Annotated in this window: 52 protein-coding genes, 1 other RNA gene and 1 riboswitch (1 of these 54 cut by a window edge); of the genes, 27 read left to right on the top strand and 26 right to left on the bottom strand. The window is 66.9% G+C overall.

Features of this window, described 5'->3' with window-relative positions:
• Together ilvG and ilvC are read right to left on the bottom strand one after the other, a co-directional pair.
• Window positions 1–795: the 5' portion of an acetolactate synthase 2 catalytic subunit gene (gene ilvG, locus AC06FB_RS12140; protein WP_111186805.1), read on the bottom strand. It extends 942 nt beyond the left edge of the window; 795 of the gene's 1,737 nt are visible here — the first part of the coding sequence; its start codon is at window positions 793–795; the stop codon falls past the left edge of the window.
• Window positions 796–832: 37 nt separating this feature from the next.
• Entirely contained in the window at window positions 833–1,807 is a 975-nt protein-coding gene (ilvC, locus tag AC06FB_RS12135; RefSeq protein ID WP_053520296.1) for a ketol-acid reductoisomerase, read from the bottom strand.
• 696 nt (window positions 1,808–2,503) lie between these two features.
• Between ilvC and ggt the strand changes: the two genes are divergently transcribed.
• Window positions 2,504–4,222: a gamma-glutamyltransferase gene (ggt, locus tag AC06FB_RS12130; protein ID WP_053520297.1), complete on the top strand. Its 1,719-nt coding sequence runs from the start codon at window positions 2,504–2,506 to the stop codon at window positions 4,220–4,222.
• A gap of 318 nt (window positions 4,223–4,540) precedes the next feature.
• Here the strand turns inward: ggt and AC06FB_RS12125 are convergent, their stop codons facing one another.
• Window positions 4,541–6,118: a BCCT family transporter gene (locus tag AC06FB_RS12125; protein ID WP_053519166.1), complete on the bottom strand. Its 1,578-nt coding sequence runs from the start codon at window positions 6,116–6,118 to the stop codon at window positions 4,541–4,543.
• Window positions 6,119–6,362: 244 nt separating this feature from the next.
• A riboswitch (TPP riboswitch) is annotated at window positions 6,363–6,463 on the top strand.
• 82 nt (window positions 6,464–6,545) lie between these two features.
• Here AC06FB_RS12125 and thiC point away from each other — a divergent pair.
• The 6 genes from thiC (at window position 6,546) to AC06FB_RS12095 (ending at window position 16,051) form a co-directional block, all read left to right on the top strand.
• A complete protein-coding gene (gene thiC / locus AC06FB_RS12120; RefSeq protein WP_478053733.1) occupies window positions 6,546–8,390 on the top strand; it encodes a phosphomethylpyrimidine synthase ThiC in 1,845 nt (614 codons plus the stop codon).
• A gap of 97 nt (window positions 8,391–8,487) precedes the next feature.
• On the top strand, window positions 8,488–9,159 hold the full coding sequence (locus tag AC06FB_RS12115) for an ion channel (protein WP_053519170.1): 672 nt from the start codon (window positions 8,488–8,490) through the stop codon (window positions 9,157–9,159).
• A gap of 260 nt (window positions 9,160–9,419) precedes the next feature.
• Complete coding sequence (locus AC06FB_RS12110; protein ID WP_263175669.1) at window positions 9,420–11,732, top strand: winged helix-turn-helix domain-containing protein; 2,313 nt, start codon at window positions 9,420–9,422, stop codon at window positions 11,730–11,732.
• Between the two features lie 114 nt (window positions 11,733–11,846).
• Window positions 11,847–12,746, top strand: a complete 900-nt coding sequence (locus AC06FB_RS12105; RefSeq protein WP_053519175.1) for a helix-turn-helix transcriptional regulator — start codon at window positions 11,847–11,849, stop codon at window positions 12,744–12,746.
• A 49-nt stretch (window positions 12,747–12,795) separates the two neighbouring features.
• Window positions 12,796–15,675 carry a TonB-dependent receptor plug domain-containing protein gene (locus AC06FB_RS12100; RefSeq protein ID WP_053519177.1) on the top strand — a complete coding sequence of 960 codons (2,880 nt, stop codon included), beginning with the start codon at window positions 12,796–12,798 and terminating at the stop codon, window positions 15,673–15,675.
• Between the two features lie 166 nt (window positions 15,676–15,841).
• Window positions 15,842–16,051: a hypothetical protein gene (locus AC06FB_RS12095; RefSeq protein ID WP_478053732.1), complete on the top strand. Its 210-nt coding sequence runs from the start codon at window positions 15,842–15,844 to the stop codon at window positions 16,049–16,051.
• A gap of 68 nt (window positions 16,052–16,119) precedes the next feature.
• Here the strand turns inward: AC06FB_RS12095 and AC06FB_RS12090 are convergent, their stop codons facing one another.
• Together AC06FB_RS12090 and ppa are read right to left on the bottom strand one after the other, a co-directional pair.
• Window positions 16,120–17,241 carry an HDOD domain-containing protein gene (locus tag AC06FB_RS12090; RefSeq protein WP_053519181.1) on the bottom strand — a complete coding sequence of 374 codons (1,122 nt, stop codon included), beginning with the start codon at window positions 17,239–17,241 and terminating at the stop codon, window positions 16,120–16,122.
• A gap of 151 nt (window positions 17,242–17,392) precedes the next feature.
• Window positions 17,393–17,932: an inorganic diphosphatase gene (gene ppa, locus AC06FB_RS12085; RefSeq protein WP_111186801.1), complete on the bottom strand. Its 540-nt coding sequence runs from the start codon at window positions 17,930–17,932 to the stop codon at window positions 17,393–17,395.
• A gap of 187 nt (window positions 17,933–18,119) precedes the next feature.
• Between ppa and AC06FB_RS12080 the strand changes: the two genes are divergently transcribed.
• The 5 genes from AC06FB_RS12080 (at window position 18,120) to AC06FB_RS12060 (ending at window position 23,811) form a co-directional block, all read left to right on the top strand.
• Window positions 18,120–18,620, top strand: coding sequence for a hypothetical protein (locus AC06FB_RS12080; protein WP_193396835.1), 501 nt, complete (start codon window positions 18,120–18,122; stop codon window positions 18,618–18,620).
• A complete protein-coding gene (locus tag AC06FB_RS12075; RefSeq protein WP_111186799.1) occupies window positions 18,620–19,096 on the top strand; it encodes a hypothetical protein in 477 nt (158 codons plus the stop codon). Before AC06FB_RS12080 ends, AC06FB_RS12075 begins: the two co-directional genes overlap by 1 nt.
• A 79-nt stretch (window positions 19,097–19,175) precedes the next feature.
• Window positions 19,176–19,682, top strand: a complete 507-nt coding sequence (locus tag AC06FB_RS12070) for an RNA polymerase sigma factor (RefSeq protein WP_053519189.1) — start codon at window positions 19,176–19,178, stop codon at window positions 19,680–19,682.
• A 105-nt stretch (window positions 19,683–19,787) separates the two neighbouring features.
• Window positions 19,788–20,726, top strand: a complete 939-nt coding sequence (locus tag AC06FB_RS12065) for a FecR family protein (protein WP_478053731.1) — start codon at window positions 19,788–19,790, stop codon at window positions 20,724–20,726.
• A gap of 169 nt (window positions 20,727–20,895) precedes the next feature.
• Window positions 20,896–23,811, top strand: a complete 2,916-nt coding sequence (locus AC06FB_RS12060; RefSeq protein WP_478053730.1) for a TonB-dependent receptor — start codon at window positions 20,896–20,898, stop codon at window positions 23,809–23,811.
• A 71-nt stretch (window positions 23,812–23,882) separates the two neighbouring features.
• On the opposite strand, the gene AC06FB_RS12055 is transcribed toward AC06FB_RS12060, so the two are convergent.
• Window positions 23,883–24,140 (bottom strand): DUF2789 domain-containing protein, encoded by a 258-nt coding sequence (locus AC06FB_RS12055; RefSeq protein ID WP_053519195.1) that lies wholly within the window; start codon window positions 24,138–24,140, stop codon window positions 23,883–23,885.
• A gap of 107 nt (window positions 24,141–24,247) precedes the next feature.
• Between AC06FB_RS12055 and AC06FB_RS12050 the strand changes: the two genes are divergently transcribed.
• Together AC06FB_RS12050 and AC06FB_RS12045 are read left to right on the top strand one after the other, a co-directional pair.
• The gene (locus tag AC06FB_RS12050) at window positions 24,248–24,835 is read left to right on the top strand and encodes a biliverdin-producing heme oxygenase (protein ID WP_065175093.1); all 588 of its coding nucleotides are present in this window, start codon (window positions 24,248–24,250) and stop codon (window positions 24,833–24,835) included.
• A 31-nt stretch (window positions 24,836–24,866) separates the two neighbouring features.
• Window positions 24,867–25,298, top strand: coding sequence for a YbaN family protein (locus AC06FB_RS12045; RefSeq protein ID WP_065181703.1), 432 nt, complete (start codon window positions 24,867–24,869; stop codon window positions 25,296–25,298).
• Window positions 25,299–25,347: 49 nt separating this feature from the next.
• On the opposite strand, the gene AC06FB_RS12040 is transcribed toward AC06FB_RS12045, so the two are convergent.
• Entirely contained in the window at window positions 25,348–27,375 is a 2,028-nt protein-coding gene (locus AC06FB_RS12040; protein ID WP_065175091.1) for a sodium-translocating pyrophosphatase, read from the bottom strand.
• A gap of 282 nt (window positions 27,376–27,657) precedes the next feature.
• On the opposite strand from AC06FB_RS12040, the gene AC06FB_RS12035 reads away from it, so the two are divergent.
• Window positions 27,658–28,161 (top strand): hypothetical protein, encoded by a 504-nt coding sequence (locus tag AC06FB_RS12035; protein ID WP_065175090.1) that lies wholly within the window; start codon window positions 27,658–27,660, stop codon window positions 28,159–28,161.
• Window positions 28,162–28,280: 119 nt separating this feature from the next.
• On the opposite strand, the gene AC06FB_RS12030 is transcribed toward AC06FB_RS12035, so the two are convergent.
• Together AC06FB_RS12030 and AC06FB_RS12025 are read right to left on the bottom strand one after the other, a co-directional pair.
• Complete coding sequence (locus tag AC06FB_RS12030) at window positions 28,281–28,670, bottom strand: DUF488 domain-containing protein (RefSeq protein WP_053519206.1); 390 nt, start codon at window positions 28,668–28,670, stop codon at window positions 28,281–28,283.
• An 8-nt stretch (window positions 28,671–28,678) separates the two neighbouring features.
• Window positions 28,679–29,935 carry a 6-phosphofructokinase gene (locus AC06FB_RS12025; protein ID WP_053519209.1) on the bottom strand — a complete coding sequence of 419 codons (1,257 nt, stop codon included), beginning with the start codon at window positions 29,933–29,935 and terminating at the stop codon, window positions 28,679–28,681.
• Window positions 29,936–30,070: 135 nt separating this feature from the next.
• Here AC06FB_RS12025 and AC06FB_RS12020 point away from each other — a divergent pair, with 135 nt between their 5' ends.
• The 3 genes from AC06FB_RS12020 to AC06FB_RS12010 all read left to right on the top strand — a co-directional run bounded on the left by AC06FB_RS12020 (window position 30,071) and on the right by AC06FB_RS12010 (window position 32,896).
• Complete coding sequence (locus AC06FB_RS12020; RefSeq protein WP_053519211.1) at window positions 30,071–30,634, top strand: adenylate kinase; 564 nt, start codon at window positions 30,071–30,073, stop codon at window positions 30,632–30,634.
• 322 nt (window positions 30,635–30,956) lie between these two features.
• Window positions 30,957–32,321, top strand: coding sequence for a UDP-N-acetylmuramate:L-alanyl-gamma-D-glutamyl-meso-diaminopimelate ligase (mpl, locus tag AC06FB_RS12015; RefSeq protein ID WP_065181702.1), 1,365 nt, complete (start codon window positions 30,957–30,959; stop codon window positions 32,319–32,321).
• Window positions 32,318–32,896 carry an LON peptidase substrate-binding domain-containing protein gene (locus AC06FB_RS12010; protein WP_478053729.1) on the top strand — a complete coding sequence of 193 codons (579 nt, stop codon included), beginning with the start codon at window positions 32,318–32,320 and terminating at the stop codon, window positions 32,894–32,896. The genes mpl and AC06FB_RS12010 overlap by 4 nt, the downstream gene beginning before the upstream one ends.
• Before the next feature lie 44 nt (window positions 32,897–32,940).
• On the opposite strand, the gene AC06FB_RS12005 is transcribed toward AC06FB_RS12010, so the two are convergent.
• Entirely contained in the window at window positions 32,941–34,938 is a 1,998-nt protein-coding gene (locus AC06FB_RS12005; protein ID WP_065175086.1) for a bifunctional DedA family/phosphatase PAP2 family protein, read from the bottom strand.
• 85 nt (window positions 34,939–35,023) lie between these two features.
• On the opposite strand from AC06FB_RS12005, the gene AC06FB_RS12000 reads away from it, so the two are divergent.
• Together AC06FB_RS12000 and AC06FB_RS11995 are read left to right on the top strand one after the other, a co-directional pair.
• Complete coding sequence (locus AC06FB_RS12000) at window positions 35,024–35,686, top strand: serine/threonine-protein kinase (protein ID WP_478053728.1); 663 nt, start codon at window positions 35,024–35,026, stop codon at window positions 35,684–35,686.
• A gap of 14 nt (window positions 35,687–35,700) precedes the next feature.
• The gene (locus tag AC06FB_RS11995) at window positions 35,701–36,189 is read left to right on the top strand and encodes a DUF2867 domain-containing protein (protein ID WP_414487636.1); all 489 of its coding nucleotides are present in this window, start codon (window positions 35,701–35,703) and stop codon (window positions 36,187–36,189) included.
• A gap of 34 nt (window positions 36,190–36,223) precedes the next feature.
• On the opposite strand, the gene AC06FB_RS11990 is transcribed toward AC06FB_RS11995, so the two are convergent.
• Window positions 36,224–36,907, bottom strand: coding sequence for a hypothetical protein (locus AC06FB_RS11990; RefSeq protein WP_111186792.1), 684 nt, complete (start codon window positions 36,905–36,907; stop codon window positions 36,224–36,226).
• A 108-nt stretch (window positions 36,908–37,015) separates the two neighbouring features.
• Between AC06FB_RS11990 and AC06FB_RS11985 the strand changes: the two genes are divergently transcribed.
• Window positions 37,016–37,834 carry an SDR family oxidoreductase gene (locus AC06FB_RS11985; protein ID WP_478053727.1) on the top strand — a complete coding sequence of 273 codons (819 nt, stop codon included), beginning with the start codon at window positions 37,016–37,018 and terminating at the stop codon, window positions 37,832–37,834.
• 76 nt (window positions 37,835–37,910) lie between these two features.
• Window positions 37,911–38,891 (top strand): YiiG family protein, encoded by a 981-nt coding sequence (locus AC06FB_RS11980; protein WP_193396841.1) that lies wholly within the window; start codon window positions 37,911–37,913, stop codon window positions 38,889–38,891.
• A gap of 105 nt (window positions 38,892–38,996) precedes the next feature.
• On the opposite strand, the gene AC06FB_RS11975 is transcribed toward AC06FB_RS11980, so the two are convergent.
• Window positions 38,997–39,869, bottom strand: a complete 873-nt coding sequence (locus tag AC06FB_RS11975) for an ion transporter (protein ID WP_053519846.1) — start codon at window positions 39,867–39,869, stop codon at window positions 38,997–38,999.
• Between the two features lie 63 nt (window positions 39,870–39,932).
• Between AC06FB_RS11975 and AC06FB_RS11970 the strand changes: the two genes are divergently transcribed.
• Complete coding sequence (locus tag AC06FB_RS11970) at window positions 39,933–41,159, top strand: acetylornithine transaminase (protein WP_193396842.1); 1,227 nt, start codon at window positions 39,933–39,935, stop codon at window positions 41,157–41,159.
• Window positions 41,160–41,269: 110 nt separating this feature from the next.
• On the opposite strand, the gene AC06FB_RS11965 is transcribed toward AC06FB_RS11970, so the two are convergent.
• Window positions 41,270–41,872: an HAD-IA family hydrolase gene (locus AC06FB_RS11965; protein WP_193396843.1), complete on the bottom strand. Its 603-nt coding sequence runs from the start codon at window positions 41,870–41,872 to the stop codon at window positions 41,270–41,272.
• 123 nt (window positions 41,873–41,995) lie between these two features.
• Here AC06FB_RS11965 and azu point away from each other — a divergent pair, with 123 nt between their 5' ends.
• A complete protein-coding gene (gene azu, locus AC06FB_RS11960) occupies window positions 41,996–42,445 on the top strand; it encodes an azurin (RefSeq protein WP_050509801.1) in 450 nt (149 codons plus the stop codon).
• 159 nt (window positions 42,446–42,604) lie between these two features.
• Here the strand turns inward: azu and hemL are convergent, their stop codons facing one another.
• Both hemL and thiE read right to left on the bottom strand, forming a co-directional pair.
• Window positions 42,605–43,894, bottom strand: a complete 1,290-nt coding sequence (hemL, locus tag AC06FB_RS11955) for a glutamate-1-semialdehyde 2,1-aminomutase (protein WP_340044922.1) — start codon at window positions 43,892–43,894, stop codon at window positions 42,605–42,607.
• Between the two features lie 15 nt (window positions 43,895–43,909).
• Complete coding sequence (thiE, locus tag AC06FB_RS11950) at window positions 43,910–44,536, bottom strand: thiamine phosphate synthase (RefSeq protein WP_253118316.1); 627 nt, start codon at window positions 44,534–44,536, stop codon at window positions 43,910–43,912.
• 34 nt (window positions 44,537–44,570) lie between these two features.
• Between thiE and AC06FB_RS11945 the strand changes: the two genes are divergently transcribed.
• Complete coding sequence (locus AC06FB_RS11945) at window positions 44,571–44,795, top strand: rubredoxin (protein WP_053519835.1); 225 nt, start codon at window positions 44,571–44,573, stop codon at window positions 44,793–44,795.
• 39 nt (window positions 44,796–44,834) lie between these two features.
• Here AC06FB_RS11945 and AC06FB_RS11940 read toward each other — a convergent pair whose 3' ends face one another.
• The 8 genes from AC06FB_RS11940 to AC06FB_RS11905 form a co-directional block, all read right to left on the bottom strand.
• On the bottom strand, window positions 44,835–45,680 hold the full coding sequence (locus tag AC06FB_RS11940; protein WP_053519834.1) for a SirB1 family protein: 846 nt from the start codon (window positions 45,678–45,680) through the stop codon (window positions 44,835–44,837).
• Between the two features lie 133 nt (window positions 45,681–45,813).
• Window positions 45,814–46,260, bottom strand: a complete 447-nt coding sequence (locus AC06FB_RS11935; RefSeq protein ID WP_053519833.1) for a DUF192 domain-containing protein — start codon at window positions 46,258–46,260, stop codon at window positions 45,814–45,816.
• Window positions 46,261–46,283: 23 nt separating this feature from the next.
• Complete coding sequence (gene rpiA, locus AC06FB_RS11930; protein ID WP_065175077.1) at window positions 46,284–46,931, bottom strand: ribose-5-phosphate isomerase RpiA; 648 nt, start codon at window positions 46,929–46,931, stop codon at window positions 46,284–46,286.
• 22 nt (window positions 46,932–46,953) lie between these two features.
• Window positions 46,954–47,433: an EVE domain-containing protein gene (locus tag AC06FB_RS11925; RefSeq protein WP_111186787.1), complete on the bottom strand. Its 480-nt coding sequence runs from the start codon at window positions 47,431–47,433 to the stop codon at window positions 46,954–46,956.
• Complete coding sequence (locus AC06FB_RS11920; protein WP_053519830.1) at window positions 47,430–48,023, bottom strand: 5-formyltetrahydrofolate cyclo-ligase; 594 nt, start codon at window positions 48,021–48,023, stop codon at window positions 47,430–47,432. Before AC06FB_RS11920 ends, AC06FB_RS11925 begins: the two co-directional genes overlap by 4 nt.
• Before the next feature lie 83 nt (window positions 48,024–48,106).
• Window positions 48,107–48,292, bottom strand: a non-coding RNA gene (ssrS, locus tag AC06FB_RS11915) — 6S RNA.
• A 98-nt stretch (window positions 48,293–48,390) separates the two neighbouring features.
• Window positions 48,391–48,687 carry a cell division protein ZapA gene (locus tag AC06FB_RS11910; protein ID WP_053519829.1) on the bottom strand — a complete coding sequence of 99 codons (297 nt, stop codon included), beginning with the start codon at window positions 48,685–48,687 and terminating at the stop codon, window positions 48,391–48,393.
• On the bottom strand, window positions 48,684–48,905 hold the full coding sequence (locus AC06FB_RS11905; protein WP_005410898.1) for a TIGR02449 family protein: 222 nt from the start codon (window positions 48,903–48,905) through the stop codon (window positions 48,684–48,686). The genes AC06FB_RS11910 and AC06FB_RS11905 overlap by 4 nt, the downstream gene beginning before the upstream one ends.
• Window positions 48,906–49,058: 153 nt before the next feature.
• On the opposite strand from AC06FB_RS11905, the gene AC06FB_RS11900 reads away from it, so the two are divergent.
• Window positions 49,059–49,607 (top strand): UPF0149 family protein, encoded by a 549-nt coding sequence (locus AC06FB_RS11900; RefSeq protein ID WP_053519828.1) that lies wholly within the window; start codon window positions 49,059–49,061, stop codon window positions 49,605–49,607.
• 5 nt (window positions 49,608–49,612) lie between these two features.
• A complete protein-coding gene (locus tag AC06FB_RS11895) occupies window positions 49,613–50,935 on the top strand; it encodes an aminopeptidase P N-terminal domain-containing protein (protein WP_476343063.1) in 1,323 nt (440 codons plus the stop codon).
• A 539-nt stretch (window positions 50,936–51,474) separates the two neighbouring features.
• Here AC06FB_RS11895 and pepQ read toward each other — a convergent pair.
• The 3 genes from pepQ to AC06FB_RS11880 form a co-directional block, all read right to left on the bottom strand.
• Window positions 51,475–52,806, bottom strand: coding sequence for a Xaa-Pro dipeptidase (gene pepQ / locus AC06FB_RS11890; protein WP_346480380.1), 1,332 nt, complete (start codon window positions 52,804–52,806; stop codon window positions 51,475–51,477).
• Window positions 52,807–52,880: 74 nt separating this feature from the next.
• Window positions 52,881–53,255 (bottom strand): PilZ domain-containing protein, encoded by a 375-nt coding sequence (locus tag AC06FB_RS11885; RefSeq protein ID WP_065175725.1) that lies wholly within the window; start codon window positions 53,253–53,255, stop codon window positions 52,881–52,883.
• Complete coding sequence (locus AC06FB_RS11880) at window positions 53,252–55,522, bottom strand: DUF1631 family protein (protein WP_065181688.1); 2,271 nt, start codon at window positions 55,520–55,522, stop codon at window positions 53,252–53,254. The genes AC06FB_RS11885 and AC06FB_RS11880 overlap by 4 nt, the downstream gene beginning before the upstream one ends.
• Between the last annotated feature and the right edge of the window lie 90 nt (window positions 55,523–55,612).

Raw genomic sequence — 55,612 nt, 5'->3', positions numbered from 1 at the left:
GGTGCCGTGCATGCCCAGCATGCCCAGCGACTGCGGATGGTGTGCCGGCAGAGCACCCAGTCCACGCAGGGTCATCACTGTGGGAATGCCACTGGCCTCGACGAAATCGCGCAGGTCCTGCACTGCATCGCCCAGTGCGATGCCACCGCCGGCATACACCACCGGCTTCTCCGCCGCCGCCAGCGCTGCGATGGCGGCGGCAATGGCGTCGTCGGTGGCTGCCGGCGGTGGTTCGACGCTGCTCGGCACATGCACCGGCAGGTGACTGGCATCGGCCACCTGCACGTCCTTGGGCAGGTCGATCAGCACCGGGCCGGGACGTCCTTCGCGGGCAATGCGGAAGGCATCGGCGACCACGCGGGGCAGGTCATCGACGCTGCGTACCAGCCAGCTGTGCTTGACGATCGGCATGGTCAGGCCGAACACATCCAGCTCCTGGAAGGCGTCGGTACCCAGCAGGGGCGTGCCGACCTGGCCGGTGATGCAGACCATCGGCACCGAGTCCAGCATCGCATCGGCGATACCGGTGACCAGGTTCGATGCGCCGGGGCCGGAGGTGGCCACGCAGACGCCCACTTGGCCGCTGGCGCGTGCGAAACCGTTGGCGGCCAGCGCCGCGCCCTGCTCGTGCCGCACCAGGATGTGCTTCAACGACGAATCCACCAGCGCGTCGTAGAACGGCATGATGGTGCCGCCGGGATAGCCGAACAGCGTGCGGACGCCTTCGGCCTCCAGTGCCTGGGTCAGCCAGCGCGCCCCGTTGGGTGGCGCGCTGCGGTGTGTGGAAGAGTTCATGGGGGACCTTGCAAGCGGGTGGGGGAGGGCCGCGTGGTTACGCGGCCTGTCCTTGCAACCAGACCATCTTGGCGCGCAGTTCCTTGCCTACCTTCTCGATCGGATGCTCCAGGTCGGCCTGCTTGAACCGGTTGTAGTTCGGCAGGCCCGCTTCGTACTCGGCCACCCAGTTCTTGGTGAAGGTGCCGTCCTGGATGTCCTTCAGTACTTCCTTCATGCGCTCCTTGGTGCCGGCATCGATCACCCGCGGGCCGCTGACGTAGTCGCCGTACTGCGCGGTTTCGGAGATGAATTCCAGCATGCGCGAGATGCCGCCTTCGTAGAACAGGTCCACGATCAGCTTCAGTTCGTGCAGCACTTCGTAATAGGCGATCTCGGGCTGGTAGCCGGCTTCCACCAGGGTCTCGAAACCGGCCTGTACCAGCGCGGAGGCGCCACCGCACAGCACCGCCTGCTCACCGAACAGGTCGGTCTCGGTTTCTTCCTTGAAGGTGGTCTGGATCAGATTGGCGCGGGCGCCACCGAGACCGGTCGCATAGGCCTGCGCATGCTGCGCGGCCTGGCCGCTGGTGTCCTGGTAGACCGCCCAGATGCACGGAACGCCACGGCCGATCTCGTACTCGCGACGCACCAGCGCGCCCGGGCCCTTCGGTGCGACCAGGACCACGTCCAGGTCGGCGCGCGGCTCGATCATGCCGTAGTGGACATTGAGGCCGTGGGCGAACAGCAGGCACGCGCCCTGCTTCATGTTGGGCGCCAGCACGTCGTTGTAGAGCTTTTTCTGCACCATGTCCGGAGTCAGCACGGCGACCAGGTCGGCATCCTTCACCGCATCGGCGGGAGCCACGACGGTGAAGCCATCGGCCTGGGCCTTGGCTTCGGTCGGGCCGCCCGGCCGCAGGCCTACCACCACATCGAAGCCGGATTCGCGCAGGTTCAGTGCGTGGGCGCGGCCCTGGCTGCCGTAGCCGATGACGGCGATCTTGGTCTGGGGCAGGTCGTTGGTGCTCATGGGGGAGGTTCCTTGCGGTGGGAAGAAAAAAGAACGGCCGGTCGTCGAAGCGACGTACCGGCCGGTCAGGGGAAAGCGGTGGAGGAGGGGCCGCGCATCGCACAGGAACGGCCGCCACGAGGCATCGTGGTGCAGCGGGTCCGGGTTTTGCAGAAGGCGGTGGTCATGGTGGTTGCGTCTGAAACCAGGTCTTGAAATGAAAAAACCCGCACCTGGGCGGGTGCGGGTTTTTGATCGAGTTCCGGTGTGTTCTATCTGCTTACACGCTGGCTCGTCCCGCACCTGTTGGTTGGGTAATAAGTACGAGCACAAGAATCGAACGCAGCGACGCGGCGCCGATGTCGGCGGCTTCGATGTGGGTTCGCGGTGGTGTGTTGTGTTGCAGCATGTGATCGAGAGAAACACAGCTGTTTTGACGATGTCAACCCTTGTCGGGGTGATTCCAGGCACTTTCCGCTGCGTCCAGCGGAATCGCTTGTGGCGCAAGGATGGTTGCCGCTGAAAGTGTTTCGGTGAACCCGAATTCACTCCTTTCACCAAGGTTTTTGCGCGGATTTTGGGGGTTCTGCCCGCCGGGCATGACCCGGTGCCGGCAGCGGTCGCCGCGGCCGCCTCGCCCCATGACCTCTGCCCGATACCGCGTGAAGGCCGCAGCGGCGATGATCGGTGCTACCACCCTTCCATCGGAACCCGACTGTGTCCCGACGCCTTGCCCGTTCCCTGCTGGCTGCCGCCGTCCTGGCGGCCATGCCCGCGCTTTCCCTCGCTGCCGACCGCATCACCGGCCACACCTTCGCCACCCGCTCGGAAGTCATCGCGCCTCACGCCATGGCGGCCACTTCGCAGCCACTGGCCACCCAGATCGCACTGGACGTGATGAAATCCGGCGGCTCGGCGGTCGATGCCGCCATCGCCGCCAATGCTGCGCTGGGCCTGATGGAGCCGACCGGCAATGGCATCGGTGGCGATCTGTTCGCCATCGTCTGGGACCCGAAGACACAGAAGCTGTACGGCTACAACGGGTCCGGCCGCTCGCCGAAGTCGCTGACCCTGGCCGAGTTCCAGCGCCGCGGTCTGAAGGAGATCCCGGCGACCGGGCCGTTGCCGGTCTCCGTGCCGGGTGCCGTCGATGGCTGGTTCGCCCTGCATGGCCGCTTTGGCCGCAAGCCCATGGCCGACAATCTTGCGCCCGCCATCCGCTACGCGCGCGAAGGCCACCCGGTGGCCGAGGTGATCGCCTATTACTGGGATCGTTCCGTGCCACGGCTGTCGCAGTATCCCGGCTTCAAGGAACAGTTCACGGTCAACGGGCATGCCCCGCGCAAGGGCGAGATGTGGAAGAACCCGAACCTGGCCGATACGTTGCAGAAGGTGGCCGACGGCGGCCGGGATGCCTTCTACAAGGGCGAGATCGCCCACACCATCGGCGATTACTTCAAGGCCAATGGTGGCTACCTGAGCTACCAGGACATGGCCGACCACCACGGCGAGTGGGTCGAGCCGGTCAGCAGCAACTATCGCGGTTACGACGTATGGGAGTTGCCGCCGAACAGCCAGGGCATCGCCGCGCTGCAGATTCTCAACGTACTTGAAGGCTACGACTTCTCGAAGATTCCATTCGGCTCGCCCGAGCACGTGCATCTGTTCGTGGAGGCCAAGAAGCTGGCCTTCGCCGATCGTGCGCGCTTCTACGCCGACATGGCCTTCCAGCCCGCACCGGTCCAGAAGCTGATTTCCAAGGAGTATGCCGCGCAGCGGCGTGCACTGATTTCCATGGACAAGGCGTTGAAGGAAGTGCAGCCGGGCACGCCGAAGCAGCTGGAGGAGGGCGATACGATCTACATGACCGTGGCCGATGCTGACGGCATGATGGTGTCGCTGATCCAGTCGAACTACCGCGGGATGGGCAGCGGCATGGCGCCACCAGGGCTCGGCTTCATCCTGCAGGACCGCGGCGAGATGTTCGTGCTGCAGAAGAACCATCCGAACGGCTACGCACCGGGCAAGCGCCCGTTCCAGACCATCATTCCGGCGTTCATCACCAAGGATGGAAAGCCCTATGCCAGTTTCGGCGTGATGGGCGGTGCGATGCAGCCGCAGGGCCACGCGCAGATCGTGATGAACCTGGTGGACTTCGGCATGAACCTGCAGGAGGCCGGAGATGCGCCGCGTATCCAGCATGAAGGTTCCACGGAGCCGACCGGTCAGGCCACGGCGATGACCGATGGGGGGGAGGTGAACCTGGAGACGGGCTTCCCGTACGAAACGGTGCGCGCGCTGATGCGCAAGGGGCATCGCATCGTGTTCGCCGACGGTCCGTACGGCGGGTATCAGGCGATCATGCGGGATCCGGACACGGGCGTGTACTACGGCGCGTCGGAGAGTCGGAAGGATGGGCAGGCGGCGGGGTATTGAGGTCCCGGCCACCGCGCTGAGCCCCCTCGCGGCTGATCGCCAGAGCCGATCATGGATTGGGGCGTGCGGATGGGAATGCCGGGGGACGCCGTGAATACGTCCTTGTAGGCTTGGCCGCGGCATCCATGCCGCGGACACCCCCGTCCTTCCCACCCGCACGCCCCCCGACAATTTCCGTGCGCGTCAGCCACGGAAGAGAAAGAAGAAGATCAAAAGCAACAGCAACAGCCGCGCGCTGTGGGTTGGGGTCGGATCCGTCTTCCAGAGGAAACGGATCCGACCCCTTCGTGTTTTTCCGGCGCAGGCTGCCGAACACCCTCAATCCGAATCCTGCGCGCGCGCTGCTTCGGCCTGGGTTTCTTCCTGTGCCGCCATTTCGCGCGCGATCCACGCATCGATCATGTGCCGCTGGCGCTGTGCCTGCCGCCGCTCCCGCGTGTACTCCTGGTCCAGTACCCGGTACAGCGAGACCATCACCAGCACCATCAGCAGCGCGAATGGCAGTGCCGAGATCGTGATCATGCCCTGCAGCGCGTCGAGGCCGCCGGCCAGCAGCAACGCACCTGCGATCAGCGCGATGCCCACACCCCAGGCCAGCTTGCGCTTGGCGGGCGGGTCGCCTGCCTCGTCGGTGGACATGCTGGCCAGCACCAGCACCGCCGAGTCAGCCGAGGTCACGAAGAAGATCATCAGCAGAACCAGCGCGATGCACGACAGCAGCAATGGCAGCGGCATGCTGTCGAACAGGGTGAACAGTACGGTCTCATAGCCGTTGCCCAGCGCCTGTACCAGGTCTGCATGGCCGAAGATCTGCGACCAGATCGCGGTGCCACCGAACACCGAGAACCAGAAGAAGCCCAGCAGCGTCGGCGCCAGTACCACGCCCACCACGAACTCGCGCACGCTGCGGCCACGCGAGATGCGCGCGATGAACGAACCCACGAACGGTGCCCAGGAAATCCACCAGGCCCAGTAGAAGATCGTCCAGTCGGCGACCCACGTACTGGAGGAGAACGGTGACATGCGCAGGCTCATCGTCACCAGCTGGTTCAGGTAGGACCCCAGCGTCGTGGTGAAGGTATTGAAGATCGCGCCGGTCGGCCCGAGCACCAGGACCAGTGCCAGCAGCAGGGCGGCCAGTGCCAGGTTGAAGTTCGACAGCCATTTCACGCCGCGCTCCACGCCGCTGAGGGTGGAGGCCATGTACAACACGAAGGCGACGGCGATGATGGTCAGCTGCAGCGGCACACCGGCATGCACGCCGAACACGCGCTGCATGCCGGCTGCGATCTGGATGGTGCCGAAGCCCAACGTGGTGGCCACACCGATTGCCGTGGCCACCACCGCGGCAATGTTGACAATCCGTCCGATCCAGCCCCGATGATGATGACCGATGATCGGCTGCAGCATGTCGCTGACCAGCCCGCGGCCGTTGCGGTTGAACTGGAACCACGCCATTGCCAGACCGATCAGCGCGTAGATCGCCCACGGATGCAGGCCCCAGTGGAAGAACGCATAGCGCATCGCTGCACGTGCGGCGTCCATGCTTTCCGGTGCCAGTCCTTCTGGCGGCTTGCTGAAGTGGGAGATCGGCTCGGCCGCCCCCCAGAACACCAGGCCGATGCCCATGCCGGCGGCGAACAGCATCGACATCCAGCTGGCCCGCGAGAATTCGGGTTCGGCGTCTTCGCCACCGATGCGCAGGTTGCCGAAGCGGCCGAACGCCAGGTACATCAGGAACACCAGCGCCAGGAACACCACCAGCAGGTACAGCCAGCCGATGCCGCGGATGAGTTCGCCGAGGATGCTCTGCACCACGGCGTTGAAGGGACCGGGTGCTACGCCGGCAAGCAGCACCAGCAACAGGACCAGTGCGATGGAAACACGAAACACCATGAAGGAGCTTCTCCGATCAAAGGGATTGAGGGAGCGAGCAAATGCTTGCAGCGAGGGGCCGGCGGCACTCGAGCGCTAGCCGGGCAGGGGCCGCGATGGCGGCGATGCGTCATCGGTCGCAGCGACACGATGCGCGTGCACGTTACTGAACGCGACGTCATGGTTGCGTTAATTCATCAATGTCGCGTGACGCGCAGCCGCCCCGTGGGCTCGCCCTGTTGCAGGACTTCTATGGTCTAATGCCGGCAAGAAGCGGGGGTACCGCGGCCATCGGCCACGGTTGAGACAGTCCCTTGGAACCTGATCCGGCTCATACCGGCGTAGGGAAGCTTTGCAATGCAACCGAACCCGGACGCGGCCCAAGGGCCGTCCGCGTGCGGGGGCAGTGCGCCGCCGCTTCGTCCCTGACCCTCCTGGACGATGCCCGATGAACGCACAGCTCTCCGCCCTGCAGCAACAGGCCCAGCAACTCTCCGAATCCGTGACCCGGCCGATTCCCGGCTCGCGCAAGATCCATGTCACCGGCTCGCGCCCGGACCTGCGCGTGCCGATGCGCGAGATCGCACTGAGCCGCACGCCGACCCTGTTCGGCGGCGAAGAGAACGCGCCGGTCACGGTGTATGACACCTCCGGCCCCTACACCGATCCTGACGTGCGCATCGACCTGTCCGCGGGCTTGCCGGCCCTGCGCCGTGCCTGGGTCGAAGCGCGGGGTGACACCGAACAGCTTGATGGCCTGAGCTCTTCCTTCGGCCGCGATCGCGAGCACGACCCGAAGCTCGATGCGGTGCGCTTCCCGGCCCGCGGCCTGCCGCGCCGCGCCCGTGCGGGTGGCAATGTCACCCAGATGCACTATGCGCGCCGCGGCATCATCACGCCTGAGATTGAATTCGTCGCCATCCGCGAGAACCAGCGGCTGGACGCGATCCGCGATGCAGGCCTGCTGCAGCAGCATCCGGGCGAAGCCTTCGGCGCATCCATCCAGAAGATCATCACCCCGGAGTTCGTCCGCGACGAAATCGCCCGTGGCCGGGCGGTGCTGCCCAACAACATCAACCACCCGGAAAGCGAGCCGATGATCATCGGCCGCAACTTCCTGACCAAGATCAACGCCAACATCGGCAACAGCGCGGTGTCATCGGGCATTGCCGAGGAAGTGGAGAAGCTGGTGTGGGCGATCCGCTGGGGGGGCGATACGGTGATGGACCTGTCCACCGGCAAGCACATCCACGAGACCCGCGAGTGGATCATCCGCAACTCGCCGGTGGCGATCGGCACGGTGCCGATCTATCAGGCCCTGGAGAAGGTCGATGGCCGTGCCGAGGCACTGACCTGGGAGATCTTCCGCGACACGTTGATCGAACAGGCCGAACAGGGCGTGGACTACTTCACCATCCATGCCGGCGTGCTGCTGCGCTACGTGCCGCTGACCGCCAAGCGGGTGACCGGCATCGTCAGTCGCGGCGGCTCGATCATGGCCAAGTGGTGCCTGGCCCATCACAAGGAGAATTTCCTCTACACGCACTTCGAAGACATCTGCGAAATCATGAAGGCCTACGACGTGACCTTCTCGCTGGGCGATGGGCTGCGCCCGGGCTGCATCGCAGACGCCAACGACGCGGCGCAGTTCGGCGAGCTGGAAACGCTGGGCGAGCTGACGAAGATCGCATGGAAGCATGACGTGCAGACGATGATCGAAGGTCCCGGGCACGTGCCGATGCAGCTGATCAAGGAAAACATGGACAAGCAGCTGCGCGAATGTGGTGAGGCTCCGTTCTATACGCTGGGGCCGCTGACCACGGACATCGCGCCCGGCTATGACCACATCACCAGTGCCATCGGCGCAGCGATGATCGGTTGGTTCGGTACCGCGATGCTCTGCTACGTGACGCCGAAGGAACACCTTGGCCTGCCCAACCGCCAGGATGTGCGCGACGGCATCATGGCCTATCGCATCGCCGCACATGCGGCCGACCTGGCCAAGGGGCATCCGGGCGCGCAGGTCCGCGACAACGCATTGAGCAAAGCGCGCTTCGAGTTCCGTTGGGAAGACCAGTTCCACCTCGGGCTGGACCCGGAGAAGGCAAAGGAATTCCATGACGAGACGCTGCCCAAGGACGCGCACAAGCTGGCGCACTTCTGCTCGATGTGCGGGCCGCACTTCTGCTCGATGAAGATCACCCAGGACGTGCGGGAGTACGCCGAGGCCGGAATGAAGGAGAAGTCCGAGCAGTTCCGCGCTGCGGGCGCGGAGGTCTACCAGCAGGGCTGACCGGACTGGCGTCGCCGGGCGTGCCCCGGCGGCGCTGCATCGCACGCCTCACGCGCATCCCGTTATCCTCCGCCCATCTTTCCGGGGAAGGGACGCCATGCCTGTTGCCGTGACCACCCGCTGGCTGGCCATCGCCCGCCGCCATCCGTCCGCGTGGCTGCTGGGCGCGCAGCTGCTGGCGGTGATGCTGTATCCCGCGCTGGACGACACGGCCGCCGGCCGCGCCGCATTGGGCATGTTTGGAATGGCGGTGCTGGGCTTGGCGTTGTGGGTGGTCCAGCGCAGCCCGTTGGGTACATGGCTGGCACTGCTGCTGGCGATTCCGGCGGTGGTGTTCTCCATCGCCGGCGCGCTGCTGGACCGCGCCGCGCTGGTGACCACCGCGCAGCTGCTGGAGAGCCTGCTCTACTTCTATACGGCCGGCGCGCTGATCGCCTACATGCTGCAGGACCACAAAGTCACCCGCGACGAACTGTTTGCGGCCGGCGCCACCTTCACGTTGCTGGCGTGGGCATTCGCCTTCGCATTTGGGGTGTGCCAACAGTGGTATCCGGGCAGTTTCCAGGGCAGCAGCGAGGGACCTCAGCGAAGCTGGATGGAGCTGCTTTATCTGAGCTTCAGCTTGCTGTCCGGGGTCGGCCTGAGCGATGTCGTGCCGCTGCATCCGCAGGCACGCGCACTGGTCATGCTGGAGCAGTTCTCAGGCGTGATGTACGTGGCTTTGGTGGTTTCGCGGCTGGTCGGATTGACCATGCTGCGGCGCTTCTGAAAATGAATGGCAGATAAAAATTTCGCGCCCGAAAGGGCGCGAATGATGGTGCGAAGTTATGTGAATGCGTCGGCGAGAGAGAGCCTGATGTCGACCACGCGATAGGCGAGGTAACCGGCATAGGCTAGTATTCGCGCGCTCCATTGTTTTTGCGGTATGCGCCGATGCTTTGTGCGGAGTCTGGCTTTTCGCTGTTCCCCGTTGGGGACGGTATCGAAGGCGAACACTGCCCGGAAACTGTCTCTACTGTTTAGCAAAAAATGAACCGCAGCGAAATCCAGCCCACCGAATCTGATCGGATCCGGATTGGCGAATGTGTCGTCACTTTGTCCTCGCGAGAGGTCGAAGTTGCCGGCGCGCGTCGCCCGCGCCGGCTGACGCCGAAGGCGCTGGGCGTGCTGCGTGTGCTGCTGCGGCAACCCGGGCGCGTGGTCACCCGCGAAGAACTGTTCGCCGAGGTGTGGCCCGATACGCTGCCCACCAACGATGTGCTGACGCAGGCGGTCACCCAGCTGCGCAAAGCCTTCGCCAACGACGATGACAACGGCCAGGCGTATATCGAGACGATCGCCAAGACCGGCTACCGCCTGCGCGTGCCGGTGCAGGCCATGCCCGAGCCCGAAGCGGAACTGGCGGTCGATGCCGAAGGCGCGGCTGGCGATTCCAACGCGGTCGTGGAAGTGCACACGCCAGCCCCGGAGGACATGCGACGCCGTCGCTGGCGCTACCTGCGACGTCGATTGTTGCTGGTGCTGGGCCTGTTGATGCTGGCCGCACTGCTGGTGATGACGGTCCTGCTGCTGCGCCGTGCGCCGGCCAGCTCTCCGGTGGAGGCGGCGGTGGAGAACGGCACGCGGGTGATCGGCAGCCCGCAGCGGCCCTATCGGCTGATCACCGCCACCGCAGGCTTCGAAACCTATCCCACGCTGTCGCCGGATGGTTCGCAGGTGGCCTACGAAGGTGCCAGCGAGGATGGCCTGGGCGGCGGTGCGATCAAGGTACAGACGTCCGGCAACGCGCCGGCGCGGCAGCTGCTTGTTCCTCCTGCGGGCGCGGTTGATCGCTTCCCGAACTGGTCGCCGGATGGACGCGACATCGCCTTTGCCCGCTTCTCCGCCGATGGGGGTTGTCAGGTGCTGATCGCCAGTGCGACCGGCGGCGCGTTGCGCCAGGCCACGCGCTGCGATGGCACCGAGCTGCTCAGCTTCGACTGGACACCCGACGGGCGCGGCCTGGTATTCGGCAGCATGGTGGGCCGCTATGCCCACCGCGGTATCCGAGTACTCGATCTGGCCAGCGGACAGTGGCAGCCGCTGCAGTACGCCGTCGATCAGGACGATTTCGATTACGCGCCGCGCTATTCGCCGGACGGCAAATGGCTGGTGTTCGTGCGCAACCCTCAGATGGGCGACCTGTGGCGGGTTCCTGCCGCGGGTGGCACGCCGGAGCAGCTGACCAGCGAGTCGGCCGAGCTGCGCGGATGGGCCTGGCTTGGCGACGGCCGCACCATCGTGTTCGGCCGCCGGGTCGACAGCGAGGTGCGGCTCTATTACCTCGACATCGAGCGGCGCACGCTGCGTGATGCCGGACTGGATGACGCGCAGTGGCCGGCGGTATCGCGGCATGGCGGCATGCTGGCCTTCGTCCATCGCCGTGCACAGTTCGGCGTGTTCAAGGTGCCGATGCAGGGCGGTGAACCGGAGCGCCTGTTTGCGTCCAGCGGCCGCGACGGTCAACCGATGGCAGCACCGGACGGTCGCCAGCTGGTATTCACCTCTGACCGCTCGGGCAGCTTCGCTCTCTGGTGGGCGGACATGCAACGCCCCGATTCGCTGCGGCCGATCGAGGGCCTGCGCCCGGAAGCACGGCAGGCCCCCGATTGGTCGGCCGACAGCCGGCAACTTCTGGTGGTTGGGCGCGATGCACACGGTCGCGCGGTGGTCTACGAGATCGCACCCCGCGACGAGCGTCTGCAACCGCTGCCCGTGCCCGCCGAACAGCCGCTGCAGGCGCTGTATGGCGCCACGCCCGAGCAGCTGCTGGTGGTCGAACGTGATGCCGACCAGCGTACGCGGCTCAGTCTGTTCGATCGCAGCACCCAACCCTGGCGGCGGCTGGCGAGCATCGACGGCGTCTCCCAGGTCCGCTTTGACCGCGCAGGCCGTCGGGTGCTGTTCACCCGCCTGGCGGCGGAGGGGTTGTGGGCGGCGGACGCGGCGCTGTCCCCGGACAGCGTGCGGCAGATCAGCGAGGACAAACCCAGCCGCTGGCGCTACCGCTCGTGGACGGTTGCCGGCCACGACAGCATCGGCTATCTCGGCAGTTCCACCCGCTGCAGCACCATCCTCGTCCGCATCGCCGCCGGGCAGGAGGATGCCGGGCGCTGCCTGGACGCGCAGCGCTTGAGCGCGAGCAACGGACTCAGCGCCAGCGCAGACGGGACGGCCCTGTTTGTCGCTCTGGCAGTCAGTGATGGCGCCGACATCGGCGTGATGCGGCTGCCCGAAAAGGCGCCAGCGCTGTTCCCGGCCTTCTCCAAGATGTTGATGTTCAAGGGAAATGGGCCTTCGTAATTTTTTCGTCGGGATCTCGCCGCGAATTCGTGGCGATCTCGTCGGTCTTTCCTGACGCGGTGCCGCCTGATTGGGCAAAACGGAGGCCTGTACTTGGCAAATCCGTGGTGCACCATGCGTCAACTCTCACTGGCCGATCGTGGCCAATCCGTCTCCCTGGACAAGGCACTCGATGACGTCGTGCCGACCTGCCTGGGCGTGGCCCGGCTCGGCAGCCTGCAGACCGCGGGCAGCAGCTTCACCGTGTGGATGCAGGTGCGCGGCAGCTCCTGGGTGGAGGCCAAGGAGGGGCGCTTCCGCCTGCGCCACGGCGAATGGATCGCGTTCGAGAAGGAATCGCGCCCGCTGGTGCAGGCAGGGCGCAACGGGCTGTGCATCGGCCTGAACCTGAACGTGGAAGCGCTGCGTGTGCTGGCGGAGATGGCCGACTGCGGCCTGTACGCGGGCCGCGGCCGGATGGGCCGCAGTGACGCTCGCGTCGCGCTGCGCCTGTGGCGTGATGCCTTGGCCAGTGGCCACCCGGCGCAGCACCTGCGCCCGCTGCTGCTGCATCTGGCCGGCCTGCAGCGTGGATTGGCCGACAACGTGCAGCGCTGCCCTGGCCGTTCGCGCAGCCGCAAGCGCCAGGTGTTCGGTCGCATGCAGCGCGCCCGCCTCTATCTGGAAGGCAACAGCCACCGCGTCGTACGCATCGGCGAACTGGCCGAGCTGACCAACTTCTCCAGCTGGTATCTCTCCAAGACGTTCCAGAGCCTGTATGAAGAAAGCCCGCAGTCGCTTTCGGCACGGCTGCGCCTGGAGCGCGCCGCCGACCTGCTGCGCGACACCGACATGATGGTGGGAGAGGTCGCCGCGGCCAGTGGTTTCGACAACTGCTGCAGCTTCGCCCGGGCGTTCCGCGCCCGCTACGGGCAGTCCGCTTCGCGCTTCAGGGAAAACGGCGGCTTGCTCCCGCCACAATCCGCAAAGTCTCTGGTTGGTTCGCGCAAATACAGCGCTGCAACGCAATCGTAACGTGCTGGGGTGTTTTAACACGCTGCTAACACGTACCTTGGAGAGATTGATGAACGTTCGTAACCCCGCAGTGCGGTTCGGCCTGCTGCCGGCCGGCATTGCGCTGGCGCTGGCGCCCGCCTTCGCTTCCGCACAGGAAGCACCGGAAGCAAAGGGCACCACCGACCTGGACCGCATTTCGGTCACCGGCTCGCGCATCCGCGGCGCTGCCGTTGAAACCCAGCAGCCGATCGTCACCCTGAGCCGTGAGAACCTGGAAAAGCAGGGTTACACCTCGGTTGCCGACGTCCTGCAGAACCTGACCTCGGCCGGCTCCCCGGCCATCTCCCGTTCGGAGTCGCTGGCTTCGGGCGAAAACGTCGGTGGCTACTACGTCGACATCCGCAACCTGGGCGCGCAGCGCACCCTGGTGCTGATGAACGGCAAGCGCCTGGGCGCGACCACCGCCGGCTACCAGGATCTGAGCCAGATCCCGATGGCCGCCATCGAGCGCATCGAGATCCTGAAGGACGGCGCCTCGGCCATCTACGGTTCGGACGCCATCGCGGCCGTGGTCAACGTGATCACCCGCAAGCGCTTCGACGGCGCTGAAGCCAGCGTCTATGTCGGTCAGTACGGCAAGGGCGACGGCGACACCGAAACCTATTCGTTCACCCTCGGCAGCATGGGCGAGCGCGGCGGTGTCACCATGTCCGCCGAGTACTCCAAGCAGGATCCGGTGTGGGCGAAGGACCGTTGGTTCAGCCGTGACGGCAACGCCGGCCCGAACTACCCGGGTTCGGGCGCCAGCCCGATCAACCAGAAGGGTGGCTTCTGCGACCCGTGCGTCACCCCGAACCTGAAGCAGGGCGAGCCGGGCTATGTCGGCCCGAGCGACCAGCGCTGGTACACCCTGCGTGATGGCGGCAACCCGGCCAACCGCGCCGACTACCGTCTGGAAACCTCCGCTGACGCCGTCAATGCCAACCAGCAGATGATGGTGCAGACCGGTATCGAGCGTAAGTCGCTGTACGTCAACGGCAACTACGACTTCACCGACGCGATCTCGTTCAACGCTGACGTGCTCTACAACGAGCGCAACACCACCCAGCAGATCGCAGGCTATCCGTACCAGTCGGCATCCTTCGACACCCCGCTGTCGGCCGACAGCGCGTTCAACCCGACCGGTGAAGACCTGACCTTCCGCCGCCGTCTGTGGGAAGTGCCGCGCACCACCGAAAGCCAGGTCAAGACCCTGCGCTTCGCCCCGAGCATCAGCGGCTTCTTCGACTTCGCCGGCAAGACCTTCGACTGGGACGTCGGCGCGCTGTGGAACCGCAACGAAACCACCAAGCGTGGTCACGGCGACATGAGCCTGATCGCATCGGAACAGGCGCTGGGCGCTTCGTTCATCGGTGCTGATGGCGTCGCCCGCTGCGGCACCAGCATGTCCGATCCGCTCGCCACCAGCGGCTGCCGTCCGTGGAACCCGCTGCTGCCGTTCGGCGTTGCCGGTGCCGGTTCGCTGGCCGACCAGGCCACCCAGGACTTCCTGTTCCCGTACTTCACCGATACCGGTCTGACCAAGACCACCAGCTTCACCGCCAACCTGTCGGGTTCGATCGTGACCCTGCCGGCCGGTGACCTGGGCTTCGCCGTGGGCGTCGAGCACCGCAAGGAAGAAGGCCGCTTCTCGCCGGACGCCTTCGCACAGTCGGGCCAGTCCACCGGCCTGGGCGCGCAGACCACCCAGGGTGAGTACTCGCTGGACGAGGTCTACCTGGAACTGAACGTGCCGGTCCTGGCGGACATGCCGTTTGCCAAGGAACTGACCCTGAATGCTGCGACCCGTTACTCGGATTACAGCAACTTCGGCGACACCCTGAACTCGAAGTTCGGCTTCACCTGGCGTCCGCTGGACGAGCTGCTGGTTCGCGGTACCTGGGCTGAGGGCTTCCGTGCTCCGACCATCGACAACCTGTACGGTGGCCTGAGCAGCAGCTTCGAGTCGTACACCGATCCGTGCGGCATCACCGCGCCGGGTTCGGTCAACGGCAACGCGGCCTGCTCGGCGGCGGGCGTCCCGGTCGGTTACACCCAGCTGGGCCAGGGCCTGATTCCGTGCACCTCGACCCCGTGTGCGACGCCGGACCAGTTCATCTCGGGTGCCAACCCGAACCTGACCCCGGAAACCTCCAAGAGCACCACCGTCGGCCTGGTCTGGAGCCCGCGCTGGGTGCAGGGCCTGGACATCTCGCTGGACTGGTACAAGTACGAAATCAGCGACATGATCATCGCTGACAGCGTCGACCGCATCCTGCGTGACTGCTACGTGCTGGGCGATGCTTCGCGTTGCGCCGCGCACACCCGTGCAGGCGATGGCCACATCAACGGCATGACCTACGGCCTGGCCAACCTCGGCCAGATGGAAACCCAGGGCTACGACCTGGGCATCAAGTACCGCCTGCCGGAGCTGGCCATCGGCCAGTTCGCGATCGACTGGCAGACGAGCTACCTGGCCAAGTACGACGAGCAGGGCCAGAACGCTGACGGTGACAACATCACCATCGGCCGTGTCGGTGAGCCGGGCCTGTTCCGCGTGCGTTCGAACCTGGGCCTGACCTGGTCGAAGGGTGACTTCGGCGTGGCGTACACCGCGCGTTACTACTCGGGCATGAACGAAGCCTGCGTGGCCAACCGTCCGTGCGACGACGCCGACCGCTACCAGAACGGTGAGAAGTCGCCGCTGCGCAAGACCGGCTCCAACACCTTCCACGACCTGCAGGTCAGCTGGAAGGCACCGTGGGATGCCACCATCGCGCTGGGCGCCAACAACGTGTTCGACCACAAGGGTCCGATCATGTTCACCCAGCCGAACTCGAGCTTCGCCTACTACGGCGGCTTCGACGTGGGTCGCTTCCTGTACATGAAGTACACCCAGCGCTTCTGATCCATCGAAGTGCGATAGCAGAACGAGGAGGGCGGACCGCAAGGTCCGCCCTTTTCGTTTCTGTAAGGGAATTCTGATCAGGTCGGGAAAGTGAGTGCGGTCACTGTCTGCTCTTGTCGCATTCAGCACAGTAGGTGCGTCCAATACCGGACACTGGGAGATGGATATGAAGCGCACGCTTTTCCGCCAGGTATCGGCCGCCGTCCTGATCTATGCAACGCTGGTGGGCTCGCTGTCCGCACAGAACATCATCGTCTGCGGCGGCGGTGTGTACTGCGAGCAACTCCGGCTGGAGTGCCTGGCCAAGGGCAACGCCCCGACCCTGTGCGAGCGTCAATGGCGTCTGTGCGTGCTGGACGCCTGTCCGCAGCGCTGAGAGAGAAAAAAGGGCGCGTCCGTTGGACGCGCCCTCATGCGAGGTGACGGCAGTCGCCTGCGTGCTGCTCAGGCGTCAGTGGGTGTCAGCCCCATCAGTGCATTGGCATGCTCACGCCACTGCGGCAATCGATTGAGTACGCCTGCGCGCTGCAGGTAGTCCTCGTCAACGGGATCGCCGTTGACCAGCGCCAGCGCCACGTGCACCGCGCCGGTCACCCAGAAACTGCGGGTCGTGGCGCGTTGCGGCTGCAGGTGGAACGCCACCGCTTCGATGATCGGCATCGGCAGGCCCCACAGCCCCAGCAGGTAGGCGCCGGCTTCGGCGTGCCCGGGACGGAGGTCGCCGGCCAGCGCAGGCTCGCTGCGCTCGTTGCGGACGCCCGGCAGCAGCAGGCCGATGTCAGCCAGCAGCGCCGCGGTGGCACCCAGTTCCGCACTGGAATCGGGCAGCAGGCGGGCGGCCAGGCGCGAGGCGAGCAGGGCGCGCTGCTGCAGCGAGTTGCGTTCGGCCGCAGACAGCGTCGGTGCCGAGAACACCTCGCTTGCCAGGACCAGGTCGCGCAGGGTGGACAGGCCCAGTCGGGTGACCGCCGTGCGCAGATCGGCGATGGTGCGGCCCTGGCTGAAGAAGGCCGAGTTGGACAGCTGCAGGACTTTCGCGGCGATGGCAGGATCGGCGGCGACCAGTTTGGCCACGTCGGCGCTGTCGGTATCGTCATCGTGTTCCAGGGCCTGGGTCAGGCTCAGGTACAGGTGTGGCGGCGAAGGCAGCTTCTCGATGCGGCCGATGGCATCACGCAGGCGCGGGCTGTCCAGCACCTCGCGCAGCTCTTCCAGGCTGGTCAAGGCCTCCAGCAGCACCTCCGGCGCCAGTGGCAGCGGCAGGAAGCGGTGGGCAACGCCGATCAGGCGCGCCGGTGGTGGCCGGTTGCCGTGCTGGGCATCGACCAGGGCGATACGGATGGTTTCCGGGCGCAGTGTCCGGATCTGCCCCAGCAAGGTGGTGGCATTGAGGTCCGGCAGCTGCGGGCAGACGATCACCGCGTCCACGCCCTGCGTCGCCACTGCCGTCATCGCGGTGTGGCCGTCGGCGGCGGTCAGCGGCTGCCAGTCTTCCCCAAGATCGGCAATGAATTCGGTCAGCTCGGCCGGCAGGCTGGCTGCATCTCCAACAAGCAGAATACGCACGACACAATCCCCTGGCTGTCTCGACGCTGGATGTCGACGACGTGTGAAGTGACGCAATTTACCTAATACAGCACCCGGAGTGCTGTGCCGCGGTGTTGAAACGTGACCCGCATCGCTCCGGCAGGACACACCGGAGCGACGCGGTTCAGGATCAGGCCTTGCTGCCTTCCAGGTAGCGCGCGTGCGCTTCGATCAGGATCTGCTTGGCTTCCGCCGCGCCGCCCCAGCCGTCGAGCTTGACCCACTTGCCCTTTTCGAGGTCCTTGTAGTGCTCGAAGAAGTGGCCGATGCGCTCCAGCCAGTGGCTGGAAACCTGCTCGATGTCCTCCACGTGGGCATAGCCGCTGAAGATCTTGGCGACCGGCACGGCCAGGATCTTCTCGTCGCTGCCGGCCTCATCGCTCATCTTCAGCACGCCGACCGGGCGGCAGCGCACCACCGAGCCCGGCACCAGCGGCAGCGGCAGCACCACCAGCACGTCGGCCGGATCGCCGTCGCCGCACAGGGTGCTGGGCACGTAGCCGTAGTTGCACGGGTAGCGCATCGGGGTCGACAGGATGCGGTCGACGAAGATCGCGCCGGTTTCCTTGTCCACTTCGTATTTCACCGGCTCCGAGTCCTTCGGGATCTCGATGATGACGTTGATTTCTTCCGGCGGGTTCTTGCCGGGCGAGACGAGTTCCAGACCCATGGTCGTGCTCCAGGTGGGGATGTAGGCGGATAGCCCTCCATTTTATGCCTTTGCAGGCCGCTGTGCAGGTGGGGCGACCCCTACAGGCCGCTGCGCAGGTGGACGACCTGCGGCGCCCGCCTTGCCCGATGGGCCCGGAAGGCCGGCCGGCGCAGGCTGCTGGCTCGTTCCCTGGGAGATATCCGCCATGTCCTGGACAACCCGCTGCTGCGGCACGTTCCTGTTGTTCGCAACCCTGCCGGCGCTGGCACACGCCAGCCATGTCGACCTTGTCGACTACCCCTCGCCCCAAGCCAATCGGGACCGCTTCCACCGGTTGCAGGCGTCGCTGGTGCGCGAGTTCGACGGCATCTGCGCCGACACCTTCTGCGAAGGTGAGTACAGCAACTACCGGGTACTGACGTTCCGCTGCGCCGTTCAGGCCGACGCCGGTACCGTACGCCACTGCGCCTGGGGCATCGTGGCCAGCGAGCTGCAGGTCGAACCGGTCCGCGGCGAAGTGCAGGTGGACAATGCGCGCTGGATCTGCCCCGTCACCCTTGGGGAGGGGATTCCGGTGGAGGTGTTCCACGCGACGCTGGAGCAGGAGGAGGGCGCGTTCGAGCCCTTCCCGGGAACCGATGTGACGGTCTTCGACACACTGCCGACCTGCCTGGGGCGGCCGGGCAATGCCGGGAGGGCCGCCTGATGCGCGCGCTGAAGAGGGGTGTTCTTGCAGGCCTGATGGGGCTGGCCGGCGCGGCACACGCTGCGCCGGCCTATGTGGATGCACGCCTGTTCCCCAACCAGGCGGCTGGGTGGCAACGCTTCCTGGCGGTCGAACGGTCGCTGCGGCAGAGCTTTGACCACGTCTGCGGTGACACCTTCTGCGAAGGTGAATACAGCAATCTGCTGCCGATGCGGTTGCGCTGCTCGGTGCATGCGGCGAGCGGCGCCATCCAGAGCTGCATCTGGACCTTCGCCGGCAGCGCCACCGCGGTGGCTGATGATGGACGGATCGATGTCGACCTGCGCAGTTTCGCCTGTCCACTGCCCGTGGCGACGGGAACACGGCTTGAGGACTTCCTCCGTGCGCTGGAGCAGGCCGCGCCCGTCCGTGCGATCCATGTCACGCCGCCAGGCAGCCGCATTTCGATTCACGAGGGGCTGATCGGTTGCCTGTGATTCTCTCAAATGAGAACGTGACTGATTCGCATTGACGGTGTAGCATGCGCGGCGCCCTCCCGTCGTACCGGCTCCGCGCATGCCATCCAATGCCGCCACCCTCACCGAACTGCTGATCCGAGAGCGGCCGGCGCTGCTGCGCCGGGTGCAGCGCATCCTGGGGGGCGACCCGGGTGCGGAGGACGTGATCCAGGCTGTCTGGTTCAAGGCCCGCGGGGTGGGCAACGCCCCGTTGATCGACAATCCCAGGGCCTATCTGTACCGCCTGGCAGCCAACCTGGCGACCGATCATGGACGCGAGTCGACGCGCCGCAACCGCCTGTTGGCCGATCACTACCTGTGGGGACCGGACGAGGCTACGTCCACGTCCACCGAAGAGCAGGTGATGGCGCAGGATGAGCTGCAGCGTGTCCTCGATGCGGCCAGCCACCTGCCGGAGCCGACCCGTGCCATCTTCCGCCTCAATCGGCTGCAGGGCCTGACCCAGGCCGAGATCGCGCGTCGCCTTGGCGTGTCGGTCACCACCGTGGAGAACCACATCCGCGCCGCGTTGCAGCGCCTGGCCTGGGCCCGCAGCGGCCGCTGAGCGGACGCGCTTGGGGATGGGCCTGGTTCAAACGTCTTGATGGCTGGACTGTACCTGCGGTCCAGTTCCCTATTCCCGCGCGTGAGTATTCCTGTCCGCCAGCCAATGAGCCCGCCGAACACTTCTTCTCCCGCCGCCTGCGAAGACGTCGTGGCCGAACAGGCCATGCGCTGGATCGCGTGGCTGGCATCGGGCGACATCACCGATGCTGGCATGTGCGAATTCGAAGAGTGGCTGGCGCAACCGGGCCATCGCCACGCCTTCGAGCAGCAGCGCACGCTGTGGCGCAGCCTCGGCCCTCGACCGGCTGTCGCGTCTGCGGTGCGGCGCCGGCGTCAGCGGCTGCGCTGGATGACGGCTGCCGCTGCCGCCCTGGCGATGCTGATGGTCTGGCCCGAGGCGTCCCTGCGCCTGCAGGCGGACCACCGCAGCCGCCAGAGCGTCCAGCATGTGCAGTTGCCCGACGGCAGCCGTGCGGTGCTCGACGCGGACAGCGCGATCGCCGTGCACTTCGATGCGGGCACTCGGCGGGTCGATCTGCTGCGTGGCCGCGCCTGGTTCGAGGTGGTCGCCGATCCGCAGCGGCGCTTCAGCGTGGCCGCAGGCAACGGCGTGGTTGAAGACATCTCCACGGCATTCTCCGTGTCGCGGGTCGAGGAAGCGGTTGAAACCCAGGTCGGGCAGGGCAGGGTGCGCGTGGCCGCCCCGGCCGACAGTGGCTGGACCTATCTGCAGGCGGGGCAGCGTGCGCAGTACGGTTCCGCGTCCGGCGTCGTCCGCCTTAGCGATGTCGCTGCCGACAGCGTGGGTGCGTGGCGCCAGGGCGAACTGCTGCTGGAGCAGGCCAATGTTGCCGATGCAGTGCATCTGCTTGGTCGTTATCGTGCTGGTCCGACCTTCGTGCAGGGCGGCCTTTCGACCTTGCCGGCCGTGAGCGCCGCACTGCGTATCGATCGCCCCGAACAGGCCCTGGATGCACTCGCGGAGACGACGGGGCTGAGGATCACCCGCCTGCCGATGGGTGTGGTCATCGTTCACAGATGACGCCGTGTCACGTGTGGAGACGTGATCGGCAGTGATCCCCCTTGGGGCTGTGGCGCTGCCGTTCGTCTTACTCCACGAACGTACCCGCAGCCGCCACGTACGTCGCCGTGTCCACGCGTGCCGTGGATGACGCCGCGCCTGCGGCTCCGCTTTCCTGACAGGTTTCTCCATGTTCGATTCCCCACGTCCGGGCCGCACTCCGCGCCCGTCCCGCCTGTGTGTCGCACTGCTCGCCGCCGGTATTGCCGGCGCAGTACCGCCCGCGCTGGCCCAGGACACTGCCAACCCGCAGGCAGCCGCGCAGCGCTTCGACATTCCCGCGCAGCCGCTCGACAGCGCGTTGCGCAGCTACATGCGGCAGTCCGGCGTACAGGTGGTCTATCCGGCTGCGTTGGCCAGCGGCGTCACGTCGCAGGCGGTCAGCGGCCCGCTCACCGCAGACGAGGCGCTGACGCGGCTGTTGCAGGGCAGTGGCATGGGCGTGCGCCGTGTCGGCGACGGTGCAGTGACACTGGCAGCGGCCGGCGCCCTGCAGGCGCAATCGCCGACCATCACCGGCCCGCTGCGTGTGGCCGGCGATCGCGTCGCTGAAGGCATCGGCAGCGACGAGGCGCACCTGCTCGACACCTATCGCAGCGTCGGCTCGACCACCACGCTGGATCGCACAACGCTGGAGCGCTTCCGTGGCACATCCAACGGCGACATCGTCAAGGGCGTGGCCGGGGTCACCGCCGGTGATCCGCGCGTGGGCAACGGTTTCGACGTGAACATCCGCGGCATCCAGGGCCAGAGCCGCGTGCCCGTCATCATCGATGGCGGGCAGTCCAGCATGGACACCTACCGGGGCTACGCCGGCCAGTCACAGCGCAGCTATCTTGATCCGGACCTGATCTCACGCCTGACCATCACCAAGGGCCCCAGCCTGAAGGCCAACGCGTCCGGCGGCATCGGCGGCGTGGTGGAGATGGAGACGCTGAACGTGGGTGACATCCTGCGCGAGGGCCGCGATGTCGGCGTCCGCGTGCGCGCTGGGTTGGCCAACGCCAGCGCCAACAGCGTGCCGGCATACAGCGCCGTGCCCCGCACGGACCGCAGCGCCACCGGAAGCCAGTTCTTCAACGTTGCCGCCGCCGGGCAGTGGGACCGCTTCGATCTGGTCGCGGCGTACGCCCGCCGCGACAACGGCAACTACTTCTCCGGCAGGCACGGATACGATGACTTTCCGCAGACCCGGCGCACGCTGGCACCGTTGAATCCGCCGCGCACCGAAGTGTTCAACACCTCCTCGCGCTCGACGTCGGCCCTGCTCAAGGGCACCTGGCGCATCGACGATGCGCAGACCCTCGAAGCTGGCTATCGCCGCTATGAGGGCCGCGCCGGCGAGATCATGGCCTCGCAGATCATCCGCGTTGAGCGGGATCGCATTCCACAATGGGACCCGGGCCATGTCGACATGGACAGCTACAGCCTGCGCTATCGCTTCGATCCAGACAGCGAGCGAATCGATCTGCGCGTCAACGCCTGGTACACCGATGCCGACAGCGTGATGTACAACAGCCTGACCGGCATCACGCCGTGGTACTTCGACCGCCGTACCGAGTGGTACGACGCGCCGAGTTTCAGCGGCGATCCGGGTTACAAGGATGCCTACCGCAATCCGCTGCGACAGAAGCGCTTCGGCCTGGATGCCAGCAACACCTCGATCTTCGACACCCGTGCAGGCGTGTTCACCCTCGACTACGGCCTGTCCTACAGCGACGAGGACATCGCACCGGGCAGCTCCGCACCGATCAAGCAGGATGATCTGGTCAACAACCGTTTCCTGCGCAACGCTGAGCGCAAGGAGTACAGCGCCGTGGCGTCGCTGAAGTGGCAGCCCGACGAACACTGGGAGTTGATGGCCGGTGGCCGCTGGAACCGGGTGGACGTGCATGACCGCAATCGTCTGGCCACACCCGATGCCTATGAAGTGCAGGGACAGTACCGCTACACCGAGCTGCTGGATGGCAACCCGGCACTGCCCTCCTGGCGCGCCAAGCGCATCGCGCTGCTGAACTGGTATCCGGACGCCGAGGGTGCGTTCACCCAGGCCTCGCTGTTGGCCTCGCCGTACAAGAAAGGCACGGTGGCTGACATTGGTGGCTGGAACTTCTACGACGCTGATGCACCGGAAGACCTGGAGGTGCCGGTCAGGTGGACCTGGTCGCAACCGATCCGTCGCCGCGACAGTGCCTTTTCACCCACCGCCAGCGTGGCCTATCGCTTCAGCGAGGACACGATGGTCTACGTGAAGTACGCCGAGGGCACCAAGCTGCCGAGCCTGTTCGAGACGACACTGGGCTTGTTCACCGCCGCCAAACCCGTCGGAGAGCTGAAGCCGGAGCGCGCGCGCAGTTGGGAAATCGGTGCCAGCACCGTCCACCATGACCTGTTCACCGCCGGCGATCGCCTGGCGCTGAAGCTGGCGTACTTCGATACGCGCATCGATGACCTGATCACGCGTGACTACCGCACGCTGTCCGCCGGCCTGATCCGCAACGTCGACCAGTTCAAGGTCTCAGGCATGGAGTTCCAGTCCAGCTATGACAGCGGCAAGGTATTTGCCGACCTGTCCGCGCATTACTACTTCAAGGCCAAGACCTGCGCCCCGGACATCGCCGCCGAGCGCCGGGCGTACGGTGCACAGCGCAACAACGATGAACTGGCCAGTACGCCCAACTGCGTGGACGGTGGCTTCGAGGGTTCCTACACCAATACGCAGAACCCGCCGCGCTACATGGTGAACCTGACGGCTGGATCGCGCCTGTTCGACGAGCGCCTGACCTTCGGCACCCGGGTGATCCACAACGCCGGCCCGATCAGCAGACTGGACAAGGACTGGAATGTCGGCCTTTCGGCGATCCAGCAGCTGTACCGGCCCACCACCCTGGTGGATCTGTTCGCCAGCTGGCGCTTCAGCGACCAGCTGTCGGTGGAGGCGAACGTGGACAACGTGACGGATCGTTACTATCTCGATCCGCTCGCCCTGGGCGTGATGCCCGCCCCGGGCCGTACCGCGCGCCTTGCATTCACCTGGAGGTACTGAGCGTAGCCTGTGGGCGTCCTGCAGCGTCCGGTGCGGACCGGCCACTGCACCGCCTTGCCGCGACCGCAGGCTTACAGCCCGGTCGCTGCCTTCACCGCATCTTCGTGCAGCGACTCGTTCAGTTCATCGACCACCGTGCTCCAGGCCGCATCGGCCTGCAGCGATTCGGCCAGGAACTGCCGCTGGCCATCGTTCCAGTAGGGCGCGTCGGCCACCGCCACGCCGGTAGCCAGCTGGTGGTCGCGGATGAAGCGGGCGATGCCCTCGGCGCTGGCATCCAGGCCCAGCTGCAGGAACAGGTTGGTCATGCGCGGTTCGGTGGTGATCATCATCGGTTCCCGGCGGGAAAGAGGGAGGGGCATTATCGACGCAAGCGGGCTTGGGGAAAGCCCTGCGCCACACGTCTACAGCAGGACCTCTCTCCCAGGTACCCTCCATGAACGCACATATCGCTCCTGAAGACAGCCGCAGCCTGCGCCTCAAGGCCGCCACGCGCGACAGCCACGGCGCACTGGACAAGCGCATCATGGCCGGTGACATCTTTGCCGATCTCGGCAGCTTCGCCCGCTTCCTGCGCGTGCAGTACCGCTTCCATCGCAGCATCGACCGGCTGTACGCCAGCCCGGCGCTGGACGCATTGCTGCCGGGGCTGGCCGGGCGTCGGCGTCTGCAGCAGGTGGCAGCTGATCTGCACGACCTGGGGCAGGATCTCCCCGGCGCGGACATGGCGCCGTTGGCAGGTGACCTGCCGTTGCCGGTGGCGCTGGGGTGGCTGTACGTGGCCGAAGGCTCCAACCTGGGGGGCACGGTGCTGTACAAGATGGCCGCGCGGCTTGGCCTGGACCAAGGGTTCGGTGCCCGCCACCTGGCTGCGCACCCGGATGGCGCGGCCCGCCACTGGCGGGAATTCACCGCCGCGTTGGATGCGGTGCCCCTGAGCGCCGCGCAGGAACAGCAGGTGATCGATGCCGCCGATGCCGCGTTCCGTAGCGTGCATGGCCACGTTGAAATCGAGTTCGGCTGATGCCCGGGCTCTGCCTGCGGGCGATGCGCTGATGCGCTGGCTGTGGTTCGCGCTGGGCTGGATGATGGTCGGGCTGGGGGTGATCGGCGCGTTGCTGCCGGTGATGCCCACCACCATCTTCCTGATCCTGGCGCTGGGCTGCTTCGCGCGCAGTTCGCCACGGTTCGAGCAACGGCTGCTGGCACATCCGCGCTACGGCCCGCCGCTGCGACTGTGGCGGGAACAGGGCGCCGTGTCGCGCCGGGGCAAGGCATTGGCCAGCGCTGGCATGGCGGTGGGGTTCGCCTTGTTCTGCTGGGGCGCACACCCTTCCTGGCGGCTGCTGCTGGGCGTGGGCCTGTTCTTCGCGGTCAGCGCCGGCTATGTGCTCAGCCGGCCGGCGCCACGACTGGAGCCGCCCCAGAGTGTCGAACGTGGCGATGTCGGCGATCCACGCCGCTGTGGGCGTCGCTGGAATCGCTGAGTCCGGGTGAGGGGGTGGAACCGGGCCCACGCCCGGCTCCACCGATCCGCTACAGCAGCGGCACCAGCAGCAGCGCCACGATGTTGATGATCTTGATCAGCGGATTGATCGCCGGCCCGGCCGTGTCCTTGTACGGGTCGCCGACCGTGTCGCCGGTCACCGCGGCCTTGTGCGCTTCGCTGCCCTTGCCGCCGAAGTGGCCATCCTCGATGTACTTCTTGGCGTTGTCCCAGGCACCGCCGCCGGTCGTCATCGAAATCGCCACGAACAGGCCGGTGACGATCGTGCCGATCAGCAGGCCCCCCAGTGCGCGTGGGCCCAGCAGCAGGCCGACCACCACCGGCACCACCACCGGCAGCAGCGAGGGCAGGATCATCTCGCGGATCGCAGAACGGGTCAGCATGTCCACGGCCTTGTCGTACTGCGGCTTGCCGGTGCCCTGCATGATGCCGGGGATGTCGCGGAACTGCCGGCGCACTTCCTCCACCACCGCGCCTGCGGCCCGACCCACCGCCTCCATGGCCATCGCGCCGAACAGGTACGGAATCAGGCCGCCGATCAGCAGGCCGATGATCACCGTGTGGTCACTGAGGTCGAAGCGGAACTCCTGCCCGGGGTTCGCCGCCTGCAGGTTGTGTGTGTAGTCGGCGAACAGCACCAGCGCCGCCAGCGCCGCCGAGCCGATCGCATAGCCCTTGGTCACGGCCTTGGTGGTGTTGCCCACCGCGTCAAGCGGATCGGTGATGTCCCGGATCTCCGAGGGCAGTTCGGCCATCTCCGCGATGCCGCCCGCGTTGTCGGTGATCGGTCCGTAGGCGTCGAGGGCCACGATCATGCCGGCCATCGACAGCATGGCAGTAGCGGCGATGGCGATGCCGTACAGGCCGCCCAGCGCGTAGGCGCCCCAGATCGCGGCACAGACCGCCACCACCGGCAGCGCGGTGGACTTCATCGAGATGCCGAGGCCGGCGATGATGTTGGTGCCATGTCCGGTGGTCGACGCCTGGGCGACGTGCTGCACCGGCTTGTACTGGGTACCGGTGTAGTACTCGGTGATCCAGACGATCAGGCCGGTCAGGACCAGGCCGATGAGGGCGCAGCCATACAGCGCCAATGGACCGTGCACGTTGTCGGACATCAGCCCCGTGGTGATCGGGTAGAAGGCGATCGCCGCCAGAACACCCGACACGATCACGCCCTTGTACAGGGCCCCCATGATCGAGCCACCGGGCTTCACCTTGACGAACAGTGCGCCGATGATCGATGCGATGATCGACACGCCTCCCAGCACCAGCGGATACAGCACGGCGTTGGCGCCGGCTTCGGCGAGCATCAGGCTGCCCAGCAGCATGGTTGCGATCACCGTGACTGCGTAGGTTTCGAACAGGTCGGCGGCCATGCCGGCGCAGTCACCGACGTTGTCGCCGACGTTGTCGGCGATCACCGCCGGGTTGCGCGGATCGTCTTCGGGAATGCCGGCTTCGACCTTGCCGACCAGGTCGGCGCCGACGTCGGCGCCCTTGGTGAAGATGCCGCCGCCCAGGCGCGCGAAGATCGAGATCAGGGAAGAGCCGAAGGCCAGGCCGACCAGCGCATGCAGCGCCTGGTCCATCTGCAGCCCGAGCCGCAGCAGCAGGGCGTAATAGCCGGCCACGCCCAGCAGGCCCAGGCCGACCACCAGCATGCCGGTGATCGCACCGCCACGGAACGCTACATCCATCGCCGCGCTGATGCCGTTGCGTGCGGCTTCAGCGGTCCGCACGTTGGCGCGCACCGACACGTTCATGCCGATGTAGCCGGCAACGCCGGACAGCACCGCACCCACCGCGAAGCCGACAGCGGTGTACCAGCTCAGGAACACGCCTACGAGCACGAACAACACCGCGCCGGCGATGCCGATGGTCAGGTACTGGCGGTTCAGATAGGCGCGTGCGCCCTCCTGGATCGCGGTGGCGATCGCGACCATGCGCTCATTGCCGGTGGGTTGGCGCAGGATCCAGCGCGCCGAGACGATTCCGAACAGGATCGCGAGAATGGCGCAGCCCAGCGCCAATGACAGCCCGTGACGTTCCAGCATTAGACCCCTCCGCAGAATGGATGATGAGCATCCAGTGGCGATGAACTTCACCACGAGGGGGACGACGGGCTGCAGCCTGGAACCAACCCGTGCCGACCGTGGCGGTCGTCCGACGTATGGCGGTGTTCAGCATTCCCTGGTGGCCGCAGTATGCGTGCACATGCGCCCGGATGGTAGCGCCGTGCGTGGAAGGCGCAGCGCTTGCCCCTCCACCGACGCGCCTTTGCACCCTGTTAAGCCTTCCTCTGCAAGCCTGCGCTCAGTCCTGAAGGAGACCCTCCCATGCGTCTGTCCCTGTTGATGCTTGCCGCCCTTGTGCCGGCAATGCCTGCATCTGCCGCCGAGACCCCGGAACTGCAACGCGCGGTGGGTGCGCCGCAGGCGGTGGGAGCGGTACACACGCTGCGGCAGATTCCCGAAGCCTGTGCGCGGCTGGAGGGCGCCTTCACCGGCCAGGCTGCCGAGCCGTATCGATTCGCCGTGGTCCGTACCAGCGAGCAGTGCCAGCCGCGCGCTCGTTTTGTCGACTTCGCCAAGGCGCAGCCCGCTGTCGACAAGGGCTGGAAGCTCAATGACGTGATCCGCGTGCCCAGCGCGACGTGCCCGGCACAGCAGGCGGTGGTGCGGGTGTGGCGTCTGCCGGTCGACAACCGCCAAGCGCTGGACGGCCAGGGGCAGTCGCGCATCTATCTGGAAGAAGCAAAGAAGCAGGCCGCCGCCGGCAAGATTCCGCAGGTAACGATGTTCGCCGCGCAGCTGCAGGTGGAAGGCAAGGCCTGCAACTGACGCCGTCCGGCAGGGCGAAGCCACGCAGGGCGTGGATGTACTTCGGCGCGCACCGGTAGCGTCGGGCCATGCCCGGCGGAGAACCCGGTAGTGCCGGCCGCTGGCCGGCACCCCTGCCATCACTCGGCCAGCTTCGCACCGCGGGCCACCAGCAGGTCACGCAGTGCCGAACGATGGCAGTGCGCCTCATCCTCGCAGTAGCAGCCCACGCTGATGTCGGTGTGCTGCGACAGCGCGGCCAGCAGATCCAGCGCGTGGGCTGCGTCGGGCGCCTTCATCTCGGCACGGTAGCTGCGGAAGAAGGCATTCCAGTCGGCCGCGGTGGTCGCCCCGCGAGCCTGTTTCACCCGTTCCGCGCTGGGCGACAACGTCGGGAACCACACGTCGTACCAGTCCTGGCGGGCGAACTCGCTGCGTGGCACGCCGCGCGGCGGGCGGCGTACGGTGCCGATGCGCAGGCCTTCGCCCGGAACGCGCGGAGAACCGAGGCGGACGATCCGCAGGGCCATGATCGCAGTCAGACCTCGAAGGCCGGCAGCGTCTTCTTCACTGCCACGTTCTTCAGCGTCACATACTTCGGCAGGCCATCGGCGCCGTACGGCAGTGGCGCTTCGCCCTTGATCAGCGGTGACAGATAGGCGCGCGCCCGGGCAGTGATGCCGAAGCCGTCGCGCCGGATGAAGCCGGCTGGCATCTTCTTCTCGTGGTTGGCGATCTTCGACAGCGGCGCGGACTCGATCTTCCAGCGGTACGGTGCGTCGCTGCTGCGCACGATCACCGGCATCACCCCGTTCTGGCCCTTCAATGCCAGTTGCACGGCCGCCTTGCCCACGGCCTGCGCCTGGTCCCAGTCGGTGCGGCTGGCGATGTGACGTGCCGAGCGCTGCAGGTAATCGGGCAGGGCCCAGTGCACCTTCAGCCCCAACTGGTCCTTGACCCGGCCAGCGAGGTGCGCGGCGACGCCGCCCAACTGCGAATGACCGAATGAATCCTTGCTGCCGCCGGCATCGGCGACGAAGCGGCCATCTGCCGTGGCGATGCCCTCGGAGGCCACGACCACGCAGTACCCGACGCGTTCGACCACCGCCTTGACCTTGGCCAGGAAGGCCGCCTCGTCATAGGCACGTTCGGGCAGCAGGATGATGTGCGGGGCCTCATCGTCGCCATTGCCGGCCAGGCCTGCGGCAGCGGCCAGCCACCCGGCATGGCGGCCCATCGCTTCGTAGATGAAGACGCGGGTGGAGGTCTCGGCCATCGCCGCGACATCCAGCGCCGCCTCGCGCACCGACACCGCGGTGTACTTGGCCGCCGAGCCGAAGCCGGGGCAGGTATCGGTAACAGCCAGGTCGTTGTCGATGGTCTTCGGCACGCCGATGCAGGTCAGGTCGTAGCCGGATGCCTTGGCCAGCTGCGAGACCTTCAGCGCGGTATCGGCCGAGTCGTTGCCGCCGTTGTAGAGGAACCAGCGCACGTCGTGCGCGCGCAGGACCTGCAGCAGACGTTCGTAGCGCGCACGGTCGGCATCGAGCGACTTCAGCTTGAAGCGGCACGAACCGAAGGCACCGCCCGGTGTATGGGCGAGGGCGCGGATGGCCGCCGCACTCTCCCTGCTGGTATCGATCAGCTCTTCGCGCAGGGCGCCCAGGATGCCGTTGCGGGCCGCCAGGACCTTGATGCCCTTGGCCCGGGCCTGTTCGATCACCGCCGCAGCGGTGGCGTTGATGACCGCGGTGACACCACCGGACTGGGCATAGAGGAGGGTACCGTTGCGCATGCTTCTACCTGCTCAGGGGAGGGACATTGCAGGGACATTACCCGGATGCGGTAAAGTGGCGCTATTGCGGTGCAGCGATACCGGACCGTCCGGGACGCGAACCTTCTTTGTTTTCAACACGTTGGAGTCAGGTCAATGCGATTGGTTCTGTTGGGACCGCCCGGTTCGGGCAAGGGGACACAGGCGACGCGCCTGAAGGACAAGCTGGGCATCGCCCACATCTCGACCGGTGACATGCTGCGTGCGGAGATCGCTGCGGGCTCGGAGCTGGGCAAGCAGGCGAAAGCGGTGATGGATGCCGGCAACCTGGTATCGGACGAGATCCTGCTGGGCATGCTTGAGTCGCGGCTGGCCCAGGCGGATGTCGCCAAGGGCTTCATCCTGGATGGCTACCCGCGCAACGTGGCGCAGGCCAATGCGCTGGACGGCCTGCTGGCCAAGATCGGTCAGCCGCTGGATGCGGTGGTGCAGCTGGATGTGGCCACCGAACTGCTGGTCGAACGCATCGCCGGCCGCGCCAAGGAGCAGGGCCGCGCCGACGACAATCCCGAATCGGTGCGCCAGCGCCTGCAGGTCTACAACGACCAGACCGCGCCGGTGGTGGATTTCTATGCAGGCCGGGGCACCCTGGCACGCGTCGATGGCGTCGGCGAGCTCGACGAGATCGAAGCCCGCATCCTGGCCGCGATCAAGGCCTGAACCAGGCGCGCGGCCGGCTGCGGTCGGCATGCAGAACACAGGCCTGGTCCTTGCGGACCAGGCCTGTGTCGTTTTCATAGGTGCCAGCGGAGGGCTTGCTCAGGGCCCCGCAGCATGAGCTCCCTTGGGGATGGCCTCTTGGGGAGTAGGACCGGTTCGGGTACTGCGGCTGGCAATCCGAATTGTGTCCGGGTTCACAGAACATCGCTATCGGGAATTCCCTGACAGGTGGCTGGAGTTTTCTCACATTGGGTGTAGGACTTGTCTGACCCCATTACGGACATTGGCCCTATACAGCCGTGATCGGTCACAATCCTCGCTCATGAGCAGCGTACATATCCTTGCAATCGCCGGCACCTTCATGGGTGGCGTGGCCGCCCTGGCGCGGGAACTGGGCCATACGGTCAGCGGCAGTGACCAGGCCATCTATCCGCCGATGTCGACCCAGCTGGAGCAGCTGGGCATCACCCTGGACCAGGGCTACCGGGTCGACAGCGTGCCGGCGGGCACCGACCAGGTGGTGATCGGCAACGCGCTCTCGCGTGGCAACCCGGCCGTGGAGGCGGTGCTCGACGCCGGCCAGCGCTACAGCTCCGGCGCGCAGTGGCTGTCCGAGCAGGTGCTGCCGGGCCGCGACACGCTGGCTGTGGCCGGCACCCACGGCAAGACCACCACCACGACCATCCTCACCTGGCTGCTGGAGAATGCCGGTCGCGCACCGGGTTTCCTGATCGGTGGCGTGGCCGAGGATTTCGGCGTTTCCGCCCGCCTCGGCCAGGGCCGTGAGTTCGTGGTGGAAGCCGATGAGTACGACACCGCCTTTTTCGACAAGCGCAGCAAGTTCGTCCACTACCGGCCGCTGGTCGCCATCCTCAACAATCTCGAATACGACCACGCCGACATCTTCCCGGACGTGGCCGCGATCCAGCGCCAGTTCCACCATCTGGTGCGCACCGTGCCGGCGCGCGGCCGCCTGATCGTCAACGGCGAGGACGTGCACCTGGCCGAAGTGCTGGCAATGGGCTGCTGGACGCCGGTCGAGCGTTTCGGATTCGATCCGGCGCTGGAATGGCATGCCGAACTGCTGGCCGCCGATGGCAGCGCCTTCCGCGTGCACCATCACGGGCAAGCGCTGGGCGATGTGCAATGGTCGCTGCTGGGGCGGCACAACGTTCTCAATGGCCTGGCTGCGCTGGCCGCTGCCCATGCGGTGGGCGTGGCACCGGCCGAGGTGATCCCGGCGCTGGCGCGCTTCCGCAGCGTCAAGCGGCGCATGGAAGTGATCGGCAGCCACGACGGCATCACCGTCTACGACGACTTCGCGCACCATCCCACCGCGATCGCCACCACCCTCGAGGGCCTGCGCGCCAAGGTGGGCGATGCACGCATCGTGGTGGCGATGGAACCGCGCAGCAATTCGATGCGGCTGGGCGCACATGCACACGCGCTTGCGCCCTCGCTGGCGCTGGCCGACGAGGTGGTGTTCCTGCATCGTCCCGAGCTGGCCTGGGACGCAGCGTCGGTGATCGCAGCGGTGCGCGGCCACGCGCACGCGGTACCCGATACCGACGCATTGCTGGCACAGCTGCAGGAGCGCGTGCACCGCGGTGACCACGTGGTGTTCATGTCCAATGGTGGCTTCGACGGCGCGCCGCGCCGTTTCCTCGCAGCATTGCAGGCGCGATGAGCACGGACGCGCCACTGCCCCTGTTCCCGCTGCACGCCACCCTGCTGCCTGGCGCGGCGATCGGCCTGCGCGTGTTCGAGCGCCGCTATCTGGACCTGATCCGCGACAGCGGCCGCAGTGCGGAGGGATTCGGCGTCTGCCTGATCCTTGATGGCCAGGAGGTCGGTGCGCCGGCAACGCCGGCCGCCTACGGTGTGCAGGTACGCATCGAGGACTTCGATGTCGGCGCCGACGGCGTGCTGCAGCTGCGCCTGCGCGGTACCCGCCGCTTCCATGTCGAGCGCACCCGGGTGCGCGACAACGGCCTGGTGGTGGCCGATGTGCGCTGGTGCGAAGAAGACCCGGATGACGAGCTGCGTCCACAGCATGCGCTGCTGGCCACCGTGCTGGGTCACATCATCGAGCAGGCCGGCGAAGCCTACGCTCCGGCCAACCCTGCGTTGCTGGACCAGGCAAGCTGGGTCGGTTGGCGGCTGGCCGAGCTGCTGCCGTTGAGCGAACAGCAGCGCCTGCAACTGCTGCAGATGGACGATCCGCATCAGCGCCTGCAGCAGCTGCTGGGCTGGATGCCGTAAAGAATCATCCCGCGCGGTAGCGCCGGGCCACGCCCGGCGGCTCCTCACGGTGCGATGGTCTTCAACCGCAGTACCGGCAACCCGGTTTCGCCGTGCACATCCTCGCGTTGCGGCAGGTCCTGCACGGCGTCCTTCACCGCGTTCAAGGCTGGATCCACGCCGCGCAGCGGATGCCACATGCCGATCCACTGGAAGTGACGCTCGTAGCGCAGGGTCTGTGCGCTGCCCAGCCACAGTGGCGTGTCGCCCGGCTGCAGCTGCACGGCGGCCGGCCACAGGCGCAGCACGTAGCGCTCGTCCGGACGCGCCCCCTGGCGCACCATCAGCAATGCTTCCACGCGCGTGTCCAGCGTTGCCGGCAGGACCGGCAGCTGCTCCGCACCGGTGTCCTTGTCCAGCATCAGCAATGCTTCCTGCCAACCGGCCTGCTCCTGCAGCGTCCAGCCACGTGCCTCCAGCTGTGCCTGCAACGGGGCCAGGGGACCGGCGACCTGCACATCGAGCGGCCAGCGCTGGTCATCGTCGAACTCGTTGCGGCGCGCCGGCAGCGCGGACCAGTCGTGCTGCCACCACGCCTGCATATCCATCGCCTGCGCGGCGGGCAGGGACGGCTCGAAACGTTCCAGCTTCACCGCGATGTTGCGCGGCGCATACCACATCGCGGCAACGGCGAAGACGCCGTAGAAAAGCCAAGCGACCGGTTTGACCCAGAACGACCGGTTGAACCGGCGGCGGTAAGCAATGCCCAGCACCAGCAGCCAGAACGTGCCGAACAGCATGCCGCCGATCACATCGCTCAGCCAGTGTGCGCCCAGATACAGGCGCGAGAAGCCGATCAGGCTGACCACGATGCCCGATACGAGGTACGGCCAGACGCGGGTGCGGCCGGGCATCTCGCGCGCGATCAGGACCGCGAAGAAGCCGAAGGTGATGGTGGCCATGGTCACCGATACCGACGGGAAGCCGAAGCCGCTGCTGGCGTCGACCGGGCGGACCACATCCACGGTCGCGCCGAGCAGCAGCGTCAGGGCCAGGCCGAAGGCGAGCGCGGCCAGCCAGTGCGCCGCAGCCATCCAGCGCCGGCGCCAGATCAGGTAGCCCATCGCCGCGGCGGTGGCCGGCAGCAGTACCGGCCATGCGCCGAGCGAGGCCAGCGCCGCCATCGGGTAGTCGGCCAGCGGGTTGCGCAGCGCCAGCATGGCCTGGTGCACCAGCAGATCGACCGCAAGCGGTTCACCGTGCGCGACCACCAGGGTGAGCAGTGCGAACCAGCCCCAGCCGAGCAGCAGCAGCATCAGTGCCAGCATCGCCAACGGCACCGACTCGCGCCGCTTCGGGTCGAGCACGCCGACCGTGTAACGGCCCAGAGTCGGATGGCGGTTGGACCAGTCGAGCAGGCGCGACAGCCAATGATCCATGCGCGCGGCGGACCAGCGGTAGCCGTACAGCACGATCGCCCAGACCAGGCTGAGGATCACAGCGAGCAGGCCGACCACCACCACCAGGCGACCTGCCACGGCCGCGACCGCGTCATAGGCTTCGCCCAGGATCCAGCCTGGCGCCAGGAACAGCACGGCCCAGGAAATGCTGGCGATGCCGCTGGCCTGCATGTAGCGGCTGGCGGGCATGTTCATCATGCCGGCGATGGCGGGGACGAACGGCCGGATCGCGCCGACGTAGCGGGCCACAAGAATGCTCTTGAAGGCATTGCGGCGGAACAGGTTCTCGCCACGGTCCAGCAGTTGCGGGTAGCGGCTGAACGGCCACACGCCGCGCAGGCGATCGCCCCAGCGGCGGCCGATCCAGTAGCTGATGCCGTCGCCCGCGAATGCACCCAGCGCTGCCGCAGCGACCGCGTACGGCCCGGAGATCTGGCCAAGGCCGATGAACACGCCCACGGCGAACAGCAGGGGCAGTGCGGGCACGATGGCGCCGAGAATGATGACCGCATCGCAGAACGCGATCAGAAAAATGACCGCGCCCGCCAGCACGGGATGAGCGGCAATCCACGCGAGGGTGGCGTCGATCCATGAAGAGTCCATTGCCCGATTATAAAGGCGTGAAGGTGACTGGTTCCCAGCCGCTTGCCGACCGTTTGCCACCGTCGGCATCGCCTAGAATGGCGCCATGCCGCATTCGCCAGACGTCCCACCACATGCATTGAAGGCCGACAGCTTCGGCCGCATCCTTCGTATGGAGGGCCCCGACGGGCTGTTCGTGCGCCGCGATCTGGGGGCGACGCCGCTGTGGCTGCGCCTGCCGGCGTGGTGGCTGGCGCGGCGCGAAGCACGCGCGCTGCGCCATATCCACGGCATGGCCGATGTCCCGCAGCTGATCGATTGGGATGGCCGCCACCTGGATCGCAGTTTCATGGCCGGCGATGCCATGTACCAGCGCCCGCCGCGCGGCGACCTCGCCTGGTTCCGCGCCGCGCGGCGCCTGCTGCAGCAGTTGCACCGGCGCGGCGTCGCCCACAACGACCTGGCCAAGGAGGCCAACTGGCTGGTCACCGACGATGGTCGTCCGGCGCTGATCGACTTCCAGCTGGCGGTGATCGGCAATCCGCGCTCGCGCTGGATGCGCCTGCTGGCCCGCGAGGACCTGCGCCATCTGCTCAAGCACAAACGCATGTACTGCCGCGAGTCATTGACGCCGGTGGAGAAGCGCGTGCTCAAGCGCACGTCGTGGGTACGCGAACTGTGGTTCGCCACCGGCAAGCCGGTCTACCGCTTCGTCACACGGCGCATCCTGCACTGGGAAGACAACGAAGGGCAGGGGCCGAAGCCGTGAGACGGTGGAACGTAGTGACCACGCTGCCGAGCGCGGCCAGCGTCCTGCATCCGCAGCTGGCGGGTGCGGGTTTCGTGCATGCCTGCCGCGTCGCCACCCATCGACAGGGGCGCAGTGCACTGCAGGCCTATCGCGACATGGCAGCGACGGTCCCCGCGTGGTTTGACGGGCTGATGGCGCTGCGCAACCAGGGCATGCGCCTGCTCGGGATGAAGGATCTGGGTTCGCTGCGTGCGGTGCAGGCTGCGCAGCATCCGAGTCCCGGGCAGCGGCTCGGCATTTTCACCCTGCAGTCGCTGCACGATGATGCCATCGTGCTGGAGGATGACGACCGGCACCTGCACGTGCAGCTGGCGCTGCAGTGGCAGGGTGACACGCTGGAAGTGGCGACGGTGGTGCATACGCACAACGCGTTCGGGCGCCTGTACATGCTGCCGGTGGACCCGATGCACCGGCTGATCGTGCCGCATCTGCTGCGCAGGCAGGTACGCGCGTACGGGTAGGCCGGGCCCGGCGGCACCCGGCGCCACCGGAGCGCTAGGGCGTTGCCGGCACCAGCTGCTGGCCAATGAAGTTCCGCTTGGCATCGAAGTCATAGCCGATCTGCAGCTGCCCCACATCCGGGCAGGCATGGCAGTCGCGCAGCGGCGTGCGGTACAGCAGGCGGATGCCGCCGCCTTCCAGTGGTGCGGTGCCTGCGGCCTGCGCCGGTGCGAACGGCGTCGCCTGCGGGTTGGCCTTCAGCACTGCCTGCACAGTCGGGTCGGCGCGCAGCGCATCGTCCAGCTGCACCGCATCGACATCGATGCGCTTGCCGCCTGCATCCACCAGGCGCGTGCCTTGGTTGGTGTTGGCGCGGAAGGGATATTCAACCGTGGCCACGCCCAGTCCGTCATGCTCATGCCACGCGCTGACATAGGCCAGTTCGCCGCCGGTGGAAAGCTGCTCGGCGGCCGTGATTGCATCCGAGCTGGCGCCGCCGCTGCGCATCGCATCGCGCAGGCAGTCGCGCGTCGCCGCGTCGCCTCCCTGACGGCAGGCGTTGAGGTCGCCGTCCCACACCACCGCCTCGCTCCAGCGCATCCGGCCATCGGTCGCTGCCTTCTCCGCGCTGGGGGTGTCCGTGGCGACGGGTTCCTTGCCGGGCTCGGGCGAGCTGCCCTGGCAGGCGGTCATCAGGGCGAGTGCGAGGGCAGGCAGCAGCAGACGGGAACGGCGCATGGCGTGGACCTCGTGCGTTGACTGGAGGCCCGAGTATCGTCAAGACCGGGTGAACTCCGCGTCGGCGCGGCATACTAGCCGCTCATTGCATACGCTGGAGTCTGGAACGTGGGCAGTCTGCAGGGCAAGACCCTTTTCATCACCGGTGCCTCGCGTGGCATCGGCCTGGCGATCGCGCTGCGTGCCGCGCGCGATGGTGCCAACGTGGCCATCGCGGCCAAGTCGTCGGTGCCTAACCCGAAGTTGCCGGGCACCATCCACAGCGCTGCCGATGCGGTGAATGCGGCCGGCGGCCAGGGCCTGGCGTTGAAATGCGACATCCGCGAGGAAGAGCAGGTGCAGGCGGCCGTCGCCGCTACGGTCGATACCTTCGGTGGCATCGACATCCTGGTCAACAATGCCAGCGCGATCTGGTTGCGCGGCACGCTGGAGACACCGATGAAGCGCTTCGACCTGATGCAGCAGGTCAATGCGCGTGGCAGTTTCCTGTGCGCACAGGCCTGCCTGCCGTACCTGCGGCAGGCCCCGAATCCACACATCCTCACCCTGGCGCCGCCGCCGAGCCTGGAACCGAAGTGGTGGGGTGCGCATACCGGCTACACGCTGGCGAAGATGGGCATGAGCTTCGTCACCCTCGGTCTTGCCGCCGAGTTCGGGCCGCAGGGCGTGGCGGTCAATGCGCTGTGGCCGCGCACGGTGATCGCCACCGACGCCATCAACATGATCCCCGGCGTTGACGCGGCGGGATGCCGCACGCCGCAGATCATGGCCGATGCCGCGCATGCAGTGCTGGTACGCGAAGCCGTGGGTTTCCACGGCCAGTTCCTGATCGATGACGAGGTGCTGGCACAGGCCGGCATCACCGACCTGTCCGGCTACGCGGTGGATCCGTCGCGGCCGCTGCTGCCGGATCTGTTCCTCGACTGATCCGATGCGAGTGTCATGATCGGCCAACTGCGATAGAATTCGCGGCTGTAATCGTTTTCAACAAGGATGTGCGTAGATGCTCCGTCGTACCACTGCAGCGCTGCTCGCTGCGTCGTTGTCGCTTGCCCTGGTCGCCTGTGGTGGCAAGCCGCCCGCCTCGTCCGGCACGTCCGACAAGGCCGATGCCGCGCCTACGCAGGATGCCCAGCAGCAGCTGACCGCCAAGCTCAACGCCTATATCGGCTGCTTCAACGCGGTCGATTCCGAGGTGCATGGCAGCGCCCGCGCCTACACGGGCTGGATCAAGGATCTGGAGGCCGGTCCGAGCGGACGCGAGACCCGTGTGTACGGACCAAGCGAGATCGACGACTACGACATGAAGCAGTGCGACGCACCGATCACCGAGGCGATCGCGGCCCAGCCCGCGCTGCCGGAACTCGATGCGGCGGCTGGCCGCTACCTGCAGGCGCTGAAGGCATTGGTGCCGGTCAGCCATGAGGCACACGACTACTACGAGCGCCAGGATTACGAGGACGACCAGTTCGCCAAGGGCAAGCAGCTGCACGCGCCGCTGATGGCGGCGTTCAAGGCCTTCGCCGGCGCCAGCGAAACGTTCAACGTTGAACTGGAACGCCAGAACGATGCTGCCCAGCGCGAGCACCTCAAGGCGCTGGAACAGGCCGAGGGCCGCACCCGCGAGTACTACCGGCTGGCGATGATGCTGGAAGCGAAAGCGATCATGGACCTGATGGGCGACGACGATTTCGATCCGGCGCAGGCCGATGAGCGGCTGCAGGCCTTCAATCGCATTTCCGACGAAGCACATGCCAAGGTGGCCGATCAGGAGCCGGGCAAGCTGGACTGGAACAGCTTCGAGCGCGAAGCCGAGAACTTCCGTCGCGAGGGCAAGGAGCGCCTGCAGCGGGTCAGCAGCAAGACCCCGTACAACGACTTCGAGCGGCGCATGCTGGATTCGCCGTCGATGGCCCCGCGGGGTTCGGCCGGGCGACTGCTGCATGTCTACAACGCGCTGGTGTTCCAGAGCAACCGGCAGTAGATCCGGGTGACAGTCCAGTGTGCCGACGCACTGGTCAGTGCCAGCAATCCGATGCGCTGAGGCGGGAGCGGCGGCAGGCTGCTCACCGCCCCGCGCAGGTACGGGTCAGCGGTTGAAGGCTTCCGGCAGCGCGTTGCCGCAGGCCCGGCAGTGGCGTGCATCCGGTTCGTGGCCTTCCAGCCCGCAGTGCGGGCAACCCCGGGCATCGCGGCGTGCCGCCAGCTCGGCCTCGCGCATGGTGCTGGCCAGTTCAGCGGTGTAGATGCCGGTGGGCACGGCAATGATGCTGTAGCCGATCAGGATCAGCACGGACGTGACGAAGCGGCCGAGCACGGTCTGCGGCACGATGTCGCCGAAGCCGACCGTGGCCATGGTCACCACCGCCCAGTACATGCTGGCAGGAATGTTGCTGAAGCCGTTCTCCGGTCCTTCGATCACGTACATCAGCGCGCCGGCGATGATGGTGATGGTGATCACCGTGAACAGGAACACCAGGATCTTCCGCCGGCTGCGCCACAGCGACTGCATCAGCACGCCGCTTTCCTCGATGTAGCGGGTCAGCTTGAGGATGCGGAACACGCGCAGGATGCGCAGTGCGCGCACCACCAGCAGGCTCTGCGCGCCGGGGATGAACATGGACAGGTACGCGGGCAGGATCGACAGCAGGTCGATGATGCCCCACACGCTCACGGCATAGCGCAGCGGGCGCTTGACCACCGCCAGCCGCAGCAGGTACTCGGCGGTGAAGATGAGGGTGAAGCCCCACTCGAGCACGTACAGGCTGGTGGACCACTCGGCGTGCAGGTGCTGCACGCTGTCGATCATCACCACCAGGATGCTGGCGATGATGGTCACCACCAGCAGCAGGTCGAAATTGCGCGAGGGCCGGGTATCGTGCCGGTAGATGATGTCGAACCACTGGCGGCGCCAGCCGGTTTCGGTGGCGGGGTTCAGCTGGGGGGCGGAGAACGGTCGCATGGGCGCATTGTGCCGCAGGGGTTCCGGCGCGAGAATGGGCATTCCTGAATCCTGCCGACTGCCATGACCGCCGCGACCGACCCGCTGATCTCCCTTTCGCACTACTACCTGCCGGTCTACAAGCCTCGCCAGGTGGTGCTGGAGCGTGGCCAGGGCGCCCGCGTGTGGGACAGCCAGGGCCGTGAGTTCATCGATCTGGCGGCCGGTATCGCTGTGTGCGGCCTGGGCCACAACGACCCGGATCTGGTGGCGGCACTGGTCGAGCAGGCCGGCAAGCTCTGGCACACCAGCAATGTGTTCTACAGCGCACCGCCGCTGCACCTGGCGGAAGAGCTGGTGAAGGCCAGCCGCTTCGCCGAGCGCGTGTTCCTGTGCAATTCCGGCGCCGAAGCCAATGAAGTGGCGATCAAGATGGTGCGCAAGTGGGCCTCCAGCCAGGGGCGGCCGGCTGACAAGCGGGTGATCATCACGTTCCGCGGCAGCTTCCACGGCCGCACCCTGGGCGCGGTGACCGCCACCGCCCAGCCGAAGTACCAGGAAGGCTATGAGCCGCTGCCCGGTGGCTTCCGCTACATCGACTTCAACGACGAAGTGCAGCTGGAAACGGCGATGGCCGCGGGCGACGTGGCGGCGGTGATGCTGGAGCCGGTGCAGGGCGAGGGTGGCGTGATGCCGGCCAAGTCCGGTTTCCTCAAGCGCGTGCGCGAGCTGTGCGACCAGCACGGCGCGCTGCTGGTGCTGGATGAGATCCAGGCGGGCATGGGCCGTACCGGCACGCTGTTCGCGCACTGGCAGGATGACGTGGTGCCGGACATGGTCACCCTGGCCAAGGCGCTGGGAGGCGGCTTCCCGATCGGCGCGATGCTGGCCGGCCCGAAGGTCGCCGAGACCATGCAGTTCGGTGCGCACGGCACCACCTTCGGTGGCAATCCGCTGGCTGCTGCCGTCGCCCGCGTAGCCCTGCGCAAACTGTCCTCGCCTGAGATCGCCGCCAATGTCAGCCGCCAGTCGAAGGCGCTGCGCGATGGTTTCGCCCGCATCAGCGAGGAATTCGGCGTGTTCAGTGGCGTACGCGGTCGCGGCCTGATGCTGGGCGCGGTCCTGGCCAAGGACTTCGCCGGGCAGGCCGGTGCTATCCTCGATCACGCGGCCGAACACGGCCTGCTGACCCTGCAGGCCGGTCCGGACGTGCTGCGCTTCGTGCCGTCGTTGAACATCACCGACGAAGAAGTGGCCGAGGGCCTGAAGCGCCTGCGTGCCGCTGTTGCGGCGTTCGTCGCCGCACGCTGAAGCCTTGGCGCTGACCCCGTTGCCGCGGAATCGCTGTAGAGCCGAGCCCATGCTCGGCTCATCTCCACGTCAGGCAACAGCAGCCGAGCATGGGCTCGGCTCTACAGCGGTCACGTGATCCGGTAGCGCTTCAACACCTTGCCCAGCCCACGGCCATCGTGCACCGTTTCCGCGTGCAGCCCAGCGGCGCGTGCGCCGCGCACGTTGGCGAACAGGTCATCGACGAACAGCGTGTGCGCAGGCGCTGCATCAAGCATCTCCAGCGTGCGCAGGAACACCTCCGGCGCCGGTTTGCGCAGGCCGAAATCGGCGCTGCAGAACACGCGACCCAGCAGGGCAGGGAACAGCTCCGGCAGCAGGGAAGGCAACGCCTGCTTCATCAGCGCGCCATTGTTGGTCAGCACCGCCATCGGCAGCTGCAGGGCCTGCAGCCGTTGCAGGACTGCGCGCTGCGGATGGCTCGCGGCTTGCCGCGCTGCGGTCCAGGTGTCCACGTCGATGGTCCTGTGCAGAAGCTCTCCCAATCGCGCCAGATAGGCAGGGCCACCCAGCGAGCCATTGTCATGCGCGGCTTCCAGCCCGCTGTCGTACAACGCGGCCTGCACGGCCTGCGTCGGAACCCCCAGCGCCTTCGCCAGATGCAGCACGCGTTGCGCGCGCTGGTAATGCACCAGCACGCCGTCTACATCCAGCAGCAACAGGTCGATCCGCATCGGCCGAGCATGCCATTGCGGCAAGTGTGCGGGAAACCCTGGAGCGGGCATGCGACAGACGGTCGCAGACGCGGCCACAGGGGGCTGCCTAGAATGGCGCTTGAATCCGCAGGAGAGGCAACGATGAAGGCTTGGATGGTGGCAGTGGGACTGGGCGCGCTGATGCTGGCGCCGTCGGCGATGGCGCGTGTGTGTGCGGTGAGCATCGACAGCACCGACCAGATGAGCTTCAGCAGCCGCGAGATCAAGGTCGCCGCCGACTGCACCGCCGTGGATCTGACCCTGCGCCACACCGGCAAGTTGGCCGCCACTGCCATGGGCCACAACTGGGTGCTGACCCGCAGTGCCGATTACCAGCCGGTGGCGATGGCGGGCATGCGCATGACCCTGGCCGACAGCTACCTGCCGAAGGCCGACAAGCGCGTGTTGGCGCACACCAAGGTGATCGGCGGCGGCGAGACAACGCGCGTGCGCTTCTCTACCCAGGGCCTGCAGAAGGGCGGTGACTACACCTTCTTCTGCTCGTTCCCCGGCCACTTCGCGATGATGAAGGGCACGTTCGTCTTTGGTTGATGCCGTTTGCAGCGTCGCACCATGCTCGACTGCTCTTTTCCGCGCTGCGTACGATGAGCCGGGCATGGCTCGGCTCTACACGTTGCAGTAGATCCACGCCAGGCGTGGATACGGTGCAAGGCAGTGCCAACCAAGGTTGGCACCTGCCATGGGCAGGGCTCAGCCCTTGGCGGCCTTGAACGCCACGCGTGCAGCGGCCAGCGTAGCTTCGATCACCGCATCGTCGTGCGCACTGGACAGGAAGCCGGCCTCGTACGCCGACGGTGCCAGGAACACGCCCTGGTCCAGCATGGCGTGGAAGAAGCGGTTGAACGCCGGAATGTCACAGGCGGTGGCCTGCGCATAGGTCTCCACCTTCTCGCTGGTGAAGAACAGCCCGAACATTGCGCCGACCCGGGTCGTGGTCACGGCCACTCCGGCGTCTGCGGCCGCAGCTTCCAAGCCCTCGCACAGGCGTGCGGTGCGCTCGGCTAGGTCGGCGTGGAAGCCGGGTTGCTGGACCAGTTCCAGCATTGCCAGGCCGGCCGCCATCGCCACCGGATTGCCGCTGAGCGTGCCGGCCTGGTAGATCGGGCCGGCGGGGGCGATCTGCTGCATCAGGTCGCGGCGACCGCCATAGGCGCCCACCGGCATGCCGCCGCCGATGATCTTGCCGAAGGTGGTCAGGTCCGGCGTGATCCGGTAATGCGCCTGCGCGCCGCCGAGCGCCACGCGGAAGCCGGTCATCACTTCATCGAAGATCAGCAGTGCGCCGTGTTGCGTGCACAGCTCGCGCAGGTGCTGCAGGTAGCCGTCGCGCGGCGGGATGCAGTTGGCGTTGCCCACCACCGGTTCGATGATCAGGCCGGCGATCTCGCTGCCCTGTGCCTCGAACAGCGCGGTGGCGGCTTCGAAATCGTTGTAGGGCAGGGTCAGGGTGAGTTCGCTCAGGCCTGCCGGAACGCCCGGCGAGGTGGGCACACCGAGGGTCAGCATGCCGCTGCCGGCCTTCACCAGGAACGAGTCGCCATGGCCGTGGTAACACCCTTCGAACTTGACGATGCGGTTGCGACCGGTGGCACCGCGCGCCAGGCGGATCGCCGACAGGGTCGCTTCGGTGCCGGAGTTGACCATCCGCACCATCTCGCAGGACGGCACCAGGCGGGTGATGGTCTCGGCCATGGTCACTTCGGCGGCGCACGGCGCACCGAACGAGAGGCCCTGTTCGACGGCCTTCTTCACCGCCTGGCGTACGGCCGGATGATTGTGGCCGACGATCATCGGACCCCAGGAACCGACATAGTCGATGTAGCGGTTGCCGTCCACGTCGTACAGGTAGGCGCCATCGGCGCGCTCGACGAAGAAGGGCTCGCCGCCGACCGACTTGAACGCGCGGACCGGCGAATTGACGCCGCCCGGCAGCAAGTGCTGGGCACGGGAGAACAGGGCGTGGGACTGGTCGTGGTTCATCGGGTTTCCTGGGTGTTACCGGAACTGGGCGAGGTAGGCGCGCTGGGTGGCGACCGGGTCCGGTGCGGCATAGATGCCGCTGACCACGGCCACCAGGTCGGCGCCGGCCTCGATGAGGGGACCGACATTGTCCGGCGTCAGGCCGCCGATCGCCACCCGCGGTACGCCCAGTGCGGCGCTCTGCCGCAGCAGATCGATGTGGGCACGGCTGGTGGTGATCTTGGTGGTGGTCGGAAAGAAGGCGCCGAAGGCCACATAGCTGGCGCCAGCGGCTGCGGCGGCCTCGGCGTTGGCCAGCTGGTCGTAGCAGGAGGCGCCGATGATGGCGTCGGCACCGAGCAGGGCGCGCGCGCTGGCGATGTCGCCGTCGGTACCGCCCAGATGCACGCCGGCTGCGCCCACGGCCCGGGCCAGTACCGGGTCATCATTGACGATCAGCGGCACGCCGTGCTCTGCGCACAGCGCCTGCAGTGCGGTGGCCTGTTCCAGCCGCAGCGCGTCGCTGGCGGTCTTGTTGCGGTACTGCAGCCAGGTGGCGCCGGCGGCCAGCAAGGGCGCGGTACGGGCCAGCAGGCGTGCGGTGTCGGGCTCATCCGGGGTGATGAGGTAGACGCCACGGGGCGCCGGGGAAGCAGAGGTCATCGATGGCTACCGGTGAGTGGACCGCGATGGGACAATGGCGGCCCGTGAATTCAACCCCGATTATCCGATGAGCGACGCCACCCCCACCACCCTGCGTACCTGGATGTGCGTGGTCTGCGGCTTCCTTTACCACGAGGCCGACGGCCTGCCGGAAGAGGGCATTGCGCCGGGCACGCGCTGGGAAGACATTCCGGACACCTGGACCTGCCCGGACTGCGGCGTTACCAAGGCCGATTTCGAGATGGTCGAGGTCGATTGACGGACGTGGGGCGGGCCGCAGGTCCGCGCACCGACCGCCTCAATGCAGCCGTGGCATCGGCCCGCCCAGATCGATCAGCTTCTCGCGCAGCCACTGCGCGTCGCTGGCCTCGGGATTGCGCTTGAGGTACTGCCCCAGATCGTGCCGAGCTCCCGTCAGGTACTCCAGCTGCAGGTAGGCCAGGCCCCGGTCGCGCAGGGCGTCGTCCTGCTCCGGCGCCAGCTTCAGCAGGCGGTCGGCACTGCGCGCGGCACGGTCCCATTCACCGGCCTCGGCATACACGCCGTGCAGGTTGCGCAGCATCCGCATCAGGATCGCGCGGGACGGTGCCGGATCGAGAATCTGCGCCAGCACCTGGTCGTCGGGCATCTGCCCGCCCAGATGTGACTTTGCGCGCTCCCGCAGTTCGTCCACATCCAGCGGCCGACCGCCGTTGAACGGGTCCATCACCAGGACACCGTCATCCACCGGCAGGCGCACCAGGAAGTGGCCGGGGAAGGACACGCCGTCCAGCGGAATGCCCAGCCGCCGCGCGACCTCCATCTGTACCAGCGCCAGCGAGATCGGATTGCCGAGCCTGCGCTCGAATACCTGGTTGAGATAACTGTTGCGCGGATCGTAATACTCGTCGTGGTCGCCGCTGTAGCCCAGTTCGTCGAACAGGTGGCGATTGATCGCGGCCATTTTCAGCGGACTGCGCTCGATGCTGTCCACTTCGGCGCGAAGGTGGTCGACATGGCTCTGGATCAGCGCGTCGTAAGTGGACGGCTGCAGATCCGGATATTCATCGCGCGCGATCAGCAGCGCGGTCGGCAACAACGGCAGCGCCTCGTCTTCGAGGTCGGCCAGTGCATCCCAGTCGGGGAGTGTGATCCGGTCCGGCATGGTCACAGACTGGCGGCAATCGCAGACGGATTCAAGCGGTGTGGCGTGAAAAATCCAGGGGTCAGATCCCGTCCGCGTGCGAAAGGGATCCGACCCCGACCGGGGTGCCGGCCGGCCGCCGGGCCGCGTGGGCCTACTTCTCGATGCCCGGGCCGAAGGTCAGTTCGGTACCGTCCTTCAGCTTGAGCTTCTCGGCCTGGCCGGCGTTGAGTTCCAGCACGTACCGGGCCGGGCCGCCGCTGGGATAGGGCGGACACATGTCGCCGGCCGAGCAGGGCGGCACGTCGCGCTGCTGGCTCACCAGCCGGCGCTGGCTGTCGAAGTACAGGATGTCCAGCGCGATCTTGGTGTTCTTCATCCAGTACGCCTGCATTTCCTCGCGGTCATGGATGAACAGCATGCCGTGGTCAACGGGCATCTGGTCGCGGAACATCAGCCCGCGTGCGCGGGTCTCATCATTGGTTGCCAGCTCCACGTGGTAGCGGGCGCCGTCCAGTTCAACCCAGTGACGGGCCGCATCGGTGGCACAGCCGGCCAGGGCCAGCAAGGGAAGCATCAGCAGCGAACGCAGCAGCGACATCGTCAGGATCCTTCGCGTGAGGGTCAGAGCACGACCGGCGGTTCGCCGCCGATGATCACCACGTCGGCACGGCGACGGGCAAACAGGCCGACGCAGACCACGCCCGGCAGCTGGTTGAGTTCGCGCTCGAGCTTTTCCGGATCGGTGATCTGCAGGTTGTGGATGTCCAGGATCTGGTTGCCGTTGTCGGTGACCACGCCCTCGCGCCAGGTCGGCTGGCCCCCGGTCATGTCGCGGATCTGCCGGGCCACCAGGCTGCGTGCCATCGGAATCACTTCCACCGGCAGCGGGAACCTGCCCAGCACCGGGACCTGCTTGCTCGGGTCGACGATGCAGACGAAGCGCTCGCTGGCCTCGGCAATGATCTTCTCGCGGGTCAGTGCAGCGCCACCGCCCTTGATCAGGCACTTGCCGGGATCGCACTCGTCGGCGCCGTCGACGTACAGCGACAGGTTGCCGGTGTGGTTCAGCTCGATCACCTCGATCCCGTGCTGCTTCAGGCGCGCGGTGCTCTGTTCCGAGCTGGACACCGCACCCTTGATGCGATGCTGGATGCGCGCCAGCGCATCGATGAAATAGGCGACGGTGGAACCGGTGCCGACACCGACGATCATGCCGTCTTCGACGTACTCGATGGCTTTCTCGGCGGCCAGGCGCTTGGCTTCGGACATGGGAGGAACTCTCAGCAGGGAATCAGGATTTCTTTTCCAGCGACAGCAGCAGCTTCCACTGCGCGGCGGTCACCGGGAACACCGACAGCCGGTTGCCCTTGGCAACCAGCGGGAAGCCCTCGCCGAGCGCTTCGGCGTGCAGCTTGATCTCGTCCAGCGCGATCACCTGCCTGAGCTTGCGGTCGAAGGCCACGTCCACCAGCATCCAGCGCGGGTTCTCGCGCGTGCTTTTCGGGTCGTGGTAGTCGGATCGGGGATCGAACTGGGTGTCGTCCGGATAGGCCGGGCTGGCCACCGTGGCCAGGCCGACGATGCCGGGGACCTTGGTATTGGAGTGATAGAACAGGATGCCGTCGCCGACCTGCATGCCATCGCGCATGAAGTTGCGCGCCTGGTAGTTGCGTACCCCGTTCCACGGCTCGACCTTGACCCGGGCCAGGTCATCGATGGAGAAGGCGTCCGGCTCGGACTTCATCAGCCAGTAGCGCTTGCGGGCGGTCATGCGTTCACGGGGGCAGCGGAGGGGAACAGGGTGCCGGCTTCGGTGCAGATCGCATCCACCGGCACGTCCCACGACGCCACCGGCAAGGACTCGACCTGCTGCACCGCGAAGGCAGCACCGACCAGCCAGGGCGGCGCCGGCCGGTCGTGGCGGAAGGCGAAGCTGCGATCATACCAGCCGCCCCCCATGCCCAGCCGCCGGCACTGTGTGTCGAAACCCACCAGCGGGGTCACTACCAGCGCCATCTGCGCCGGTTCCAGCGTGTCTTCCACGGCCACGTCCGGTTCCGGAATGCCGTAGCGGTTGCCGGTCAGGGGCTGACCGGGCCGCCAGGGCGCGAAGCGCAGCGTGTCGCCGGCCAGCACCGGCAGGCAGTAGGTGAGTCCATCGGGCAGCTGCAGCTGCCAGCGATGCAGCGCGATCTCACCGTCCAGCGCCCAATAGCCGGCAACGTGGCCGTGAAGCGGCGCAAACGGCAACGCCAGCAGCCCATCGGCAAGGGCATCGGCGGCGGCGATGCGCTCGCTGGCGGAAAGGTCACGGCGGCGTTGCCGCAGGTCGTGGCGCAGGGCCTGGCGCGGGTCGGTCATGGCAGAGTGCGGCAAGGAACAGCCGTCATTGTGCCGGAAAGAACAAGGGCGACGCCCGAAGACGCCGCCCTTGCTGGAATATTGCATTCTCCGCAATGTCGATGCATGCGAAACGACCTTGAACCCGGGGGCTCAAGTGGGAACGCTGGAGAACCATCGGGCTTCCCGCTACAAGGCGGACCTGCACTCCCGGCGCTGTCGCGCTCCCGGTGTCGTTCTTAAGGGACAAGGCGAATGTTTGCACATGCCGTCGAGTACCGCAGAGAACGCAGGGCCATTATAGCGGCCGGTCCTGATCTGGATAGGCCGTTCGTCGGCAACAGTCCGTGCCAATTCAGAAATGAGAAGACGCGTGTCGCGCGATCTGTCAGGGATTGCCGTCGATGGCGCGGTCCAGCCGCCGGTTCAGGTCGGCCAGCGTCTGCTGCAGGGCCACGGCCTGGCGGGCGTTCTCGTCACGCAGCAGCTGCAGTTCATGGGCCAGATTCAGTGCCGCCAGGACCGCGATGCGGTCGACCGCCGCCATGCGGTTGCTGCCACGGATCTCGCGCATCCGTGCGTCGAGCAGGCGCGCGGCCGCCATCAGGCTGTCGCGTTCATCGGCACCCACGCCGACGGTGTACTCGCGGTCGAGGATGCGGACGCTGACCGGTTCGGCGCTCATGTGTGCTGCTCCAGGGATTTGAGCCGGCTGATCATCGCTTCCACCCGCGAGCGCGCCTGTTCGTTCTTGGCCAGCAGCGTCGAGCGCTCGGCCACCAGCTGTTCCTGCTGGTGGCGCAGGCTGCGGTTCTCTTCGGCCAGGCGCTGGTTGCGTTCAAGCAACGCTTCCACGCGGGCGGCGAAGTCCTGCAGCTGGGCAAGGGGATCGGCGGGTTCCATGCAGGCACGATAGGCAAGCCGGGTCTGGGCGGTCAAGCGCTGTCGCAGCAGGCCCCGATGGCCACGGGGAGGTCGCTATCGGGTTGCTACACTACAGGGCTCACGGGCGCGCGCGTGCGCGCTCGGGGTTTCCTTCTCCGAACGAGCCGCACGATGACCGAACTTCCCTCCGTCGACGACGTTTCCCGCGCCAGCCAGGACCTGGGCCTGGGCGCCACCGCTGCCGAGCTGCATGGCGGCCTGTGCGGCTGGCTGGCCGCCGGTGGAGCTCCCGGCAACGACTGGCCGGCGCGTGTGCTGGCCGACGACAGCCTGCCGCCGGTGGCGGCCGACAGCGCCCTCGGGCAGTTGTTGCAGGCCACCATCAAGCAGCTGGAGGACCGCGATTTCGCGTTCGAGCTGCTGCTGAGCGACAGCGAGGACGTGGCTGCGCAGGCCGACGCCATGTTCAGCTGGACCCGCGCCTTCCTGGGTGGATTCGGACTGGGCAGTGGCGGCCGTCGTCCGGCGCTGTCCGAAGAGGGCGAAGAGGCGCTGACCGACATGGCCAGCCTGGCGCGTGCTTCCAGCGAGGATTTCGAGGCAGGTGGCGAGGACGACGATGAGGCGCTGTCGGAGATCGAGGAATTCATCCGCGTGGCGGTGCTGCTGCTGCACGGCGATGTGGTGCTGGCCGCGCGCCACCGGCAGCGCCTGAACTGATGGACATCAAGCAGCGCACCGGCATTGCGGCCGGCGAGTACAAGCGTCGTCGCCGGCAGCTGATGGACATGGCCGGCGAAGACGCCATCCTGGTGCTGCCCGCCGCGTCCGAGAAGGTGCGCAGCCTGGATACCCATTACCCGTACCGGCAGGATTCGGACTTCCAGTACCTGAGCGGCTTTCCGGAGCCGGAAGCCGTGCTGGTGCTGATTCCCGGGCGTCGTCACGGCGAGGCGATCCTGTTCTGCCGCGAACGCGATGCCGAGCGCGAGGCCTGGGACGGCAGCCGCGCCGGCCAGGAAGGCGCCGTGGCGCAGTTCGGCATGGACGATGCCTATCCGATCGACGATCTGGACGACATCCTTCCGGGCCTGCTGGAGGGACGCTCGCGCGTCTACTACCACTTCGGCCGTGACGCGGACTTCGACCTGAAGCTGATCGGCTGGGTCAACCGTGTCCGCTCCCAGGTGCGCCACGGTGCGCAGCCGCCGCACGAGTTCCTGGAGCTGGGCCACCTGCTGCATGAGCAGCGCCTGTTCAAGTCCGGCGCGGAGGTGGCGCTGATGCAGCACGCCGCCCAGATCAGCGTGCGTGCGCACCTGGCAGCGATGAAGGCGGCGAAGGCGGGCATCCATGAGTACGAGCTGCAGGCCGAACTGGAGCGGGTGTTCCGCGCCAGCGATGCGGTGCCGGCGTACTGCAGCATCGTCGGCGCCGGCCGCAACGGGTGCATCCTGCACTATCGCGACAACAACGGGCGTGCGCGCGACGGCGAGCTGGTGCTGATCGATGCGGGTGCCGAGTACCGTGGCTACGCCAGCGACATCACCCGCACCTTCCCGGTGAACGGGCGCTTCAGCGCCGAGCAGCGCGCGCTGCATGATCTGGTCGGCGAGGCCCAGGCGGCGGCGCTGGCCCAGGCCCGGCCCGGCATACCCTACGAAGCCGGCCACCTGGCGGCGGTGCAGACGCTGACCGAAGGCCTGCTGCGGCTCGGCCTGCTGAAGGGCACGCTGGAGAAGAATCTTTCCGAAGGCCTGTACCAGCGTTTCTACCGGCACAAGACCGGCCACTGGATCGGGCTGGATGTGCACGACGTGGGCGACTACCGCCTGGCCGGGGACTCGCGGCTGCTGGAGCCGGGCATGGCGTTCACCATCGAGCCGGGCCTGTACATCGGCGTGGACGATACGACGGTGGAGCCGCGCTGGCGTGGCATCGGCATCCGCACCGAGGACGATGTGCTGATCACCGACGATGGCCATCGCGTGCTGACCGAAGGGCTGGCGCGGAGTGCGGACGAGATCGAAGCGGTGATGGCGGGTTGAGGGTTGCCGGCAGGGCTTGCAGCCCTGCACCCGCAGACGCAACAGCTGGAGCAACAGCAACGGCGGGCTATCCGTGGGATGGCGGGGCACTGTGGGTTTGCGGGGACGCCGTGAACCCGTCCATGGGGGCTTGGTCGCGGCATCCATGCCGCTCACACCCCGCAAACCCACAGTTCCCCGCCTTCGACAGGTTCACGCGGCTGTTGGTGGGGGCCGACCGTTGGTCGGCACATCTGTCAGATATCGAATGAATCATCCACGCATGGCGTGGATCTACTGGTAATTGCGGCTGCTGGTAGGTGTCGACCTTGGTCGACACGGAGCGAGCGCAGCGAGCGACCCGCTTCTGCTTTTCTTTTTTCTTTTCCGTGGTTGGACGCGGCAGGAAACTGTCAAAGGTGGGGTGGGTAGGCCATGCAGGGGCGTTGGCGCCATGGATGGCGCCATCGAGCTTACAGGGACGTACTTGCAGCGTCCCCTGCATGGCCCACCTGCCCCGCCAAGCGCGGCTTTTGATTCAGCATCCAACCACGAGGGGCTCAGCCGTTGGCTGCCGCAAACTCCGGTCGCGTCAGGTTGTCCGCTTCGCCATCGGTGCACAGCACTTCGTCCTCGATGCGGATGCCGCCATACGGACGGAAGAAGTCCACGCGCTCCCAGTTGATCGCATCGCCATGGCCGGCGTCCTTGACCTCGTTCAACAGCATGTCGATGAAGTACAGGCCCGGCTCGATGGTCACCACCATCCCCGGTTCCAGCACGCGGGTCAGACGCAGGTAGGGATGACCCGCCGGACGTTCGATCCGGCCGCCTTCGTCGCTGGCGGCGAATCCGGCCACGTCATGCACCTGCAGGCCGATCAGATGGCCGATGCCGTGCGGGAAGAATGCGGCGCTGACGCCGGTTTCCAGCGCGGTCTGCGGCGATACCCTGATGACGCCGAAGTCCTTCAGAACGCCCATCAGCGACAGATGCGCGTCCACGTGCAGCGTCCTGTAATCAACGCCCGGGCGCACCGCCGCACACATCTGCTGCTGGGCGGCATCGACGGCAGCGATCATCGCAGCGAATTCGTCGTGGCCGTGCGCCGCGTAGGTACGGGTGATGTCGCTGGCGTAGCCGTGCGCGCTGGCGCCGGCATCGATGAGGAAGCTGCGCAGCGGCTGCGGTGCCTTGCGGCCCAGTTCGGTGTAGTGCAGAACGGCGGCGTGCTCGTTCAACGCCACGATGTTGCCGTAGGGCAGTTCATTGGCGTCCTGGCCCACCGCCTGGCAGTACGCCATGTGGATGCTGAATTCGTCGGCATCGTTGCGGAACGCGGCTTCGGCGGCGCGATGGCCGCGCACGCCCAGCACCTGTGCCTGGCGCATCAGGGCGATCTCGTAGGGCGTCTTGCTGCCACGGTGCCATTCCAGGTAATTCACCACCGCCGGAGGATTGTTCGGCACGTGGCTGCCCAGGGCGCTCTGCGGCTCACCCAGGATCGCGCAGCGCGACGGATCGGCCGGCAGCAACGCCAGCGCTTCGTCCGGCGTGCGGATGATGTGGATGTCGAAGTGCTCCACCCACCAGCCGCTCGGCGCGTCCGGCACTACGTGCCAGTAATCGAACGGCTGATGGAAGATCACCACCGGCCGCTTGCCGGGCGTAAACACGATCCAGCTGTTGGGCACGCGCGTCAGCGGCAACCATGCCTTGAACTGCGGATTCACCGCATAGGGATAGTCGCGATCATCAAACACCTGGTAGTGCAGGGTGCCGCTGGGCACGACGAGGTGATCAAAGCCGCCGCGCGCCAGCGCCTGCTCGGCGCGTCGGCACAGCACGGCCAGGTGATCGGGATACAGGGCGCCGGGGTCTTGCTGGATCATTGCGGTGGCTCGACACGGAAACGGCCCTAGATTCTGCCGCATACCGGCAGAAACCGCTGTGCCGGAACCGGCAGTCAGTCCGTCGAAAGCGGTCCTTCGTCGCTGTCTTCGCCTACCCACTGCCGCAGCAGCTGGCGGTGTTCGCGTGACAGGGTGAGGAACCGGAAGCCCACCCAGCTCTGTCCCGGGGCGTGCGCCGGCTCGCTCCACAACAGGTGCACGCCCACGTCGATGGCTGCCTGCTGGCCATCGCCCAGCGGCAGCGGGAAGCGGAACTGATACAGCGCGTCGTCGCGCAGCGCAGTGCTGGCCAGCATCAGCATGCCGGTTTCGGACACATTGCCAAGGCGACCGACCACGCAGTCGCGCATCTGGTCGGTCACCGGCACCAGGTCCGACACCTGGCGTCGGGGGGCGCGGCGGGTGTCCTGCGGCGGCGTCATGCTCATGCGGGGGTGTCCTGCGGGTTGCGGCCGGCAAGCGCACGCAGGGCGCCCAGGCTGGCCTTCCAGGCGCGGTCGACCAGCCGGCCCTTGTCTTCGGTGACCAGATGCGCACGCCCAGCGCTGATCTGCCGCGCCAGGCTGTCGAGGTCGGTTTCGGCAATCTTCTGCCCGCGCGGATTGACGAACAGCACATGGCCGGTCAGCAGGCTGTACCAGGACAGGCGCTGGCGGCGAAGCGTGCCGTCGCCGTTGTCGATGTCGAACCAGCTGCCGAAGGGCAGGGAGCACAGCTGCTCGTAGGCGGCCTCCTCCGCACTGCTGCGTGGCGCGGCAGGGGCGGACGCACTGCGGCTGTCGGTGTGCTCGCCCAGCCGGGCGCGGGCCTTCAGCCGCGCGCTGAGTTCGGTACGCGACGTGCTGTCGTCCTCGCCCCCGGGCGTGGCCAGGCGACGGGCCACCGCTGAGGCTTCCTCGGCGTGATAGCCCACCTGCAGCAGCGCGGCCTCCACATCGGCGGCCAAGGCGCCATCGGTGCCATCGACGCCGTTGGCGGCGGTTGCAGTAACGGCCGCGATGCGCTCGGTCTGCTGCAGTCGCTCCTGCCACTGGGGCGAGTCCTCGCCATGGCGCAGCCGGGTCAGGGTCAGCGCGTCGGACCAGGCCTGGCGCAGCAGGGTCTGGACGAAGCGCGGCGGCTGCTGCGTGCTGCAGCACTGCTCGATCTGGGCGCTGGCCTGGCGCCGCGCGAGTTCCAGGCGCTCCCTGCCGCGCGCGGCTTCGACGTGGCGGCGTTCGGCCAGTTCGGCGCGATGGGCGGCCGCGCGCTGGTGCTGCTGCACCTCTTCGTTGGCAGCAGCGAAGGCTTCCGGCGTGCGTGCATCCTCGCCGAGCAGGCTCTGCACGCTCTGTGCCATGCGCTGCAGAAACTGCGGATCGACGTCGTCGTCCCCCAGCCAGCGGGCACCGGCTTCGGCGATATGGTTGAGTAGCTCGCGCGCAGGATGCTCGTCGCGTACGAAGAAGCCCGGATCGGCCATCGCTGCACGTGCCAACGGTACCTGCAGGCGCGCCAGCAGGGCGGCGGGCACCGGGTCCGGGCGCTGCTGCTGCTGGATCTGCTGCATCAACAGGCGCAGCAGGTCCAGGTTGTCGCGATCATGGCTGCCGATCTGCGCATGCGGGCCATGCTCGCTGCGCAGCTGCGCGACCACGGCGGCCTGCAGGTCGACCACACCGGTAGCGGCGCTGGCCTGGTTTTGCAGCCTTGCCAATACCGCATCGACGGCAGCAGTCGGTACCGCAGGCGCGTCTGCCGCCGGCGTGGTACGCGCGCGCTGCAGCAGGTCGTGCAGCAGGGTACCGGTGGCGGTGGTCAGCCCGGGGGTGGCTGCAGCGGATGCGGAACCGGACTGGAAGGCATCCTGCATCAGGGTCGACCAGGAGCCGGCAGGCAGGTTCTCGCCCCAGCCGGTCATGGGGGCCGCCGCGCGCCTGGCTGGCTGCGTGGCACGGCCGCCAGCGACGGACTGGGTGATGATCCTTCGCGTACTCGACGAGCGGGCCAGATACGGGGTGTAGACCAGGCCCGGCAGCACGCCTTGCTGGGCGAGCAGGGCATTGGCCCGATCAAGCAGGTCGCCCAGGCGTTCCAGCACCTGGCGCTCGAAACTGCGATACAGCGCCAGCTGCACCTCTGCCCCGAGGCCATCCTGTTCGGCGACCCTGCGCACCATCGCGCACAGCGCCTGCGGTGCCAGCGGAAGGGTATCGGCTTCGAACGCAGGCGCCGCAGCCAGCACGCCCAGGCGCTGGCCGAGCAGGTTCAGGGCGTTGGCTGAGCGCTGCGTCTCGCGCCGGACCATTTCGGTGAGCAGCAGGTCGCGGTCGACCTCGTGCTCGTCGACCAGCGACAGGCCGATCGTGCCCGGCAGTGCGGGCGGTGGTGCTGCTGCCGTGAAGGCGGTCGGTTCGCGCAGCCGCGCCAGTGCCTCGGCCACCGCATCGAGCATGCGCTCGCTGAAGTGGCCGGCGAAGGCATGCAGTTGGCTACGCTGCGCCATCAGTTCAGCCTGCTGCTGCGGACTGCGCGCGCGGTCGGCATCGTGCAACAGGAGTTGTTCCAGCGCTTCGACGGTCAGGATCAGCGGCGCGGTCAGTGCCTGCCGGCACAGGCCGGTCAACGCCCCCAGCAGTTCACGTACCCGAGGTGGCAGGTCGGTGCTGGCCAGGCGGGCAGCGTCGGTGGCGGAGAGGGAGAAGACAGCTGACATCGGCGTGCGGTACCCGGATTCCCGCGGAGCGATCCTGTGAATCTACCGTGTCGGCCGAGGCCGGCGCTACTTTAGGGTGAATGCACACGC

The sequence above is a fragment of the Stenotrophomonas sp. Steno-C15 genome (assembly GCF_056393265.1).
The sequence above is the reverse complement of the archived record's forward strand: the minus strand, read 5'-3'. Positions and strand labels throughout refer to the sequence as shown.

What these genes read in the sequence shown, in the direction of transcription:
- ilvC (WP_053520296.1), bottom strand. Translation starts at nt 1,807, where the DNA reads ATGAGCACCAACGACCTGCCCCAGACCAAGATCGCCGTCATCGGCTAC.
- AC06FB_RS12125 (WP_053519166.1), bottom strand. Translation starts at nt 6,118, where the DNA reads ATGGTGTTTCGTGTTTCCATCGCACTGGTCCTGTTGCTGGTGCTGCTT.
- thiC (WP_478053733.1), top strand. Translation starts at nt 6,546, where the DNA reads ATGAACGCACAGCTCTCCGCCCTGCAGCAACAGGCCCAGCAACTCTCC.
- AC06FB_RS12115 (WP_053519170.1), top strand. Translation starts at nt 8,488, where the DNA reads ATGCCTGTTGCCGTGACCACCCGCTGGCTGGCCATCGCCCGCCGCCAT.
- AC06FB_RS12110 (WP_263175669.1), top strand. Translation starts at nt 9,420, where the DNA reads ATGAACCGCAGCGAAATCCAGCCCACCGAATCTGATCGGATCCGGATT.
- AC06FB_RS12105 (WP_053519175.1), top strand. Translation starts at nt 11,847, where the DNA reads ATGCGTCAACTCTCACTGGCCGATCGTGGCCAATCCGTCTCCCTGGAC.
- AC06FB_RS12100 (WP_053519177.1), top strand. Translation starts at nt 12,796, where the DNA reads ATGAACGTTCGTAACCCCGCAGTGCGGTTCGGCCTGCTGCCGGCCGGC.
- AC06FB_RS12095 (WP_478053732.1), top strand. Translation starts at nt 15,842, where the DNA reads ATGAAGCGCACGCTTTTCCGCCAGGTATCGGCCGCCGTCCTGATCTAT.
- ppa (WP_111186801.1), bottom strand. Translation starts at nt 17,932, where the DNA reads ATGGGTCTGGAACTCGTCTCGCCCGGCAAGAACCCGCCGGAAGAAATC.
- AC06FB_RS12080 (WP_193396835.1), top strand. Translation starts at nt 18,120, where the DNA reads ATGTCCTGGACAACCCGCTGCTGCGGCACGTTCCTGTTGTTCGCAACC.
- AC06FB_RS12075 (WP_111186799.1), top strand. Translation starts at nt 18,620, where the DNA reads ATGCGCGCGCTGAAGAGGGGTGTTCTTGCAGGCCTGATGGGGCTGGCC.
- AC06FB_RS12070 (WP_053519189.1), top strand. Translation starts at nt 19,176, where the DNA reads ATGCCATCCAATGCCGCCACCCTCACCGAACTGCTGATCCGAGAGCGG.
- AC06FB_RS12065 (WP_478053731.1), top strand. Translation starts at nt 19,788, where the DNA reads ATGAGCCCGCCGAACACTTCTTCTCCCGCCGCCTGCGAAGACGTCGTG.
- AC06FB_RS12060 (WP_478053730.1), top strand. Translation starts at nt 20,896, where the DNA reads ATGTTCGATTCCCCACGTCCGGGCCGCACTCCGCGCCCGTCCCGCCTG.
- AC06FB_RS12055 (WP_053519195.1), bottom strand. Translation starts at nt 24,140, where the DNA reads ATGATCACCACCGAACCGCGCATGACCAACCTGTTCCTGCAGCTGGGC.
- AC06FB_RS12050 (WP_065175093.1), top strand. Translation starts at nt 24,248, where the DNA reads ATGAACGCACATATCGCTCCTGAAGACAGCCGCAGCCTGCGCCTCAAG.
- AC06FB_RS12045 (WP_065181703.1), top strand. Translation starts at nt 24,867, where the DNA reads ATGCGCTGGCTGTGGTTCGCGCTGGGCTGGATGATGGTCGGGCTGGGG.
- AC06FB_RS12040 (WP_065175091.1), bottom strand. Translation starts at nt 27,375, where the DNA reads ATGCTGGAACGTCACGGGCTGTCATTGGCGCTGGGCTGCGCCATTCTC.
- AC06FB_RS12035 (WP_065175090.1), top strand. Translation starts at nt 27,658, where the DNA reads ATGCGTCTGTCCCTGTTGATGCTTGCCGCCCTTGTGCCGGCAATGCCT.
- AC06FB_RS12030 (WP_053519206.1), bottom strand. Translation starts at nt 28,670, where the DNA reads ATGGCCCTGCGGATCGTCCGCCTCGGTTCTCCGCGCGTTCCGGGCGAA.
- AC06FB_RS12025 (WP_053519209.1), bottom strand. Translation starts at nt 29,935, where the DNA reads ATGCGCAACGGTACCCTCCTCTATGCCCAGTCCGGTGGTGTCACCGCG.
- AC06FB_RS12020 (WP_053519211.1), top strand. Translation starts at nt 30,071, where the DNA reads ATGCGATTGGTTCTGTTGGGACCGCCCGGTTCGGGCAAGGGGACACAG.
- mpl (WP_065181702.1), top strand. Translation starts at nt 30,957, where the DNA reads ATGAGCAGCGTACATATCCTTGCAATCGCCGGCACCTTCATGGGTGGC.
- AC06FB_RS12010 (WP_478053729.1), top strand. Translation starts at nt 32,318, where the DNA reads ATGAGCACGGACGCGCCACTGCCCCTGTTCCCGCTGCACGCCACCCTG.
- AC06FB_RS12005 (WP_065175086.1), bottom strand. Translation starts at nt 34,938, where the DNA reads ATGGACTCTTCATGGATCGACGCCACCCTCGCGTGGATTGCCGCTCAT.
- AC06FB_RS12000 (WP_478053728.1), top strand. Translation starts at nt 35,024, where the DNA reads ATGCCGCATTCGCCAGACGTCCCACCACATGCATTGAAGGCCGACAGC.
- AC06FB_RS11990 (WP_111186792.1), bottom strand. Translation starts at nt 36,907, where the DNA reads ATGCGCCGTTCCCGTCTGCTGCTGCCTGCCCTCGCACTCGCCCTGATG.
- AC06FB_RS11980 (WP_193396841.1), top strand. Translation starts at nt 37,911, where the DNA reads ATGCTCCGTCGTACCACTGCAGCGCTGCTCGCTGCGTCGTTGTCGCTT.
- AC06FB_RS11975 (WP_053519846.1), bottom strand. Translation starts at nt 39,869, where the DNA reads ATGCGACCGTTCTCCGCCCCCCAGCTGAACCCCGCCACCGAAACCGGC.
- AC06FB_RS11970 (WP_193396842.1), top strand. Translation starts at nt 39,933, where the DNA reads ATGACCGCCGCGACCGACCCGCTGATCTCCCTTTCGCACTACTACCTG.
- AC06FB_RS11965 (WP_193396843.1), bottom strand. Translation starts at nt 41,872, where the DNA reads ATGCGGATCGACCTGTTGCTGCTGGATGTAGACGGCGTGCTGGTGCAT.
- azu (WP_050509801.1), top strand. Translation starts at nt 41,996, where the DNA reads ATGAAGGCTTGGATGGTGGCAGTGGGACTGGGCGCGCTGATGCTGGCG.
- hemL (WP_340044922.1), bottom strand. Translation starts at nt 43,894, where the DNA reads ATGAACCACGACCAGTCCCACGCCCTGTTCTCCCGTGCCCAGCACTTG.
- thiE (WP_253118316.1), bottom strand. Translation starts at nt 44,536, where the DNA reads ATGACCTCTGCTTCCCCGGCGCCCCGTGGCGTCTACCTCATCACCCCG.
- AC06FB_RS11945 (WP_053519835.1), top strand. Translation starts at nt 44,571, where the DNA reads ATGGCGGCCCGTGAATTCAACCCCGATTATCCGATGAGCGACGCCACC.
- AC06FB_RS11940 (WP_053519834.1), bottom strand. Translation starts at nt 45,680, where the DNA reads ATGCCGGACCGGATCACACTCCCCGACTGGGATGCACTGGCCGACCTC.
- AC06FB_RS11935 (WP_053519833.1), bottom strand. Translation starts at nt 46,260, where the DNA reads ATGTCGCTGCTGCGTTCGCTGCTGATGCTTCCCTTGCTGGCCCTGGCC.
- rpiA (WP_065175077.1), bottom strand. Translation starts at nt 46,931, where the DNA reads ATGTCCGAAGCCAAGCGCCTGGCCGCCGAGAAAGCCATCGAGTACGTC.
- AC06FB_RS11925 (WP_111186787.1), bottom strand. Translation starts at nt 47,433, where the DNA reads ATGACCGCCCGCAAGCGCTACTGGCTGATGAAGTCCGAGCCGGACGCC.
- AC06FB_RS11920 (WP_053519830.1), bottom strand. Translation starts at nt 48,023, where the DNA reads ATGACCGACCCGCGCCAGGCCCTGCGCCACGACCTGCGGCAACGCCGC.
- AC06FB_RS11910 (WP_053519829.1), bottom strand. Translation starts at nt 48,687, where the DNA reads ATGAGCGCCGAACCGGTCAGCGTCCGCATCCTCGACCGCGAGTACACC.
- AC06FB_RS11905 (WP_005410898.1), bottom strand. Translation starts at nt 48,905, where the DNA reads ATGGAACCCGCCGATCCCCTTGCCCAGCTGCAGGACTTCGCCGCCCGC.
- AC06FB_RS11900 (WP_053519828.1), top strand. Translation starts at nt 49,059, where the DNA reads ATGACCGAACTTCCCTCCGTCGACGACGTTTCCCGCGCCAGCCAGGAC.
- pepQ (WP_346480380.1), bottom strand. Translation starts at nt 52,806, where the DNA reads ATGATCCAGCAAGACCCCGGCGCCCTGTATCCCGATCACCTGGCCGTG.
- AC06FB_RS11885 (WP_065175725.1), bottom strand. Translation starts at nt 53,255, where the DNA reads ATGAGCATGACGCCGCCGCAGGACACCCGCCGCGCCCCCCGACGCCAG.
- AC06FB_RS11880 (WP_065181688.1), bottom strand. Translation starts at nt 55,522, where the DNA reads ATGTCAGCTGTCTTCTCCCTCTCCGCCACCGACGCTGCCCGCCTGGCC.